At 72.5% G+C, this 56,010-nt stretch carries 54 protein-coding genes (1 of these 54 only partly in view); 34 read left to right on the top strand and 20 right to left on the bottom strand.

The genetic code is table 11. The features are described 5' to 3' along the window. The first annotated feature begins 177 nt into the window (after positions 1-177). From tsf to ABZW17_RS32230, 4 genes are all read left to right on the top strand, one after another. Complete coding sequence (tsf, locus tag ABZW17_RS32215) at positions 178-993, top strand: translation elongation factor Ts (RefSeq protein ID WP_354822646.1); 816 nt, start codon at positions 178-180, stop codon at positions 991-993. Positions 994-1,110: 117 nt separating this feature from the next. After that, positions 1,111-1,854 carry a UMP kinase gene (gene pyrH, locus ABZW17_RS32220; protein ID WP_003065595.1) on the top strand — a complete coding sequence of 248 codons (744 nt, stop codon included), beginning with the start codon at positions 1,111-1,113 and terminating at the stop codon, positions 1,852-1,854. A gap of 48 nt (positions 1,855-1,902) precedes the next feature. Continuing rightward, positions 1,903-2,460, top strand: coding sequence for a ribosome recycling factor (frr, locus tag ABZW17_RS32225; protein ID WP_191310243.1), 558 nt, complete (start codon positions 1,903-1,905; stop codon positions 2,458-2,460). A gap of 410 nt (positions 2,461-2,870) precedes the next feature. Beyond that, the gene (locus ABZW17_RS32230) at positions 2,871-3,746 is read left to right on the top strand and encodes a phosphatidate cytidylyltransferase (RefSeq protein WP_354822846.1); all 876 of its coding nucleotides are present in this window, start codon (positions 2,871-2,873) and stop codon (positions 3,744-3,746) included. On the opposite strand, the gene ABZW17_RS32235 is transcribed toward ABZW17_RS32230, so the two are convergent. After that, positions 3,743-4,588, bottom strand: a complete 846-nt coding sequence (locus ABZW17_RS32235; RefSeq protein ID WP_354822649.1) for a VOC family protein — start codon at positions 4,586-4,588, stop codon at positions 3,743-3,745. The genes ABZW17_RS32230 and ABZW17_RS32235 overlap by 4 nt on opposite strands. 114 nt (positions 4,589-4,702) lie before the next feature. On the opposite strand from ABZW17_RS32235, the gene ABZW17_RS32240 reads away from it, so the two are divergent. Beyond that, on the top strand, positions 4,703-5,515 hold the full coding sequence (locus ABZW17_RS32240; RefSeq protein ID WP_354822848.1) for a class I SAM-dependent methyltransferase: 813 nt from the start codon (positions 4,703-4,705) through the stop codon (positions 5,513-5,515). On the opposite strand, the gene ABZW17_RS32245 is transcribed toward ABZW17_RS32240, so the two are convergent. Beyond that, positions 5,452-6,075 (bottom strand): PadR family transcriptional regulator, encoded by a 624-nt coding sequence (locus tag ABZW17_RS32245; RefSeq protein ID WP_354822651.1) that lies wholly within the window; start codon positions 6,073-6,075, stop codon positions 5,452-5,454. The genes ABZW17_RS32240 and ABZW17_RS32245 overlap by 64 nt on opposite strands. 163 nt (positions 6,076-6,238) lie before the next feature. On the opposite strand from ABZW17_RS32245, the gene ABZW17_RS32250 reads away from it, so the two are divergent. The 6 genes from ABZW17_RS32250 to ABZW17_RS32275 all read left to right on the top strand — a co-directional run bounded on the left by ABZW17_RS32250 (position 6,239) and on the right by ABZW17_RS32275 (position 12,979). After that, positions 6,239-7,246 carry an iron chelate uptake ABC transporter family permease subunit gene (locus ABZW17_RS32250; RefSeq protein ID WP_354822653.1) on the top strand — a complete coding sequence of 336 codons (1,008 nt, stop codon included), beginning with the start codon at positions 6,239-6,241 and terminating at the stop codon, positions 7,244-7,246. Continuing rightward, positions 7,243-8,253, top strand: a complete 1,011-nt coding sequence (locus ABZW17_RS32255; protein WP_354822655.1) for an iron chelate uptake ABC transporter family permease subunit — start codon at positions 7,243-7,245, stop codon at positions 8,251-8,253. The genes ABZW17_RS32250 and ABZW17_RS32255 overlap by 4 nt, the downstream gene beginning before the upstream one ends. A gap of 10 nt (positions 8,254-8,263) precedes the next feature. Next, a complete protein-coding gene (locus ABZW17_RS32260; RefSeq protein WP_354822657.1) occupies positions 8,264-9,082 on the top strand; it encodes an ABC transporter ATP-binding protein in 819 nt (272 codons plus the stop codon). Further along, positions 9,072-10,079, top strand: a complete 1,008-nt coding sequence (locus ABZW17_RS32265) for an iron-siderophore ABC transporter substrate-binding protein (RefSeq protein WP_354822659.1) — start codon at positions 9,072-9,074, stop codon at positions 10,077-10,079. The genes ABZW17_RS32260 and ABZW17_RS32265 overlap by 11 nt, the downstream gene beginning before the upstream one ends. 12 nt (positions 10,080-10,091) lie before the next feature. Next, the gene (locus ABZW17_RS32270) at positions 10,092-10,577 is read left to right on the top strand and encodes an Lrp/AsnC family transcriptional regulator (RefSeq protein ID WP_354822661.1); all 486 of its coding nucleotides are present in this window, start codon (positions 10,092-10,094) and stop codon (positions 10,575-10,577) included. A 107-nt stretch (positions 10,578-10,684) separates the two neighbouring features. Next, positions 10,685-12,979, top strand: coding sequence for a pyruvate dehydrogenase (locus ABZW17_RS32275; protein ID WP_354822663.1), 2,295 nt, complete (start codon positions 10,685-10,687; stop codon positions 12,977-12,979). Here ABZW17_RS32275 and ABZW17_RS32280 read toward each other — a convergent pair. Continuing rightward, positions 12,972-13,550: a hypothetical protein gene (locus ABZW17_RS32280; protein WP_354822665.1), complete on the bottom strand. Its 579-nt coding sequence runs from the start codon at positions 13,548-13,550 to the stop codon at positions 12,972-12,974. The genes ABZW17_RS32275 and ABZW17_RS32280 overlap by 8 nt on opposite strands. A gap of 150 nt (positions 13,551-13,700) precedes the next feature. On the opposite strand from ABZW17_RS32280, the gene rlmN reads away from it, so the two are divergent. The 5 genes from rlmN to ABZW17_RS32305 all read left to right on the top strand — a co-directional run bounded on the left by rlmN (position 13,701) and on the right by ABZW17_RS32305 (position 19,796). Further along, on the top strand, positions 13,701-14,807 hold the full coding sequence (rlmN, locus tag ABZW17_RS32285) for a 23S rRNA (adenine(2503)-C(2))-methyltransferase RlmN (protein ID WP_354822667.1): 1,107 nt from the start codon (positions 13,701-13,703) through the stop codon (positions 14,805-14,807). A gap of 32 nt (positions 14,808-14,839) precedes the next feature. Beyond that, positions 14,840-15,109 carry a hypothetical protein gene (locus ABZW17_RS32290; protein ID WP_354822850.1) on the top strand — a complete coding sequence of 90 codons (270 nt, stop codon included), beginning with the start codon at positions 14,840-14,842 and terminating at the stop codon, positions 15,107-15,109. 137 nt (positions 15,110-15,246) lie between these two features. Next, positions 15,247-15,753 (top strand): hypothetical protein, encoded by a 507-nt coding sequence (locus ABZW17_RS32295; RefSeq protein WP_354822669.1) that lies wholly within the window; start codon positions 15,247-15,249, stop codon positions 15,751-15,753. Between the two features lie 87 nt (positions 15,754-15,840). Continuing rightward, positions 15,841-19,404, top strand: coding sequence for an EndoU domain-containing protein (locus ABZW17_RS32300; RefSeq protein ID WP_354822671.1), 3,564 nt, complete (start codon positions 15,841-15,843; stop codon positions 19,402-19,404). A 2-nt stretch (positions 19,405-19,406) separates the two neighbouring features. Beyond that, positions 19,407-19,796 (top strand): hypothetical protein, encoded by a 390-nt coding sequence (locus ABZW17_RS32305; RefSeq protein WP_354822673.1) that lies wholly within the window; start codon positions 19,407-19,409, stop codon positions 19,794-19,796. Between the two features lie 10 nt (positions 19,797-19,806). Here the strand turns inward: ABZW17_RS32305 and ABZW17_RS32310 are convergent, their stop codons facing one another. Then, on the bottom strand, positions 19,807-22,041 hold the full coding sequence (locus ABZW17_RS32310) for a molybdopterin-dependent oxidoreductase (protein WP_354822675.1): 2,235 nt from the start codon (positions 22,039-22,041) through the stop codon (positions 19,807-19,809). 97 nt (positions 22,042-22,138) lie between these two features. Between ABZW17_RS32310 and ABZW17_RS32315 the strand changes: the two genes are divergently transcribed. Beyond that, complete coding sequence (locus ABZW17_RS32315) at positions 22,139-23,212, top strand: serine hydrolase domain-containing protein (protein WP_354822677.1); 1,074 nt, start codon at positions 22,139-22,141, stop codon at positions 23,210-23,212. A gap of 5 nt (positions 23,213-23,217) precedes the next feature. On the opposite strand, the gene ABZW17_RS32320 is transcribed toward ABZW17_RS32315, so the two are convergent. Both ABZW17_RS32320 and ABZW17_RS32325 read right to left on the bottom strand, forming a co-directional pair. Then, positions 23,218-24,855, bottom strand: a complete 1,638-nt coding sequence (locus tag ABZW17_RS32320) for a DUF2079 domain-containing protein (RefSeq protein WP_354822679.1) — start codon at positions 24,853-24,855, stop codon at positions 23,218-23,220. A gap of 73 nt (positions 24,856-24,928) precedes the next feature. Beyond that, positions 24,929-25,360, bottom strand: a complete 432-nt coding sequence (locus ABZW17_RS32325) for a MerR family transcriptional regulator (RefSeq protein ID WP_354822682.1) — start codon at positions 25,358-25,360, stop codon at positions 24,929-24,931. 24 nt (positions 25,361-25,384) lie between these two features. Here ABZW17_RS32325 and ABZW17_RS32330 point away from each other — a divergent pair, with 24 nt between their 5' ends. The 5 genes from ABZW17_RS32330 (at position 25,385) to ABZW17_RS32350 (ending at position 29,861) form a co-directional block, all read left to right on the top strand. Beyond that, positions 25,385-26,773, top strand: a complete 1,389-nt coding sequence (locus ABZW17_RS32330) for an MFS transporter (protein WP_354822684.1) — start codon at positions 25,385-25,387, stop codon at positions 26,771-26,773. Between the two features lie 144 nt (positions 26,774-26,917). Continuing rightward, the gene (locus ABZW17_RS32335; protein WP_354822686.1) at positions 26,918-27,289 is read left to right on the top strand and encodes a YciI family protein; all 372 of its coding nucleotides are present in this window, start codon (positions 26,918-26,920) and stop codon (positions 27,287-27,289) included. Between the two features lie 52 nt (positions 27,290-27,341). Further along, positions 27,342-28,157, top strand: a complete 816-nt coding sequence (locus ABZW17_RS32340) for an NAD(P)H-binding protein (RefSeq protein WP_354822688.1) — start codon at positions 27,342-27,344, stop codon at positions 28,155-28,157. A gap of 4 nt (positions 28,158-28,161) precedes the next feature. Further along, positions 28,162-28,896 (top strand): hypothetical protein, encoded by a 735-nt coding sequence (locus ABZW17_RS32345; protein WP_354822690.1) that lies wholly within the window; start codon positions 28,162-28,164, stop codon positions 28,894-28,896. 83 nt (positions 28,897-28,979) lie between these two features. After that, the gene (locus tag ABZW17_RS32350; protein ID WP_354822692.1) at positions 28,980-29,861 is read left to right on the top strand and encodes a M48 family metalloprotease; all 882 of its coding nucleotides are present in this window, start codon (positions 28,980-28,982) and stop codon (positions 29,859-29,861) included. Here the strand turns inward: ABZW17_RS32350 and ABZW17_RS32355 are convergent. The 3 genes from ABZW17_RS32355 to ABZW17_RS32365 are packed head-to-tail and all read right to left on the bottom strand — an operon-like array spanning position 29,851 to position 31,477. Next, a complete protein-coding gene (locus ABZW17_RS32355) occupies positions 29,851-30,813 on the bottom strand; it encodes an NAD(P)-dependent alcohol dehydrogenase (protein ID WP_354822694.1) in 963 nt (320 codons plus the stop codon). The two genes, ABZW17_RS32350 and ABZW17_RS32355, sit on opposite strands and share 11 nt — an antisense overlap. After that, on the bottom strand, positions 30,810-31,034 hold the full coding sequence (locus tag ABZW17_RS32360) for a helix-turn-helix transcriptional regulator (protein WP_354822696.1): 225 nt from the start codon (positions 31,032-31,034) through the stop codon (positions 30,810-30,812). The genes ABZW17_RS32355 and ABZW17_RS32360 overlap by 4 nt, the downstream gene beginning before the upstream one ends. Beyond that, positions 31,028-31,477 carry a hypothetical protein gene (locus tag ABZW17_RS32365; protein ID WP_354822698.1) on the bottom strand — a complete coding sequence of 150 codons (450 nt, stop codon included), beginning with the start codon at positions 31,475-31,477 and terminating at the stop codon, positions 31,028-31,030. The genes ABZW17_RS32360 and ABZW17_RS32365 overlap by 7 nt, the downstream gene beginning before the upstream one ends. Positions 31,478-31,580: 103 nt before the next feature. On the opposite strand from ABZW17_RS32365, the gene ABZW17_RS32370 reads away from it, so the two are divergent. Continuing rightward, positions 31,581-31,931: a YciI family protein gene (locus tag ABZW17_RS32370; protein WP_354822700.1), complete on the top strand. Its 351-nt coding sequence runs from the start codon at positions 31,581-31,583 to the stop codon at positions 31,929-31,931. Between the two features lie 5 nt (positions 31,932-31,936). Then, entirely contained in the window at positions 31,937-33,214 is a 1,278-nt protein-coding gene (locus tag ABZW17_RS32375; RefSeq protein ID WP_354822702.1) for a DUF6596 domain-containing protein, read from the top strand. A 127-nt stretch (positions 33,215-33,341) separates the two neighbouring features. Here ABZW17_RS32375 and ABZW17_RS32380 read toward each other — a convergent pair whose 3' ends face one another. Beyond that, positions 33,342-33,962, bottom strand: coding sequence for an enoyl-CoA hydratase/isomerase family protein (locus tag ABZW17_RS32380; protein WP_354822704.1), 621 nt, complete (start codon positions 33,960-33,962; stop codon positions 33,342-33,344). Further along, on the bottom strand, positions 33,959-34,552 hold the full coding sequence (locus ABZW17_RS32385) for a TetR/AcrR family transcriptional regulator (RefSeq protein WP_354822706.1): 594 nt from the start codon (positions 34,550-34,552) through the stop codon (positions 33,959-33,961). Before ABZW17_RS32385 ends, ABZW17_RS32380 begins: the two co-directional genes overlap by 4 nt. A gap of 53 nt (positions 34,553-34,605) precedes the next feature. On the opposite strand from ABZW17_RS32385, the gene ABZW17_RS32390 reads away from it, so the two are divergent. Continuing rightward, positions 34,606-34,959 carry an arsenate reductase family protein gene (locus ABZW17_RS32390; RefSeq protein WP_354822708.1) on the top strand — a complete coding sequence of 118 codons (354 nt, stop codon included), beginning with the start codon at positions 34,606-34,608 and terminating at the stop codon, positions 34,957-34,959. On the opposite strand, the gene ABZW17_RS32395 is transcribed toward ABZW17_RS32390, so the two are convergent. Then, positions 34,956-36,167, bottom strand: a complete 1,212-nt coding sequence (locus tag ABZW17_RS32395; RefSeq protein ID WP_354822710.1) for a threonine synthase — start codon at positions 36,165-36,167, stop codon at positions 34,956-34,958. The genes ABZW17_RS32390 and ABZW17_RS32395 overlap by 4 nt on opposite strands. A 30-nt stretch (positions 36,168-36,197) precedes the next feature. On the opposite strand from ABZW17_RS32395, the gene ABZW17_RS32400 reads away from it, so the two are divergent. Next, positions 36,198-36,977 carry a DUF1295 domain-containing protein gene (locus tag ABZW17_RS32400; RefSeq protein ID WP_354822712.1) on the top strand — a complete coding sequence of 260 codons (780 nt, stop codon included), beginning with the start codon at positions 36,198-36,200 and terminating at the stop codon, positions 36,975-36,977. A 71-nt stretch (positions 36,978-37,048) separates the two neighbouring features. Here the strand turns inward: ABZW17_RS32400 and ABZW17_RS32405 are convergent, their stop codons facing one another. The 3 genes from ABZW17_RS32405 to ABZW17_RS32415 all read right to left on the bottom strand — a co-directional run bounded on the left by ABZW17_RS32405 (position 37,049) and on the right by ABZW17_RS32415 (position 40,023). Then, on the bottom strand, positions 37,049-37,795 hold the full coding sequence (locus ABZW17_RS32405) for an SDR family oxidoreductase (RefSeq protein WP_354822714.1): 747 nt from the start codon (positions 37,793-37,795) through the stop codon (positions 37,049-37,051). A gap of 81 nt (positions 37,796-37,876) precedes the next feature. Continuing rightward, on the bottom strand, positions 37,877-38,770 hold the full coding sequence (locus ABZW17_RS32410; RefSeq protein ID WP_354822716.1) for a LysR family transcriptional regulator: 894 nt from the start codon (positions 38,768-38,770) through the stop codon (positions 37,877-37,879). After that, positions 38,770-40,023 (bottom strand): cytochrome P450, encoded by a 1,254-nt coding sequence (locus ABZW17_RS32415; protein ID WP_354822718.1) that lies wholly within the window; start codon positions 40,021-40,023, stop codon positions 38,770-38,772. Before ABZW17_RS32415 ends, ABZW17_RS32410 begins: the two co-directional genes overlap by 1 nt. A gap of 47 nt (positions 40,024-40,070) precedes the next feature. On the opposite strand from ABZW17_RS32415, the gene ABZW17_RS32420 reads away from it, so the two are divergent. Both ABZW17_RS32420 and ABZW17_RS32425 read left to right on the top strand, forming a co-directional pair. Further along, positions 40,071-40,799 carry an alpha/beta hydrolase gene (locus tag ABZW17_RS32420; RefSeq protein WP_354822720.1) on the top strand — a complete coding sequence of 243 codons (729 nt, stop codon included), beginning with the start codon at positions 40,071-40,073 and terminating at the stop codon, positions 40,797-40,799. Between the two features lie 241 nt (positions 40,800-41,040). After that, positions 41,041-44,286 carry a tetratricopeptide repeat protein gene (locus ABZW17_RS32425; protein WP_354822722.1) on the top strand — a complete coding sequence of 1,082 codons (3,246 nt, stop codon included), beginning with the start codon at positions 41,041-41,043 and terminating at the stop codon, positions 44,284-44,286. Between the two features lie 88 nt (positions 44,287-44,374). On the opposite strand, the gene ABZW17_RS32430 is transcribed toward ABZW17_RS32425, so the two are convergent. Beyond that, positions 44,375-45,157, bottom strand: coding sequence for an L-histidine N(alpha)-methyltransferase (locus ABZW17_RS32430; protein WP_354822724.1), 783 nt, complete (start codon positions 45,155-45,157; stop codon positions 44,375-44,377). 28 nt (positions 45,158-45,185) lie between these two features. Here ABZW17_RS32430 and ABZW17_RS32435 point away from each other — a divergent pair, with 28 nt between their 5' ends. Then, positions 45,186-46,634, top strand: a complete 1,449-nt coding sequence (locus ABZW17_RS32435; protein ID WP_354822726.1) for a PLP-dependent aminotransferase family protein — start codon at positions 45,186-45,188, stop codon at positions 46,632-46,634. On the opposite strand, the gene ABZW17_RS32440 is transcribed toward ABZW17_RS32435, so the two are convergent. Both ABZW17_RS32440 and ABZW17_RS32445 read right to left on the bottom strand, forming a co-directional pair. After that, a complete protein-coding gene (locus ABZW17_RS32440) occupies positions 46,624-46,998 on the bottom strand; it encodes a hypothetical protein (protein ID WP_354822728.1) in 375 nt (124 codons plus the stop codon). The genes ABZW17_RS32435 and ABZW17_RS32440 overlap by 11 nt on opposite strands. Before the next feature lie 14 nt (positions 46,999-47,012). Next, positions 47,013-48,530, bottom strand: a complete 1,518-nt coding sequence (locus tag ABZW17_RS32445) for a transcriptional regulator (protein WP_354822730.1) — start codon at positions 48,528-48,530, stop codon at positions 47,013-47,015. 244 nt (positions 48,531-48,774) lie between these two features. Here ABZW17_RS32445 and ABZW17_RS32450 point away from each other — a divergent pair, with 244 nt between their 5' ends. Beyond that, positions 48,775-49,143 (top strand): hypothetical protein, encoded by a 369-nt coding sequence (locus ABZW17_RS32450; protein WP_354822732.1) that lies wholly within the window; start codon positions 48,775-48,777, stop codon positions 49,141-49,143. A gap of 126 nt (positions 49,144-49,269) precedes the next feature. Continuing rightward, complete coding sequence (locus ABZW17_RS32455; RefSeq protein ID WP_354822734.1) at positions 49,270-51,039, top strand: MFS transporter; 1,770 nt, start codon at positions 49,270-49,272, stop codon at positions 51,037-51,039. Between the two features lie 57 nt (positions 51,040-51,096). On the opposite strand, the gene ABZW17_RS32460 is transcribed toward ABZW17_RS32455, so the two are convergent. Together ABZW17_RS32460 and ABZW17_RS32465 are read right to left on the bottom strand one after the other, a co-directional pair. After that, positions 51,097-52,194 (bottom strand): acyltransferase, encoded by a 1,098-nt coding sequence (locus ABZW17_RS32460; protein WP_354822736.1) that lies wholly within the window; start codon positions 52,192-52,194, stop codon positions 51,097-51,099. Positions 52,195-52,311: 117 nt separating this feature from the next. Next, the gene (locus ABZW17_RS32465) at positions 52,312-52,569 is read right to left on the bottom strand and encodes a DUF2631 domain-containing protein (RefSeq protein ID WP_354822738.1); all 258 of its coding nucleotides are present in this window, start codon (positions 52,567-52,569) and stop codon (positions 52,312-52,314) included. A 94-nt stretch (positions 52,570-52,663) separates the two neighbouring features. On the opposite strand from ABZW17_RS32465, the gene dxr reads away from it, so the two are divergent. The 3 genes from dxr to ispG form a co-directional block, all read left to right on the top strand. Further along, positions 52,664-53,866 carry a 1-deoxy-D-xylulose-5-phosphate reductoisomerase gene (gene dxr, locus ABZW17_RS32470; RefSeq protein ID WP_354822740.1) on the top strand — a complete coding sequence of 401 codons (1,203 nt, stop codon included), beginning with the start codon at positions 52,664-52,666 and terminating at the stop codon, positions 53,864-53,866. A 3-nt stretch (positions 53,867-53,869) separates the two neighbouring features. Next, a complete protein-coding gene (locus tag ABZW17_RS32475; protein WP_354822742.1) occupies positions 53,870-55,084 on the top strand; it encodes a site-2 protease family protein in 1,215 nt (404 codons plus the stop codon). A gap of 118 nt (positions 55,085-55,202) precedes the next feature. Next, positions 55,203-56,010: the 5' portion of a flavodoxin-dependent (E)-4-hydroxy-3-methylbut-2-enyl-diphosphate synthase gene (gene ispG, locus ABZW17_RS32480; protein ID WP_354822744.1), read on the top strand. Its footprint extends 344 nt past the window's final position; the window shows 808 of its 1,152 coding nt (coding positions 1-808); it begins with the start codon at positions 55,203-55,205; the stop codon falls past the right edge of the window.

Here is a 56,010-nt window from a genome sequence, read left to right on the forward strand (position 1 = left end):
CGTGCAGTGTTGACGGCCTGACGCGGGGGGGGCGGGCGGGGCGCCCCGGGCGGCGCCCCCCCCGGCGCTCCCCCCCCCCTCCCCCCGCCCCACCCCGGGCGGGGCGGCCGGCCCCCCGGGCCCGCCCGCACGGGCGTAGCAACCCACAGATTTCCTGCAAAGGACGGATTTACCAGAATGGCGAACTACACCGCCGCTGACGTGAAGCGCCTGCGCGAGATGACCGGCGCCGGCATGATGGACTGCAAGAAGGCCCTCGAGGAGAACGGCGGGGACTTCGACAAGGCCGTCGAGTTCCTCCGGATCAAGGGCGCCAAGGACGTCGGCAAGCGCGCCGAGCGCGCCACCGCCGAGGGCCTGGTCACCGGCGACGGTGGCGTCCTCATCGAGCTCGACTCCGAGACCGACTTCGTCGCGAAGAACGCCGACTTCCAGGCGCTCGCCGCGAAGATCGTCGAGGTCGCGAAGACCCTCAAGACCTCCGACGTCGACGCGCTCAAGGGTGCCGAGCTCGACGGCAAGACCGTCAACGAGGTCGTCCAGGAGCTGTCGGCCCGCATCGGCGAGAAGCTCGAGCTGCGCCGCGTGGTGGCCTTCGAGGGCCAGACCGCGACCTACCTGCACCGCCGCGGCTCCGACCTGCCGCCGGCCGTCGGCGTGCTCGTCGAGTTCACCGGTGACGACGCCGAGGCCGCCCGCGGGGCTGCCATGCAGGTCGCCGCGCTGCGCGCGAAGTACCTGACCCGCGACGAGGTGCCGGCCGAGATCGTCGAGAACGAGCGCTCGATCGCGGAGAAGACCGCCCGCGAAGAGGGCAAGCCGGAGCAGGCCATGCCGAAGATCATCGAGGGCAAGGTCAACGCCTACTACAAGGACAACGTCCTGCTCGAGCAGCCGTCGGTCAAGGACAACAAGAAGAGCGTCAAGGCTCTGCTGGACGAGGCCGGCGTGACGCTGACCAAGTTCGCGCGCTTCGAGGTCGGCCAGGCCTGAGCTCAGGCCAGGGCGTAGGTTTCACACCCACAGTGCCCCGTCTCCGTCCATCGGGGACGGGGCACTGTCGGGTCCAGGACAGTTCACAGCGGTCGAGGGGCGTAGGAGGCGACATAGATGGGTGACCGGGTCGAAGGTGGCTACCGGCGGGTGCTGCTGAAACTGGGCGGCGAAATGTTCGGCGGTGGTTCGATCGGCGTCGATCCGGATGTCGTCCACTCGGTCGCACAGCAGATCGCCGACGTCGCCCGCACCGGAGTGCAGGTCGCGGTGGTGATCGGCGGCGGCAACTACTTCCGCGGCGCGGAGCTGTCCCAGCGTGGCATGGACCGCGACCGCGCCGACTACATGGCGATGCTGGGCACCGTGATGAACTGCTTGGCGCTGCAGGACTTCCTGGAGAAGGAGGGCCTGCCCACCCGCGTGCAGACCGCCATCACGATGGGCCAGGTCGCCGAGCCGTACATCCCGCGCCGCGCCGAGCGGCACCTGGAGAAGGGCCGCGTCGTGATCTTCGGCGCCGGGGTCGGCATGCCGTACTTCTCCACCGACACCGCGGCCGCCCAGCGGGCGCTCGAACTGGGCTGCGAGGCCGTGCTGATGGCGAAAGCCGTCGACGGCGTCTACACCGCGGACCCGAAGGCCGACCCCACCGCCGAGATGTTCCGCGAGATCACCCACCGCGAGGTGCTGGAGCGGGACCTCAAGGTCGCCGACGCGACGGCGTTCAGCCTCTGCATGGACAACAACATGCCGATCATCGTGTTCAACCTGCTCACCGAGGGGAACATCGCCCGCGCGGTGAGTGGTGAAAGAATCGGCACGTTGGTCAGCACCCCCGCCGACGGGGTGCCGGCCTAGACCTGCTGGGATCAGCAAGCGCCACCCATCACAACAACGGGAGTGACCGTGATCGACGAGACCCTCCTCGATGCCGAGGAGAAGATGGAAAAAGCGGTGTCCGTCGCCAAGGACGAGCTGCAGTCGGTTCGCACCGGCCGGGCTTCGTCGGCGATGTTCTCGCGGATCGTCGTCGAGTACTACGGCTCGCCGACCCCGCTGAACCAGCTGGCCAGCGTGAACGTGCCGGAAGCCCGCATGGCGCTCATCAAGCCGTACGACCAGTCGCAGCTCGGCGCGATCGAGAAGGCGATCCGGGAGTCCGACCTCGGGGTGAACCCGAGCAACGACGGCCAGGTCATCCGCATCGTCATCCCGCAGCTCACCGAAGAGCGGCGCAAGGAAATGGTGAAGGTCGCCAAGGGCAAGGGCGAAGACGCCCGCGTCTCGATCCGCAGCATCCGCCGCAAGGCCAAGGACGAGCTCGACCGCATCGCCAAGGACGGCGAGGCCGGTGAGGACGACGTCGCGCGCGCGGAGAAGGAACTGCAGAACCTGACCGACACCTACGTGCACAAGGTCGACGAGCTGGTCAAGCACAAGGAAGCCGAGCTGCTCGAGGTCTGATGGCACAGGTGAGCGAGGAACGCGAGGACCGGGTGGACGCGACCGGAGACGAACCGGCCGGCGCACTCGGGACGCCGGGGCCGGCCGAAGCCGGCACCCCGGCCACGCCGGAGTTCCCGGGCACGGCGGGAGCTTCGGCGACCTCGGGCACCGGCCGGGCGGCGGAGACGCCGGTCGTGCCGGAAACCTCGGGCACCGGCGAAGCGACGCGGTTGTCGGCCGCCGGGACCGCCGCGGCGGAACCGCCGGCCGCCTCGCCCGGTACGGCGGCGGAAGCGGCCAAGCGTGCGGGGGCCGGTAAGACGGCGGAAGGGGCTGCGGCCTCGGCCAAGCGCGCGGGGGCCGTGACGGCAGCAGCCTCGCGGAACACGACCGCGGCGGCCTCGGCCCAGGCCGCCGCGGAGACGCCGGTGACCTCGGTCGACGGTGAACCAGCTTCGGACACGCCGGCGTCGTCCGAGGCCGTCAAAAAGGCGTCCAAGGCCGGCCGGAACCTGCCCGCGGCCATCGGGGTCGCCCTGCTGCTCGGCGCCGCGATCATCGTTTCGCTGCTCACCGTTCGCTACCTCTTCATCGGGATCATTGCGATCGCGATCGCCGTCGGCACCTTCGAGTTCGCCGGGGTGCTGCGCCGGGTCGCCGACGTCCGGGTCGCGATGATCCCGGTGCTCGTCGGCGGGCAGGCGATGATCTGGCTCGCCTGGCCGTTCGGGCGGGAAGGCGCGCTCACCGCGTTCGTCCTCACCGTGCTCGCCTGCCTGCTCTGGCGGCTGCCCGGCGGGGCGAAGGGCTACCTGCGTGACATCAGCGCGTCCACCTTCGCCGCCGCGTACCTGCCGCTCTTCGGCGCCTTCGCGGCCATGCTCGTGCCTCCGCACGACGGGGTCGGGCGCGTCCTGACCTTCCTCATCGGCGTCGTCGCGTCGGACACCGGTGGCTACATCGCCGGCGTCCTCGGCGGCAAGCACCCGATGGCGCCCAGCATCAGCCCGAAGAAGACCTGGGAAGGCTTCGGCGGTTCGCTCGTCGGCGGTGTCGTCGCCGGGGCGCTGACGCTCAGCCTCCTGCTCGACGGCCACGTCTGGCAGGGCGTGATCTTCGGCGTCGCCATCGTGCTCACCGCGACCCTCGGCGACCTCGTCGAGTCGCTGATCAAGCGCGACCTCGGCGTCAAGGACATGGGGACGCTGCTGCCCGGGCACGGCGGGATCATGGACCGGCTCGACTCGCTGCTGCCGTCGGCCGTCGTGTCCTGGCTGCTGCTTTCGGCGTTCGTACCGGTCTAGTCGTCGTAGGGGTCGTCGACCTCGGCGCGGCCCCAGCCTTCGGCGATGCGCGAGTGGTCGATCACCGCGAACACCGCGCCCTCGGGGTCGGCGAGGATCGACATCCGGCCGAACGGGGTGTCGTACGGCTGGATCACCACCGTGCCGCCGTGCATGAGCGCTTCGCCGGCGACCGCGTCGACGCCGCGGGCCGGGTCGATGTCGAAGTAGACGAGCCAGTGCGGCGGGGTGTCCAGGCTGTACTCCGAACCCATCACGTACCGGTACAGCACGGGCTCGTGCTCGATGAGCCATTCGACGTAGTCGAGCATCTCGCCGTCGCCGATCTGATGGCTGCCGTAGGTGAACAGCTTGGTGTAGAAGTGATCCGCCGCGACGCCGTCGTGGGTGTTGAGGTCCGCGCCGCTGAAGGTGTTCGGGATACCGGTGACGAACTCCCAGTTCGGCGGCACCTCCCAGAACACCACCGGTGCGCCGCACGCGTCGATGGCGTGCATGATCGTGCCGCGGTCCGGGATCGCCACCGGCCCGAGCGTGATCCGGCCGCCGAGGTGCTCCACCCACTCGGCCGCGCTCGCGGTGTGCGGCACGGAGATGTGCGGCATCCAGCCCAGCGGGGCGCCCTGGGCCGCGCGGTAGAGCCCGCCGACCGGGACGGTGTTCAGCGCCGCGATCGCGTAGCGGCCGTCGGACGTCGCCGGATCCCGCTGAGTGGTGTACTCCCATCCGAAGAGGGCACCGTAGAATCTTTCCGCCACGGCCTGCTCGCGGCAGGCCAGCTCGATCCAGCACGGAATTCCGGCCGGGACCGGGGACGGGGTACTGGACGGGCCGATTGCCATGGGTGCTCCTCCCGATACCCACCGGATTCTAAGCGTGATCCGTGAGTTTTCCGCCAAGAATTCGCCACCGTGCGGGCACGGCCCGGCGACGAGGACCCGGAAGGAGCAGCGGGGGTGCGGTGGTCGTCGCGGCGCGCGGAGGTCGTGCCGAGCCCCAACATCTGGTACTACCAGGCCGATTACGAGCTGGAGAACCGCGCGCAGGACAGCGGCGGCGAGATCTGGCGGGTGCTTCGGGAGGAGCACGACTGGGCCGGCCGGGACGTGCTGGACGTCGGCTGCGGTGACGGGTTTCACTTGCCGCGCTTCGCCCGCGACGCGCGCTCGGTGCTCGGGGTCGAGCCGCACGAGCCGTTGGTGCGAAGCGCGCTGAAGCGCGTCGAGGGTCTGTCGAACGTGGACGTCCGGATGGGCCGGGCCCAGCGGCTGCCGGTCCGCAGCGCGAGCGTCGACGTCGTGCACGCGCGCACGGCGTACTTCTTCGGGCCCGGGTGCGAGCCGGGGCTGGCGGAGGCCGAGCGGGTGCTGCGGCCGGGCGGGGCGATCCTCATCGTCGACCTCGACGTGACGAGCGAGCCCTACGGCCGCTGGATGCGCGCGGACCTACCGCACTACGACCCGGGCGCCGTGGAACGGTTCTTCGCCCGGGCCGGGTTCGGCTGCCGCCGCGTCACGACCGAATGGCGGTTTGCCACCGCCGCGGACCTCGAAGCCGTGCTGAAGATCGAGTTCAGCAAGCCGGTCGCCGAACAGGCGATCGCGGAGTCCTTGCAGCGTAACGGGAATCGCGGCGAAGACCTGACGCTGCCGGTGGGCTACCGCGTGCACACGCGCGTCAAGCCCACCGGCCTCGTCCTGCCAGGTCACTCGGCCGTCTCCGGCGAACCGGCCGAGGACTCGTCCTCGTCCTCACCGAGGATGCCGTAGAGCGAGCGCCGGGCGTCGTTGAGGACCTCGGCCGCGCGGGCCTGCTGGCTCTCGGTGCCCGCGCGCATGATCTGCACGACGGCGGCGGCCAGGTTCTTGCCCGCCTTCGCCAGCCCGACCTCGGTCGGGTCGACGTCCTGCGCGATCTGCTCCCACGGCGGGGTGCTGTCCTGCTCTTCCGCGGCGGTGCGGCCGGCGTCGGTCAGCTCGAACAGCTTCTTGCCGTGCTCGTCCTTGCTGATCACCAGGCCTTCGTCGGCCAGCAGCTGCAGCGTCGGGTAGACCGAGCCGGGGCTGGGCCGCCAGAAGCCGCCGGAGCGCTCGCCGATTTCGCGGATGATCTCGTAGCCGTGCCGGGGCTGCTCGGCGAGCAGCGCCAGGATCGCGGCGCGGACGTCACCGCGGCGGCTGCGCCGTCCGCCGTGACCCCGCCGGCCCGGACCGTGGCCGCGACCGCGCCCGCCGGGGCCGAAGCCCGGGGGGAACTCGCCGAAACCACCGAAGGGCCCGAAAGGTGCGCGCCCACGTTCGTGGGCGAAGGGGTGTCGTTGCCTACGCATGTCTTGTGTTCCTTTCTCGAACTGTTGCGACACGTTCACGATATATCGGAAACGGTCGACTGGCAACCCGCTGGCGGTGAGCTCGCTCACGGAACTTGAGACTTCAAGATCCGGCCGCCTAGATTAGGCAAGCCTAACCACCTGTTAGCAAAGGTAACGACCTGTGCGGACCCGCTCACTCCCGCTGACGGCCGGGTTGCTGGTCCTCACCGCAGCCGTGGCCGCCGCTGTGCTGCTCAGCATCGGAGTGGGCACTCGCGGCTTGAGCCCGGGCACCGTGCTCGACGCGCTCTTCCACTTCGACGCGGGCAACCCCGACCACCTGGTCGTCCGCGAACTCCGGCTCCCGCGCACCCTCTCCGGGGTGCTGGCCGGCGTCGCGCTCGGCCTCTCCGGTGCCGTCATCCAAGGCGCCACGCGCAACCCCCTGGCCGATCCCGGCCTGCTGGGCGTCAACGCGGGGGCGGCGCTCTTCGTCGTCCTCGGCATCGGCACGTTCGGCATCACCAGCGTCGGCGGGTACGTCTGGTTCGGGTTCCTGGGTGCCGCGGCCGCCGGCGGTGTCGTCTACGGCGTCAGCGCGCTCGGCCGGGCCGGGGCGACGCCGGTGAAGCTCGCCCTCGCCGGGGCCGCGGTGACGGCGGCGCTGGCCTCGGTGACCAGCGCGCTGCTGCTCACCGACCAGACGACGTTCGACCAGTACCGCTTCTGGCAGGTCGGCTCGCTGACCGGCCGCGACGCCGCGACGATCACCCAGGCCGTGCCGTTCGTGGTCGCGGGCGTGCTCCTCGCCCTGGTCGCCGCCCGGCAGCTCAACGCGCTCGCGCTCGGCGAGGACGTCGCCCGCTCGCTCGGCCAGAACGTGCCGGTGGCGCGGCTGGTGTGCGCGCTCGCCGTCGTCGTCCTCTGCGGTTCGGCGACGGCGATCGCCGGGCCGATCGCGTTCGTCGGGCTGACCGTCCCGCACGCCGCCCGGCTCGTGACCGGGCCCGACCACCGCTGGCTGCTCCCGTACTCCGCGCTGCTCGCGCCGCTGCTCCTGCTGGTGTCCGACGTCGTCGGCCGCGTGGTCGCGCGCCCGGCCGAGGTGCAGGTCGGGATCGTCACCGCGCTCGTCGGGGCGCCGGTGTTCGTGGTCCTGGTGCGACGGCGGAAGGTCGTGGCGGTGTGAGCGCCGTCGAGGTGGTCGCCGCCGTACGCCGGCGAGGAGCGGTCCGGGCTCGTGCGGTGTCCCTGCTCCTGCTCGTCGCGATCGTGGTCGTCTTCGCGGTTTCGCTGGCCGTGGGCGACTTCCCGGTGCCGCTCGGCGACCTGCCCGGCCTGCTCTTCGGCGGGCAGGGGCCGGCGGCCTACGTCGTCACCGAACTCCGGCTGCCGAGAGCGGTCACCGGCGTCCTGGTGGGTGCCGCCTTCGGGACGTCCGGCGCGCTCTTCCAGCGTCTCCTGCGCAATCCGCTGGCCAGCCCGGACGTCATCGGCGTGACGCAGGGCGCGAGCGCCGCGGCGGTCGTCGCGATCGTGCTGTTCGGCGCGGCGGGCCCGGTCGTTTCGGCCGCGGCGCTGGCCGGAGCGCTGCTCACCGGCGCCACCATCTATCTCCTGGCTCGCCGCGGCGGCGTCCACGGCTACCGGCTGGTCCTGGTCGGCGTGGGGGTCGGCGCGGTGCTGACCAGCGTCGTCTCGTACCTGATGACCTGGGCCGACGTCACCCTCGCCCAGCAGGCCCTGGTCTGGCTGACCGGCAACCTCAACGGCCGCGGCTGGGACCACGTCGTCCCGCTGGCCGTCCTGCTCCCCGCGGCCCTCCTCCAGAGCCGCGCGCTCGCCGGCCTGCAGCTCGGCGACGACACCGCGGCCGGGCTCGGGCTCACCGTCGAACGCAGCCGCCTGACGCTGCTGGTCATCGCCGTCGCGCTGGCGGCCTTCGCGACGGCGGCCGCGGGGCCCGTCGCCTTCGTCGCCTTCGTGGCCAACCCGATCGCGACGCGGCTCGTTGGCGGCGCCCGCGCCGGACTCGCGCCCGCCGCGCTGACCGGCGCGCTCGTGGTGCTGCTCGGCGACTTCGTCGCTCAGCACCTGCTCGGCGCGCAGCTGCCGGTCGGCGTCGTCACCGGTGCCGTGGGCGCGCCGTACCTGCTGTGGCTGCTCGCCACGGCCAACCGCGCCGGGCGAGTGTGAGAGGAACGCCGTGACACTGCACACCGAGGACCTCGAGCTCGGCTACGGGCCGCTTCGCGTGGTCAAGGACCTCTCCGTCCGGATCCCGCCCGGCAAGGTCACCATGATCGTCGGGACCAACGCCTGCGGGAAGTCGACGCTCCTGCGTGGCCTCGCCCGGCTGCTGACGCCCACGAAAGGCGCGGTCTACCTCGACGGCAAGGGCATCACGACGTGGCGCAGCAAGGACGTCGCAGGCGTGCTCGGCCTGCTGCCGCAGTCGCCGACCGCGCCCGAGGGCATCACCGTCGCCGACCTCGTCGGCCGCGGCCGCTACCCGCACCAGGGCGTCTTCCGCCGCTGGAGCGCCGAAGACGACGACGCGGTCGCGAAGGCGATGCTCGCGACGGACACCGTCGAGCTGGCCGCCCGGCCGGTCGACGAGCTGTCCGGCGGACAGCGCCAGCGCGTCTGGATCGCCATGGCGCTGGCCCAGCGGACGCCGTTGCTGCTGCTCGACGAGCCGACGACGTTCCTCGACATCGCCCACCAGGTCGAGGTGCTCGACCTGCTCTCCGACCTGAACGCCGAGGACGGCCGGACGGTCGTCATCGTCCTGCACGACCTCAACCTGGCCGCCCGCTACGGCGACCACCTGATCGCGATGAAGGACGGCCGGATCGCCGCCGAAGGCGCGCCCGCCGACATCCTCACCGCCGAACTCGTCGCCGACGTCTTCGGCCTGCCCTGCCGGGTCATCGAAGACCCGGTCTCCGCCACGCCCCTGGTCGTCCCGATCGGCCGGCGGCGGGCCACTCCCCGAGAAGAAGGAACCCCCGATGCGTCCTGAGTGGACTCGACTGACCGCCGTCCTGGCGTCGGTCACGCTCCTCGCCGCCTGCGGCCAGCCGGAGAAGCCGAGCAGCTCCGGCGTCGGCGACCAGGACGTCGCCACCGGCGGCCGGCTGTTCTCGACCGCGGACAGCGAGACGGCCAAGCTCGGCGCCGACGTCGGTCCCGGCGTCTTCCCGCGCACGGTCACCCACGCGCTCGGCAAGACGAAGCTGGAGAAGAAGCCGACCCGAATGGTGGTGCTCGACAGCGGCGAGCTGGACGACGTCCTCGCGCTCGGCGTCACCCCGGTCGGCATGGCGACGACGGCCGGGCAGAACGGCGTGCCGTCCTACCTCGCCGACCGCGTCAAGGGCATCCCGGCGGTCGGGGAGATCAACAACCTCAACCTCGAGCAGATCGCCGCGCTGACGCCGGACCTGATCGTCGGCAGCAAGCTGCGCGCCAACGACCTCTACCCGCAGCTGTCGAAGATCGCGCCGACGGTGTTCGGCATCCGGCCCGGGTTCCCGTGGAAGGAGAACCTGCTGCTGGTCGGGGCCGCGCTGGGCGACGAGACGAAGGCCGTCGGGCTGCTGAACGACTACCAGAAGCGCGCCAACGAGGTGAAGGCCGCGGTGAAGGGCGCGCCGAAGATCTCGCTGCTGCGGTTCCTCTCCGGCAACATCCGGCTCTACGGCAACCTGTCCTTCATCGGCGTGATCCTCAAGGACGTCGGCCTCGCGCGGCCCGCCAACCAGAACATCAACGAACTCGCCGCGCAGATCTCGAAGGAGCGCATCGACGAAGCCGACGCCGACTGGATCTTCTACTCCAGCTACGGCGCCGGCCCGAGCGCGGACGAGAAGGCCGTCACCAGCAGCGGACTGTGGGCCGGGCTCGGCGCGGTCAAGGCGCAGCACGCGATCCCGGTGGCCGACGAGGTCTGGTTCCTCGGGCTGGGCCCGATCGGGGCGATGAAGGTGCTCGACGACCTCAAGAAGTACTTGGGCTGAGAAGATCGGCGCGTGCCGGAAACCATCGACGAGATCGACGCGCGCCTGCTCCAGGCGCTGGGGGAGGACCCGCGGTCCACGGCGGTCGCGTTGGCCGAGCGGCTGGGCCTGTCCCGCAACACGGTGCAGGCCCGGCTCGTGCGGCTCGAGCAGCGCGGCGTCCTGCGGTCGTTCGAACGCCGCATCGACCCGGCGCGGCTGGGCTACCCGCTGCGGGCCTTCGTCAACGCGATGGTCGACCAGCGGCGCCTCGCCGAGATCGCCGACGCCCTGTCCACGATCCCCGAGGTCACCGAGGTGTGCGGGCTGACCGGGGCGAGCGACCTGATGGTGCAGGTGGTCGCCGTCGACGCCGACGACCTGTACCGGATCGCCGGGCACATCCTGGCCTCGCCCGGCGTCGAGCGGACGACCATCTCGCTCGTCATGCGCGAGCTCGTCCCGTACCGGCTGGCGCCCCTGCTCGAGCGCGTGCATTCTGCGCAGCCGGAGACCTGAGCCTCCGGCGTTCGGTGCGCATTCTGCGCACTCGGAGCGGCATCGGTTGTGCGATGCGTCCACCAGTGCTGTCCTGGTGTGCGCTTCCTGCACGAAAGGTGTCGACGATGACCCAGGCCCCCGTGACCGCCCCGGCGCTCACCGCGATCGAGCAGCGGGTGCTGTGGCTCGCCACGGCGATCGTGCACCAGGCGAACCGGGTGCGGCCCAACCCGTCGGGCCTGAAGGTCGGCGGGCACCAGGCGTCGTGCGCGTCGCTCGTGTCGATCATGACGTCGCTGTGGTTCCGGCACCTGCGTCCCGAGGACCGCGTTTCGGTGAAGCCGCACGCGTCGCCGGTGCTCCACGCGATCAACTACCTGCTCGGCGAGCTGGACGAGGCCTATCTGCCGACCCTGCGCGAGTTCGGCGGCCTGCAGAGCTACCCGAGCCGCGCCAAGGACCCCGACCCCGTCGACTACTCCACCGGGTCGGTCGGCATCGGCGCCACCGCCCCGATCTGGGGTGCGCTGGCGCGGCGCTACCTGACGACCCGCGGCTCCGACGCGGGCACCGGGCGGCAGTACTCGCTGGTCGGCGACGCCGAACTGGACGAGGGCGCGATCTGGGAGGCCATCCTCGACCCGGCCGTCGCCGAGCTGGGCGAGGTCGTCTGGATCGTCGACCTCAACCGCCAGTCCCTCGACCGGGTGGTTCCGAACATCGCGGCCGGGCGGCTGCAGGGCATGTTCGACGCGGCCGGGTGGCAGGTCCTGACGCTGAAGTACGGACGCCTGCTGGAGGAGCTGTTCACCCGGCCGGGTGGCGCCGAGCTGCGCGCCCGCATCGACGGGATGCCGAACCCCGAATACCAGCGGCTGCTGCGCTGCGACGCGGCCCAGCTGCGCGACCGGCTGCCCGTGGGCGACGCGGCGCTGGCGTCGCTGGTCGGATCGCTGGACGACGAGACGCTGCTGGCCGCCATCCGCAACCTCGGCGGGCACGACCTCGGCTCGCTCGACGACGCCTTCGCGGCCATCTCGGACGACCGGCCGACGGTGATCTTCTGCTACACCGTCAAGGGCCGCGGCCTGCCGACGCAGGGGCACCCGCAGAACCACTCGTCGCTGCTGACCGTGGCACAGATGGAAGAGCTGGCCGCTTCGCTGGGCACGGACCTCACGTCGCCGTGGGAGGGCTTCGCGGCCGGATCGCCCGAAGCCGCGTTGTGCGCTGAAGTCGCTTCACGCCTTCGCCGTCCGGACGTCCCTTCGGCGCCTTCGCTCGACCTGCCCGTCGACATCGGACGTACGCCGTCCGGGACCGCGACGACGCAGGCGGCGCTGGGGCGCGTCCTTCTCGACCTGACGCGCGAAGCGCCCGAAGCGGCGAAGCGGGTTGTGACGGTCAGCCCCGACGTCAGCTCGACGACCAACCTCGGCGGCTGGGTCAACAAGGTCGGCGTCTGGTCGGCCACCGAGCGCCGCGACTGGTTCGAAGACGACCCCGAGACGATCATGCACTGGCGGGAGAAGCCGACCGGCCAGCACGTCGAGCTGGGCATCGCCGAGACGAACCTGGTCGGCCTGCTGGGCGAGCTGGGCGCGACCTGGAGCCGCTGGGGCGAGCCGCTGCTGCCCATCGGCGTGATGTACGACCCGTTCGTCGAGCGGGCGCTGGAGCCGTGGTCGTTCGGCATCTACGCGGGCGGGCAGTCGATCCTGATCGGCACGCCGTCGGGTGTCACGCTCGCCCCGGAAGGCGGCGCGCACCAGTCGATCACCACGCCGTCGATCGGCATCGAGCAGCCCGGCTGCGTCAGCTACGAACCGGCGTTCGCGATCGACACCGAGTGGACGCTGCTGGCCGCGCTCGGCCGGCTCGGCAAGCCGGGCGGGACGTCGTCGTACTTCCGGCTTTCGACGCGGCCGGTCGACCAGACCCTCGCCGCGGTGCCCGCCGACCCGGCCGCGCGCGAACGCCGCCGCCGCCAGGTCGTGGCGGGGGCGTACCTGCTCCGCCGTGCTTCGGAACCGGCGGTCACGCTGGCGGCGATGGGCGCACTGGTCCCGGACACCCTGGCGGCGGCCGAGCGGCTGGCCCAGGTCGGCGTCGAGGCCGACGTCGTCTGCGTGACCAGCCCGGGCCTGCTGTTCGAGGCCCTGCAGGCGCGGTCCGGCCGGGGCGGCGCCGAGTCGTGGATCCTGGACCAGGTCTTCCCGGCGTCGCGGGCCCGCCCGTTGGTGACGGTCCTCGACGGCCACCCGCACACGCTGGCGTTCCTCGCCGGGATCAACCGGGTGCCGTCGGCCGCACTGGGCGTCACCGGTTTCGGGCAGTCGGGGTCGCTGGAGGACGTCTACCGCCACCACGGCATCGACACGGACGCGATCATCCGGGCCGCGCTCGACGTCGTCAGCTGAAGGTGGCGCCGGCGAGCAGGGTGTCCATCTTGGCGTCCCAGCCGGGGAACGACCCGTACTGGACGACCAGGATCCGGCTCGTCGGCAGCCACCAGGACCGGACCTGGTTGTTCTGCGCCGAGTTTTCGCAGGTGACCTTCCAGCGGCCGTACTCGGCCGTCTTGGGCCCGATCTTCGCGAAGCCGGAGTCGAGCAGGGTGCTGCCGGTGGCCCCCGCGGCCTTCCCGGGCGGCGACGCGGGGGTGATGCAGGTCGGCAGGTCAGTGCCGGTGTACCAGCCGAAGGGCCGCTTCGTGCTGGGGAGGTTGATCGGCGCGTCGGGGTCGGTCTGGCGCAGGTCGAGGACGCGCGCTTCGCAGGTCACGGTGCCTTCGGCGATGCAGCCGTCGAGCAGGCCCTCCGGGCTGTGCTCGGTGTAGGTCGCGCCGACCGGCAGGGGCAGGCGCAGGGAACCCACCTTCGCGCTCGGCCCGTTCGCCGGGCTCGGCGCGGGCGGCTCCGCGGCCGGCGTGCTGCAGGCCGCGGCGGCCAGGGTGACCGCGACAGCCAGGACAAGGTGCCGGAAGGACACGAGTTCACCTCTCACGTCGGACGCCGGGTGGCACGCCCTCGATCATCCCGGTGGGGGACGCGGGCGCCGAGACCGGGGCTGGTGACCTGGCCTACACCGGCCGGGGTGGCCCGGGCGGCCCCGGCGGGCGCGTGGGACACTGGGTGGGTTATGACTGCCCTTCCCCTCGTCTTCGACGCGCCCAAGCGCGGCCTGCCGCCGCGCCACCTCGCCGACCTCTCGGCGGCCGAGCGCGCCGCCGCGGTCGCGGAGCTGGGGGAGAAGCCGTTCCGCGCGAAGCAGCTGTCGAACCACTACTTCTCGCGCCTGACGGTCGACCCAGCGGAGATGACCGACATCCCGGCGGCTTCGCGCGCCCGGCTCGTCGAGTCGTTGATGCCGACGCTGCTGACCGAGGTCCGCGCCCTGGCGGCCGACAACGGCGCGACGCGCAAGACGCTGTGGCGAGCGCACGACGGCACGCTCCTGGAGAGCGTCCTGATGCGCTACCCGGACCGCGCGACGCTGTGCATCTCGAGCCAGGCGGGCTGCGGCATGGCGTGCCCGTTCTGCGCGACGGGCCAGGGCGGCCTCGACCGCAACCTGTCGACGGCGGAGATCGTCGACCAGGTCCGTTCGGCCGCGGCGGTCATGCGCGACGGCACGATGCCGGGTGGCCCCGGTCGGCTGTCGAACATCGTCTTCATGGGCATGGGCGAGCCGCTGGCCAACTACAAGCGCGTGGTGGCGGCGGTCCGGCGGATCACCGATCCCGCGCCGGGCGGGCTGGGGATCGGCCAGCGTTCGGTGACGGTGTCGACCGTGGGGCTGGCGCCGGCGATCCGGAAGCTGGCGGACGAGAAGATGCAGGTGCGGCTGGCGGTGTCGCTGCACACGCCGGACGACGAGCTGCGCGACACGCTGGTGCCGGTGAACGAGCGGTGGTCGGTGGACGAAGTTCTCTCGGCTGCGCGGTACTACGCCGACACGTCGGGGCGCCGGGTGTCGATCGAGTACGCGCTGATCCGGGACATCAACGACCAGCCGTGGCGGGCGGAGCTGCTGGCTCGCCGGTTGCGGCAGCACCTGGGGCAGCTGGTGCACGTGAACGTCATCCCGTTGAACCCGACGCCGGGGTCGAAGTGGGACGCGTCGCCGAAGCCGGTGGAGCGGGAGTTCGTGCGGCTGGTCAACGCCGGTGGAGTAGCGTGCACCGTGCGGGACACCCGCGGCCAGGAGATCGCCGCCGCCTGTGGGCAGCTGGCTGCCGAAGGCTGATTTTTCGTTTCGGTTATGGAGATTCTGTCGTGATGTATGCCCCCAGCCTGCTCGACCCGGCTGCGGAATCGTTGAAGCTCGTCGACTGCACCGGCGCGACCGAGGTGGCCCGCGAGGCCCGCACGCTGCTGGGCGACCGGTTCAGCTCGGTGACGTTCATGTACGTGCTGATGCGCGCGTTCGAGGTGGAGTACACGGCGGCGCGGGACGCGGCACGCTGGCACGAGTTCCACGGCGGCCCGCGGGCGCTTTCGGACGCCGACCTGGAGAAGCTGCTCGCTCCCTGGCTCACGCCCGCCTGAGGTCGCGGCGCCCGGCCGATTCCCGCGGAACCGGAACCGCGACCGGCCATACGTGGCCGGTTCGTGGCCTGGTTCCCGCGCATGACCGGACCCATCATGAGTTCCGCCGTGAAAATCGACGGAAAAGGGGAAACGTCATGCGTAGAGCGGGATTTCTGGCCGCAGTCGTCGCCGGCCTCGGGCTGTTGGCGGCGCCGGCCGCGGATGCTTCGGCCATCACCCAGACCTGGACGAGCCAAACCGCGTGGGTGCACCAGTGCGCGGCGATGGCCTGCGGATACCACGAAGTCCCGGGCGACCAGCTCGCTTTCGTCTACTGCGCGGCGACCACCGACGAGAACTTCTGGAACCTCATCGTCACCAAGGGGCCGTGGAACGGCCCGGTCACCGTCGCCGGCTACGTCTCGACCGACGCCCTGCGGGAGCCGGTGTCGAGCCCCCGGTGCGGCGGGTTTTTCGGAAGCCCCGCCAAGATGGACTTCTGGGCCCACAGCTGCCCGATGCCGAACTGCGGTTACGGAGTCATCAAACAGGGCGACAGCGTCAAGGAACTCGACACGGTGACCGGGCCGGACGGCCGGCTCTGGCGGCTGGTTGTCGACCTCAGCTCCCGTGACCTGCTCGCGGGGTACGTCTACCCCTGAGCTGCCCTTACGGGCGGCGGATCCTGCCCCCGTCGGCGCCTCCTTCCGCGTGCCGTGGCTCCGGGGCCGCTCGTAGCGTGAGGAGTCGTGGGTGGGCGAGAGACCGCCAAGGGCGATGGCCCGGCCACCGGTCAGGAGCCGCGGCCCGGCCGGGAACGCCGGCCAGCCGACGTCGGGCCCGAAGTGCGGCCCGGCGATGCCGCGCGCCTGGGGCCCGCCCAGGTCCTCGGGTTGCAGCGGCTCGCCGGCAACCGTGCTTCGGCTTCGCTGCTCATGCCCGTTGTGCAGCGGCAGGAGGCCGGCACGCTGAACCCGCCGGCGCCGTCCCGCGAGCCCGCTCCGGCGGAGCCCGTGCAGGCGGCGCCGGCACCGGCCGCACCGGCACCGGCACCTGCCGCGTCGCCTCCGGCGCCTGCGGTGGAGCAGGCGTCCGCGCCGGACCACGACGAGCCGGCGCAGGCGGGACCGGAGCCCCCGGCCACCGTCGAACAGGGCCCGGCCTCGCCTGTCCTGGCCGGGTTCCGGCACCGCGTCGAGGCGCTCCGCGGCCGTCTCGGGGAGAGCGCCGAGGCGCGCAAGCGGGAGATCCGGCGGTACGCCGATGCCGAAAAGCTGAAGCTCACCGACGCCGTCGACGCGGAGGCGCGGGGCGTCGACAGCGCCTACGCCGACGCGATCACCGCCGTCGGCACGAGCCTCACCGACGCCCGGAACGCCGTCACCGGGCAGCGGGACGCCAAGATCCAATCGGCGCGGGAGGCCGCCGACAACGGACTGCGGACCCTCGACGACACCGTCGCCGCGAAGCAGCGTGCCCTGCGCGACGCCGCGGGTGAGAACGCGACCGCCGCCACCGCCTTCGGCACCGAAGAGGCCCAGCGCGCGGTCAACACCGCGCGCGTGCTGGCCGCCGACGCCGTCGCCGTCGGGGCGCGCAAGGCCGCCGAGCTCGCCCCGCACAAGCGTGGCGACCTGAGCAGCCGTGAGGCGCGTGAGATGGCCGGGCAGCTCGCCGCCGACCTCGCGAAGAACGGGAACGACCTCGCCGCGTCCGCGCGGCAGGACGCCGGTGCGCTGGCCGCGAAGTTCCGCAAGGAGGCCGAAGACGGCGCCGCGAAGTTCGTCGAGTCCAAAGTGGACGCCCGGCGCAAGATCGAAGGGACGCGCGACGCCGCCGTCCGGGACATCACCGAACTCGCCCGGCAACCGCTGGCGCAGCTGGAAACCCGGGCAAACGACCTGCAACGCGACCTGCGGGCGCAACAGCAGGACGCGGCCGCGCAGGTGCGGGCCGCGGCCGGTGCCGGGGTGCGCGGGATCGATGCCGCCGCGCAGACGGCGACCCGGAAGGTCGACGACGAGGCCGCCGGTGCCCGGCGCAAGCTCGACGACACGACGACGCAGCTCGCCGGCCGGCTCGACGGCGTGGGCCGCCGCGCCGCCGAGCGCGTCGTCGACCGCGCCGAAGCGGATCTCACCGCCGCCGTCGACGCCTTCGACACCGGGATGGGGAAGTTCGCGACCGACACCAAGACGGCCTTCGAGGCCGGTTCGGCGCAGGTCGGCGCCCAGGTCTCGGCGCAGGCGACCCGGCTCGTGACGCCGGTGAACGACGCCGCGACGCGCTACGCGGACACCGCCGCGAATTCGGCCACCGAGACCACGCGGGCCATCGGCGACCGCGCGGCGCGGGCGGGAACCGACATCGGCGACGTCGTCACGAAGGTCGGCGACGAGCTCCAGAAGACCGTCGACACCAGCCGGCAGGGCTGGACCGGCCAGCTCGGCACGGGCAAGGCCGAGATCACCGCCAAGGTCGACCGGGGCCTGGCCGAAGAGCGCAGGCAGGTGACCGGCCTCCCGGCGAAGATCGACGAGCGCGCTAAGGAAATCGAAGAGGAAAGCTGGCTTTCGCGGGGCCTGAAGTGGGTGGGCGGGGTCGTCGTCGGCTTGCTGAAGGCGCTCGCCATCGCCGTCGTGGTGATCGTCGCCGTCGTCCTGGTCGTGCTCGTGGTGGCCGCGGTCGTCATCGGCATCGCCTACGCCATCGGCGGGCTCGCCGCGGTGTTCGCCGTGGTCGGGTTCGTGCTCGCGGTGGCCGAGGCGCTGGCCGGCGTGGCCGCCTTCCTCCTGGTGCTGGCGGCCGCGGCGATCGTCCTGCGCGCGTTGTGGCTGATGTACCAGTCGTTCACGAAGGACGGTCTCACCGATTTCGAACGCGGCGAGCTCTTCGGCGAGGCCCTGTTCGACGTCCTCACCGTGGTCTTCGGCGAAGAGATCGCGAAGTGGTTCGGCGAATGGTTCAAGGGCCTCGAATTCGCGGGCGAAGGGGGCGAGCTGGCCGAGCTGCGGAAGCTCGTGCCGGACGAGGAACTGCTCAACCGTCTGCTCAAGGCGGTCAACGGCGACGCGAAGGAGGTCAAGGCCCTGCTCGGGCTCGTCGGCAACGACGGCGCCAAACTGGAAGAACTGCTCGCGCTCACCGGCAACGACACGGGGAAGCTCCGCGAGCTGGCCGGCCTCGCCGGCGGCGACGGGGCCCGGGCGATCGGGCTCGTCCGCAAGGCCGAGGGCAACGCCGAGCGGGTGCTCGAACTGCTGCGGGCGGAGCACGACGTCGCCAAGGTCGAGGCGGCCCTCGACGCGGCCGCCGACCTGCGCCGCGCCGGCGTGGCCCCGGCCCGGGTCGACGCGATGGACGCCGGCCGGCTGCGCGCCGCCAAGGATCTCCTGCCGGCGGTGGGCAACGACGGGCGCAAGCTCGACGAGCTGCTCACCCTGGTCCACGACGACCCCGCCAAGGCCGCCGACCTGGTCCGGAAGGCGAACGGGGACGCCGACCGCACGCTGGCGTTCCTGCGCACCGCCGGCGGCGACGTCGCCAAGGCCGAAGCCGCGCTCGACGCCGCCGTCGAGCTGGAGCGGGCCGGGATGGACCGCGCGTTCGTCGACGCGCTGACCGCCGACGACCTGACGGCCGTGAAGAAGCTGCTGCCGCTGGCCAGCCAGGACGGCGCCGCGTTGGAACGCGTGCTGAACCTGTGCGGCAAGGACCTCACGCGGGCCGAGCGGTTCCTCAAGGCGTTGCCCGGCCAGCCGGCCGACCTCGAGCGGCTCATCGGCGAGGCCGGCACCGCCCCACCGGTGGGGTCCGGGGCCGACCGGATCGCGCGGGTGCTCGACCGGATCGGCGAAGGGCCCCATTCGGTGCCGCAGTTCGAGGCCGAAGTCCGCGCGCAGGTGAAGATCGACACCAAGGTCCTGCGGGGCGAGGTCAACCCGAACGGCAAGCTCATCGGCGGCCACTCGCCGGAGATCCTCACCTCGCCCGACTACCGGATCGTCGGCACGCCCACGACGAACGCGGACGGAACCGTCGTCGCCAAGTTCCGGAAGGTCCTCAGCCCCGGGCCGCCGGAAGTGCTGTCCACGCCGAAGAAGAGCACGCTCGCGCCGCGCGGCTGGACCGATGCCGACGTGCTCGACGCGGGTGACCAGGTGGCCCGCACGCCCGTGGTGCAGACCCGGGCCACGGACAACGCCACGTTGCACACGGGCACGGTCAACGGTGTCGGCTGGGTCGTCATCAAGGACGCGAGCGGCCGGGTCACCTCGTCGTTCCCGACCGGCGGACAGGCCTTTACGCTGTGAAAGTGATCCGGGACGACCTCGAGCGGCTGATCTGCCGCGACCACCACCCCGACTACTGGGCGGACGACGTCGTCGAGCGGGCGGCCGAGCTGGTCGCGAAGCTGGAACCGGCGGACTGGACGTGGCTCGCCGAGGTGTGGCCGTCCTGGCCGGCCGGGTACCAGCGGCAGCTGGCCGACGCGCTCGCCGGGAGCGGGCCCGCGGGGTGGCCGATCCTGACGGCGATGCTGCGCTCGGCCGACGCGGAGGTCGCGATGCCGGCCGCCGAGGCGCTGCAGCCTTCGGCGTGGCCCGGCGACCCGGCGCTGGAACCGGACCTGCGGCGGCTGCGGGAGCTCGTCGAACCGGAGCTGGCCGACATCCCGGACGACCTCATCCGCCGCGGGCGCTGAGCCGGGCGTCTCACCCCTGGGGACCGGCTTCCCGGGCGACTTCGCACAGGGACGCCCGCAGGGGTGAGCTGCCGCTCACCGGGTCGCTCGGGCCTTGGCCCAAAACCAGGTTGAGGTTGGCACTGCCCTCGCCGGTGACCGGGTAGCCCGGCCGGCCGAGCCCGGCCGCGGGCTGCCACCAGCCGTGCTGGCCGCACACCACACCCGGGTCGAGGTTGACGTTGAACTTCGCCCGCGCGCGGATGCTGCCCCGCGGCGTCTCCAGGCGCACCCAGTCGCCGGCGGCGATGCCGCGGGCCGCCGCGGTTTCGGGGTGCAGTTCGAGCTGGGGGTCCGGGGCGGACTTGCGCAGGCTGCTGACGGCCCGGTGCTGGGTCTCGCAGAAGAACAGCGACTTGGCGCAGGTGAGGACCAGGGGGTAGCGGGCCGCCAGATCCGGCCGCGAGACCGGGCTGAGCGACGGCTCGTCGTAGGCCGGCAGCGGCGGGTAGCCCTCCCGCAGCAGCGCCTCGGAATACAGCTCGACCACGCCGGAGGGGGTGCGGAAGCCGCGTTGTTCGTACTTGCGGTGCACCGTCTTCAGCGGCAGCCGGATGCCTTCCGGGCTCGCCCGCAGCTGCTCGAGCCCGAGGCCGGTCGGCGCCAGCTGGTGCCGCCACGCCGCCTCGATGTCGCCGCCGAAGAAGTGCTCGCCCAGGCCGAGCGCGACCGCGAGGTCGAAGATGATCCGCAGGTCCGGACGTGCTTCGCCGCGCGGGGCGACCAGGCGGCGGCGCAGTTGGACGGTCGACTGCGCGGCCTGGCTCGTCTCGAACCCGATCCGCAGCGCCTCGGCTTCCCACGCGCTCGTCGCCGGGAGCACGATGTCGGCCTGTTCCGCGGTCGGCGTCATGAACAGGTCCGTGTGCACGAAGAAGTCCAGCGCGCCGAGCGCGTCCCGGCCGCGTGCGCTGTCGCCGTGCGCCAGCACCAGGTTGGCGCCGAAGTTGACCAGCGCCCGGGCCCGGTACGGGACGCCGTCGAGCGCGGCCCGGTAGAAGTCCTCGCCGGTGACGTACTCGAACCGCGCCGGGCCGAGCGGCCGTTCGCGGGCGCCGATGGCCTTGGCGCGCTGCTCATGGGACAACAGCTGCCTGCCGTCGACCGGGTTCGCCGGTGCGGGCGTGAACAGGACGTTGCCGCCCGGGACGTCGAGGCACCCGGTGAGGGCGTACAGCTGGCCGATTGCGCGGACGGTCTGCGTTGCGTTGCTGTGCTGCTCCAGGCCGCTCCACGTGTAGAACGCCACCGGACGCGCCTCCCACAGCAGCCGCGCGACGGCCGTGATCCGGGCGGCGGGCACGCCGGTGATCCGCTCGGTGGCCTCGGGGGTGAACCGCGCGCAGCTCTCGGTGATCAGGTCCCACACCCGGCGGGTCGCCACGCCGTCCGGCGGCGGCGCCCCGGGCGCCAGCAGTTCGCCGGTGTCCGCCCGGACCCGCCAGGACGCATTGGTCCACCGCTCGACGAACTCGGTGTCGTACCAGCCGTTTTCGATCAGCTCCCGGGTGATCGCCAGCGCCAGGGCGGCGTCGGTGCCGGGACGGACGCGCAGCCAGTGGTCGGCCTTGCTCGCCAGGCCGGCCCGGCGCGGGTCGACGACGACCAGCTTCGCCCCGCGCCGCAACGCCGCCGTGGTCGCGGTGGCGTGCGCGAGCCGGGACACCGACGGGTTGTACCCCCAGTAGAGGATGCAGCCGGCGTTTTCGAGATCGGGCAGGTAGCCGCCCGGCACCGGCTCGCCCCAGGTGTAGGTCGTGGCCAGGTGGCGGCCCCAGCCGCACAGTTCCATGTAGCTGACGACGTTGGGGCTGCCGAAGGCCCGCCGCAGCCGCGTCAGCCAGTCCGCGGCGTCGGACATGGCCGACGTCGACGGCGAGGCGGTGCCGAACACGACCGCTTCGGGGCCCGACTCGGCGGCGATCGCGGTCAGCCGCGCTGCGACGGTGGCCAGGGCGTCGTCCCAGCCGATGCGTTCCCAGCCGGGGTCGGCCGCGCCTCGGGGAGCGGTCCGGCGCAGGGGGTGCAGCAGCCGGTCGGGGTGCGCGACGATTTCCGGCGCGGCCTTGCCCTTGACGCAGACGGCCTGCCCGGTCGGGTGGCCGGGCAACGGTTCGAGGGCCAGCAGCCGTCCGTCGTCGACGGTCGCGGTGGCCCCGCACCGGGACACGCACAGCGGGCAGAACGTCGCCACTTCGCTCGCCATCGGCGCACCTCCCACGGCGCATCGGGGTTTCATCCTCGCACCGGCGCCGCCGATATTCGATGGCGTTCATGGGCGGCGCGCGGTTAAGTCGGCTCCCATGGTTCCCCTGCACGGAACGTGCGACGAGCGGTTTTCCGAAGTGCGCACCGCGCTGGCCGAGTCCCTCGCCAAGGACGACGTCGGTGCGTCGGTCGCGGTGTTCCTGCACGGGAAACCCGTGGCCGACCTCTGGGGCGGGTACGCCGACGCCGCCCGGACCGTCCCGTGGGAACGGGACACCGTCGCCAACGTCTGGTCCACCACCAAGACGATGATCGCGTTGTGCGCGCTCGTGCTCGCCGACCGCGGCCGGCTCGACCTCGACGCGCCCGTGGCCCGGTACTGGCCGGAGTTCTCCGCCGGGGACGTGCTCGTCCGGCACGTTCTCTCGCACACCTCCGGCCTGCCGACCTGGGACACCCCCATCACGACCGACGACCTGCGCGACCCGTCCAAGGTCACCGCGCTGCTGGCCGCGCAGCCACCGCGGTGGACGCCCGGGGAGGTCGCCTGCTACCACGCGCTCACCCAGGGGTACCTGCTCGGCGAGGTCGTCCGGCGGATCACCGGGAAGAGCATCGGTGCCTTCTTCGCCGCCGAGGTGGCCGGGCCGCTCGGGGCCGACTTCCACATCGGGCTGCCCGCCGCGCACGACCACCGGTTCGCGCCCGCCATCGCCCCGCCCGGCGGGCTGACCGTGCCGCCGCCGACCGAGCTCTTCGAGATCGTGCCCAACCCGGAGATCGTGCCCGAGGACACGAACGACGTGGCGTGGCGGCGGGCCGAAATCCCTTCGGGCGCCGGGTACGGCAACGCCCGGTCGGTCGCCGCCGTCCAGTCGGTCCTCACCTCCGGCGGGGGTCGGCTGCTGTCACGGGCCGGGTGCGAGCGCGCGCTGGAGGAGCAGTACCACGGCCTCGACCACGCCCTCGGCGTCACCATGCGGTACGGCCTGGGCTACGGCGTCAGCGGCCGGACGTGCTTCTGGGGCGGCATGGGCGGTTCGCTGGTGTTCAACGACTTCGACGCCGGCCTGACCGTCGCCTACGTGATGAACCAGATGCTGGACGCCATCCTCGGGGACGGCCGGGGCATGACCATGGTGGCCGCGGCCTACGACGGCCTGGGCTAGCCGAGCTAGCCGATCTGGAACAGGCGGCCGCCCTGGACGGCGAGCACGGTCAGTGGTCCGTTCGTCGGGCCCGCCGTTGCCTGCCAGGCCGTCGCGCCCGGTGGGGCGGCCGCGGCCTGGGCCGCGGTGAGCGGCAGGCCCGCGCTGCCGCCGCCGGTCACCGTGCCGGCCGCGTCCGTGACGACGACGCAGTCCGGCTGGACGGCCGTCCAGCCGGTGAGGACGGCGCCGGGGTCGGTGGCCGGTGCGTCGAGCGCCCCGCGGGCCGGCTGGGCCGTGCCCAGGTCGAGGTGGCTGCCCAGCTCGGGACCGTGGCAGCCGAGGGTGAACCCGCTGCCGAACGGGTAGGCCTCCAGCGCCCGGGCGGCGGGGCCGGCCGCGCGCTGGATGTGCAGCGCGTCCAGGGCGGCGGGGGCGTCGACGCGAAGCGCGACGGCGGAAAGGGCGAGGGGCGCGTAGCTGCGGCGGACCTCGTCGGCCTTGGCCCCGCCGATCGCGTGCGTCACCAGGGCGAGGGTGACGCACGCCGCGGCGAAGTACCGGTATGGCCACTGTGGACGGTGCAAGGCGGACAGGACGACCAGCGCGATCGTCGCCAGGGCCGCGACCAGGATGTACCGGCTGATCAGCCCGACGTTGCCGCCGGGCACGTTCGCCGTCGTGCGGCCCAGTGCCAGCATCGCCGCCAGCGCGAACGCGTAGAGCGCCAGCCCGGCCCAGCCCGCGTCCGCGGCCCGCCGGTCGGTGACCGTCCGGCGCAGCAGCAGGCCGAGCAGGGCGATCGTGGCGCCGCCGGCGATCACCGCGACGACGGCGACGTCGGCCGACCACAGCCCGCCGACGGCGGCGGCGACGACGGACAGGCGCCCGTCGGGGTCGAAGGCCGCGGTCGCGCCCGACTGCGACCCGGCGGGCTTGGTGAGCCACCACGCGCCGAGGACGACGACCCCGGCCGCGGCCGGGAGCGCGACCCGGAGCCGGGAATCCCCGCGCAACCAGGCGACGAAGGCGAGCACGAACCAGATCGGGAGGGCGGCGCCGAAGCTGAGGCAGCCCACGACCGCCGCCGCGACCGCGCCCGCCGTCCGGCCGCGGTGGGCGCACGCGACGGCGACCGTGCACGCGGTCACCGCGGGCACCCAGCTGATGCCGTTGGTGCCCTGCACCCACAGTTCGGTGGCGTGCGACGTGAACAGCAGCCACGCCATGGCCGCGGTCAGCGCGCCGCGCGCCGACGGCGAGAGGTGCTTCGGCAGCATCGTGCGCAACGCCAGGACAGCCACCGCGAGCAGGAGGACCGTCAGCACGTTCAGGACGCGGTTGTCGCCGCCGAACCAGGCCGCGTCGGCGTAGAACAGCAGCGACGGCACGACGAACGGCTGGTCGAGGTGGTAGGTGAAGACCTGGCCGAGCTGCAGGTGCCCGGCGTCGTCGGTGATCTTGGCGAACACGTGCCAGTAGTCGAGCAGGACGTGCATCCGCGGCGCGCGCACCGCCGCGAGCAGCGCGAGGCCGGCGGGCAGGGCCGCGAAGAGCCACCACGCCAGGACGGGCAGCCGGCCCGCCGTGCGGCGTCCGGCGACCCGCGGGATGGGCGCGGTGACGTCCGGCCCGAGGGCGTCGGCGAGCGCTGGCTGCGTCATGGGTCTCCTGCCGGGGATTGGTGGGTCCGGCGACGGCGGGACCGCCCGGAATCGTATCGGGCGGCGGCGGGGTTCAGCCGGGCTGACCCGGCGCCCACAGGCCGTCCGCGTCGCCGGCCTCCAGGCGGCCGCGGTACACGCCGATCTTTCGGTCGATCAGCTTCAGGTTCTCCTCCAGCTCCGAGAGCTTCGCCAGCACCTCGGCGCGGTGCTCCTCCAGCAGGGCCAGCCGTTCCGGCTCGTTGCCGCGGCCGGCGGCGACCAGGTCCGCGTACCGGCGGATCGTCTTGATCGGCATGCCGGTGGCCCGCAGCTTGGTGCAGATCTTGATCCAGTCGAGGTCCAGCTGCCGGTAGCGGCGGCGGCCGCCCGTCGTACGGTCGACCCGCGTCACCACCAGGCCCGCGCGTTCGTAGTAGCGCAGCGTGTGCGCGCTGACGCCGGTGCGGCGGGCCGCGTCCGCGATGGTCAGCCCCTCGGCCGGGATCGGGTTGACTTCGAGCACGCTCTAAATCCTAGCGTCGGAAGCATGAACGCTCCGACCGCAAGCCGCCCGGGTCTCGTGCTCGCGATCTGCTGCGCCAGCATCGTCGTCGTGGTGATGGACATCTCCATCGTCACCGTCGCCCTGCCCGCGATCCGCCGTGACCTGGGCGCCTCCGTCTCCGGCCTGCAGTGGACCGTCGACGCCTACACGCTCGTGCTGGCCGCGTTCCTGGTGCTCGCCGGGTCGGCCGCCGACCGGTTCGGCCGCAGGCGCGTCTTCCAGTGCGGGCTCGCCGTCTTCGGCGCCGGGTCGCTGCTGTGCAGCCTCGCGCCGGGCATCGGCTGGCTGGTCGCGGCCCGCGCGCTGCAGGCCGCCGGCGGCACCATGCTCAACCCGGTCGCGATGGCCATCGTCGCCACCACCTTCCCCGTCCCGGCCGAGCGCGCCCGCGCGATCGGCGTGTTCGGCTCGATGTCCGGCCTGGCGCTCGCGCTCGGGCCGATCCTCGGCGGTGCGCTCGTCGACGCCTTCGGGTGGCGCGCCGTGTTCTGGGTCAACGTCCCGATCGTCGTCGCCGCGCTCGTCGCCACTGCGGTGTTCGTGCCCGAGTCGCGGGCGCCGCGGGCCCGCCGCTTCGACCCGGTGGGGCAGGTCCTGGTGGTCGTCGTGCTCGGCAGCGTGGTCTACGCCCTGATCGAGGCGCACTCGCTGGGCTGGACGTCGCCGTGGATCCTCGGCCTGCTCACCCTCGCCGCGCTCGGCGTGCTGGCGCTGCTGCGGCACGAGCCGCGCCGCGCCGATCCGCTGCTCGAACTGCGCCTGTTCCGCAGCGTGTCCTTCAGCGGGGCGATCGTGATGGCGGTGTTCGCGCTCTGCGGGTTCGGGGCGTTCCTGTTCGTCACGACGCAGTACCTGCAGGACGTCCGGGGAATGACCCCGCTGACGGCGGGCCTGTGCCTGCTGCCGGTCGGCGTGCTCGTCCTGGTCCTGTCCCCGCGGACCGGGCGGTTCGTCGGCACGCACGGGCCCCGGTGGCCGCTGGTCGTGGCCGGTGCCGCGCTCGCCGCGGGTGGTATCGCCTCGGCGGCCCTCGCGCCGGCCACGCCGCTGCCCCTCGTGCTCGCGACCTTCCTGCTGTTCGGGATCTTCCTCGGCACGGTGAACCCGCCGATCACGAACACCGCGGTGTCCGGGATGCCGGGGTCGATGGCCGGCGTGGCCGCGTCGCTGGCCTCCGCCGGCCGCCAGACCGGGACGACCCTGGGGGTCGCGCTTTCGGGCGTGGGGCACGGCGTGTGGTGGCTGGTCGCCGGGCTCGGCGCTTGCCTGCTCGGCCTGGCCGTGCTCAGCACGGGACGCCGGGCGGCCGCGACGGCCCACCGGGCGGCCGCCCTCTTCGACGAGCTCAGCCTCCAGCGGTCGACGGGGTGATGCAGGTCACAGGTACGCTGCCGGAAAAATCTCCCCGGGGAAATGTCGAACGCCGGTCTCGGCCGTTCGACGCGGGGGTGAAGGCCGGTCACCGCGTCCGGGAACGCACCGGACCCCGGCCGACGAACAACCAGGGAGCACGCCATGCGGTTTCTCATGATGCACCGGGTCGACGAGCACGACCCGAAGTCGTGGAACCCCAGCCAGGAGTTCATCGAGACGATGGGCGGGTTCATCCAGGAGTCGGTGGAGAAGGGCATCCTGATCACCGCGGAGGGTGTCCACCCGACCGAAAAGGGCGCACTGGTCCGCAAGCCGCGCGGCGCGGCGATCCGCGTGACCGACGGGCCGTTCGCCGAGGCCAAGGAGGTCATCGGCGGGTTCGCGCTGATCAACGCGGCGGACCGGGCCGAGGCCGTCGAGTTCGCCCGGCGGTACGCCGAGCTGTTCGACCAGGACATCGAGGTGGAGGTCCGCCAGGTCGTCGAGTTCGACGAGCTGCCGACGCAGGACTGACGGCGTCCGGTGGCGCTAGGCTGGCCGGGACGGTTCTCCTGGGGGTGGAACGATGTTCCTGGTCACCGGCGCCACCGGCAATGTCGGCGCGGAAGTGGTTGCGGCCCTTGCCGAAGCGGGCGCCCCGGTCCGGGCGCTGGTGCGCCGGCCGGACGCGGTGCTGCCGGACGGTGCCGAGGCCGCGGTGGGCGACCTGAACACGCCGGAAAGCCTTACGGACGCGCTCAAGGGTGTCGAAGGCGTCTTCCTGTTGTCCGGCTACGAAGACATGTCCGGCCTGCTGCGGGACGCCGGGGTGCGGCGGGTGGTGCTGCTGTCCGGCGGCTCGGCCGCGCTGGCGGACATGGACAACGCGGTCTCCCGCTACATGACGCTGTCCGAACGGGCGGTGCGGGAATCGGGTCTGGACTGGACGTTCCTGCGGCCGCGCGCGTTCACGGCGAACGCCCTGCGCTGGCTGCCGCAGCTGCGCGCGGGAGACACCGTCCGCGTCCAGTTCCCGCAGGTCGCGGCGGCGTGCATCGACCCCGCCGACATCGCCGCGGTGGCGGCGCTCGCGCTGGCGGGCGGGCACGAAGGGCGCACCTACGAGCTGACCGGGCCGGTGGCGATGCGGCCGGCGGAGCAGGTCGCCGTGCTGGCTGCGGTGCTGGGGCGGGACCTCCGGTGCGTGGAGCTGTCGGACGCCGAGACCCGCGCGGAGCTCGAGGCGAGCATGCCGCGGGAGTACGTCGACGCCTTCTGGAACTTTTACGTCGACGGGACGCTGGACGAGGCCACGGTGGTCCCGACGGTGCCCGAAGTGACCGGGCGGCCGGCGCGGACGTTCACGGAGTGGGCCGAGGCGCACGCGGGCGCCTTCCGGTGAAGCGGTGAGGAACCGCCGCCGGTGGCTGGGCGCCGCGGTCAGCCTGGTCGCGATCCTGGGCGCCGTCGCCCACCTGGTCTGGCCCGGTCTGAAGATCGACGCCATCACGGTGCTGCTCATCGTGGTGGCGCTCGTGCCCTGGCTGGGTGACCTGCTGGAAAGCATCGAGCTGCCGGGCGGCTGGAAGGTCAAGTACCGCGACCTCCAGCAGCGGCAGGACGCGCTCGAGCGCTCGACCGCCGAAGCGAGCAGCACCGCGCAGGCGGCGCTCGGCGCCGCACGGGGCGAAGACCTCCCGCCGACGATGGAAACTGTCCGGCTGTTCGCCGAGGAGTACCGGCGGCTGCGCGCGACGCCCCGGCAGCCGGCGCGCACCGCCGAGCTGGACCAGCTGTTCGGCACGATGGTGACCGTGCTCCCGCGCGTGCCGGGCTTCGACCCCGTGCGCGCTTTCGACGACGACGAGGGCGGGATGCGGCTCGCCGGCTACGCCGCCCTCTACGGCCGGCCGGATCCCGCGTTGCTCGGCGCGACGGTACGGGCCCTCGGCCGGGAGACCACCGCGTTCATCCAGTACTGGGCCATCCGCACGGTGGCCGCCATGCTCGAACGCGCGGATCCGGCCGACGTGCCGGAAGAGGACTTCGACGTCCTGCAGGAGCTGTTCGGCCGGCTCCCGCACGGCACCTCGCGGCGCGAGCAGCTCGGCCGGCTCCTCGACTCGCGCCGCTACGGCTGAGAGCCGTCCCCTGGACGGCCGTTGTGCCGCGCGCGCCGCCCCGCCAAGGTGGTTCCGGCGGCCGGCTGCGGGGGAGGGCGAACTTGGACGGAGAACACCGGTCCTGGCCGGACCTGGCCGCCGTGCTCGCCGTCCTGCTCGCCGTGCCCGTCGTCGCCGGCAGCCTGCTCGTGCTCGGGCTCGCCGGGAAACTCCTGTGGCCCGGGTACTTCTGGGTGGTGCCGCTCGGCTGGGCGCTCGCCGGCGGGATCACCTTCGTGCCCGCCTTCGAACACTTCCTGCTGCCGCTGACCTTCGGCATGCGGCGGCCGACGCCGCGGGAGCTCGCGCGGCTCACGCCCGGCTGGCAGGCCGTCTGCGGCGCGGCCGGGGTGGACGGGGATCGCTACCGGTTGTGGATCGACCGGTCGCGCGAGCTCAACGCCTTCGCCGCCGGTGGCCGGACCGTCGCCGTCACGCGGACCGCGCTGGAGCTGCCGCCGCCGAGCCTGGAGGCGATCCTCGCGCACGAGCTCGGCCACCACCTGGCCGGGCACACCCGGATTTCGCTGTACCTCTGGTGGCTGGAGCTGCCGGCCCGGCTCCTGACGCGCCTGGTGCGGCTGCTCGCGCTGGCCGTGCCGTACGTCGGGCGCGCGTTCGCCGCCTTCGGGCGGTCGGTAGCCGTGCTCGTCACCGTGCTGCTGACGCTGGGCATCCTCACCGCGCTCGCCTTCCTCGACCCTTGGCTGCTGCTGGCGCCCCTGCTCGGCCCGGTGCTCGCCTGGTCGAAACGGCTCGGCGAACACCGCGCCGACCTGGTCGCGGCGCGGCTGGGCTACGGACCCGAGCTGATCACGCTGTTCCGGGAGTGGATCCGGGCGGGCGGCGGAGACGAGCGGCGGACGTGGGCGCGGCTGCTGGCCGGCCACCCGGCCCACGTCGACCGGATCAAACGCCTGCAGGACCGCGGGTTCAGAGCGTGAGTACGACCTTGCCCGCGCAGTGCCCCTCGTGGACGTGGCCGATCGCGGCCGCGGCGTCGGCGAGCGGGTGGGTGCGGTCGAGCACGGGCGTGAGCCGGCCGGCTTCGATCGTCTCGCGCAGGACATCGAGATCCGCGCCGCGGACGGTGGAGACGAGCCCGCGCAGGTGCTGTTTCACGACCAGGTTCAGCACCGCGGCCCGCAGCACCCGCTGGATCCCGCCCAGCCACCTGCCGCCTTCGCCGCCGACGATCACGAGCGTGCCGCGCGGGGCCAGCGCGCGGCGCAGGTGGGCGAGCGAGCGCAGGCCCGCCGTGTCCAGGACCAGGTCGTACCGCCGGCCGGTGAAGTCCTCGCGGGTGTAGTCGACGACGTGGTCGGCGCCGAGTTCGCGGACCAGGTCCGTCTTTCCCGTGCTGCACACCGCGGTGACTTCGGCGCCGAAGGTCTTGGCCAGCTGCACCGCGAACGAGCCGACACCGCCCGCGGCGCCGATCACCAGGACGGACTGGCCCGGCCGGACGCGGCCCGCGTCGCGCAGGCCCCGCAGGGCGGTGCAGCCGGAGATCGTGACGGCCGCCGCCTGCTCGAACGAGAGCCGGGCCGGTTTCGCCGCGAGCCGATCGGCCTTCGCGACGGCGTACTCGGCGAACGCGCCGGTGCACTCGCCGAACACCTCGTCGCCGGGCCGGAACCGAGTGACGCCTTCGCCGGTTTCCTCGACTGTGCCCGCGAAGTCGAGGCCACGCACCGCGTTCTTCGGCCTGCGCAGGCCGAAACCGAGCAGGCGCAGCAGGTACGGCTGCCCGGTGGTCAGGTGCCAGACGCCCGGGTCGACGCCGGCCGCGTGCACGCGCACGAGGACCTCGCCGGGCCCGGGCGCCGGTCTCGCGATGTCGCGTGGTTCGAGCACGTCAGGGTTTCCGTAGCGGTCTTGGACCATGGCTTTCACGAGGACTCCTCCGGGTACTGGAACACTGCTTCGAGCGGGACGCCGAACACGTGCGCGATCCGGAACGCCATTTCGAGCGAGGGCGAGTAGCGGCCCTGCTCGATCGCGATGACGGTCTGGCGGGTGACGCCGAGCCGGGTGGCGAGTTCGGCCTGCGTCATCCGGCCGTGTGCGAACCGCAGGGTGCGGAGCGAGTTCGTGACGCGGGTCGGCTTCACCACGGCTGGAAACCCCGGCGGTAGGCGAAGATCCGGGCGACCGACCCGAGGATCGCCGACAGCGTGAAGGCCAGGTAGACGACGTTGGCGATCCAGAAGTGCGGCGCCCCGGCCATCGCCAGCAGCAGCGCGGCGACGGCGCCGATGACGACGAACGAGTGGCCGACGTGCTCGCCGAACCGGCCGATTTCGTGGTCGCGCTGGTCCTTCGCGCCGTCTTTCGAGATCACCGCGACGACGATGCTCAGCACGATCGTCGCGACGATGGACGCGCCGACCGTCCAGAGCAGCGCCCCGGCGTAGGGGACTTCGGCCAGCGGGCGCGAGCCGGCTCGGCTCAGGACGACGGCCAGGTACACCGCGTAACTCGCCAACGCGGCGATCCCGAGGATCCAGGCGCGCTTCTCTTCGTGGGGCACGTCGCCAAGGTAAAACAAACCAGACATCGTGTCAAAGTTTCTTGACATGAGAACATTCCGGCGAGGGCTGTCCAACGGGCCGGTTGCCGTTCGTAGTACTGGCGAACGGCAACCGAGCCAGGGAGGAACCATGAAGTACCTGATGCTGATCAACGCCAGCCTGAACGCCGAGGGCGAGGCCGTCGGCGGCTGCACGCCCGAGGGCTGGCAGCTGTTCTACAAGGAGATCCAGGAGGCGGGCGTCTACTGCTACGGCAGCCCGCTCGCCGACTTCACCACGGCGACCACGGTCCGGGTCGACGACCGCGGCGAGCGCGTCGTGACCGACGGCCCGTTCGCCGAAACCCGGGAGGTGCTCGGCGGGTACTTCGTCGTGGACGTGCCCGACCTCGACGTCGCCCTCGACTGGGCGGCGCGCTGCCCGGGGTCGCAGGACGGCGGGTCGATCGTGGTGCGGCCCCTCGCCGACTACCAGGGCTGACGACGGTGGCGGGGCGGGGCGAGGGTTCCGGGGCGGCACCTCGGCTGACGCTCGAGGCGGTGTTCCGGGAGGAGCGCGGGCTGCTGCTGGCCGCGCTCGTCCGGCGGTTCGGCGACCTCGACCTGGCCGAAGAGGTGACGTCGGAGGTGATCGAAGCCGCGCTGGTGCGCTGGCCCGCCGAAGGGGTACCGCCGAAGCCGGGCGCGTGGCTGATGACGACGGCCCGGCGCAGGGCGGTCGACCGGCTGCGCCGCGACCAGGCCTACGCGGCCCGGCTCGCGGTGCTGCAGGTCGAGGCCGAGCGCGCGGCGCCCGCCCCGCCCGCCGACGGCGGCGAGCTCCCGGACGAGCGGCTCCAGCTGTTCTTCACCTGCGCCCACCCGGCGCTGTCCGCCGAGGATCGCACGGCGCTGACGTTGCGCTGCCTCGCCGGCCTGACCACCCCGGAGGTGGCGCGGGCGTTCCTGGTGCCGAGCGCGACGATGGGCAAGCGGATCGTGCGCGCGAAGAACCGGATCCGCACGCTGCGCATCCCGTTCCGCGTACCGGACGCGGCCGAGCTGCCCGGCCGGCTGCCGGGCGTGCTCCAGGTCGTCTACTCGATCTTCACCGAGGGATACGCGGCCAGTTCGGGCCCGGCCCTGCAGCGGCTCGACCTGGCGGAGGAGGCGGTCCGCCTGGCCCGCATCCTGCGCCGGCTGCTGCCGGCCGAGCGCGAGGTGGCGGGCCTGCTGGCGCTGATGCTGCTGGTCCACGCCCGCCGCGAGGCCCGCACGAACCCCGACGGCGGCTTGGTGCTGCTGGACGACCAGGACCGCACCCGCTGGGACCGCGCGATGATCGAGGAGGGAGCGGCCCTGGTGGTGACGGCGCTGTCGGGCGGCCCCCCGGGACTGTACGGAGTCCAGGCGGCGATCGCGGCCCTGCACGACGAGGCCCCGGACGTGGCGGGCACGGACTGGCCGCAGATCGTGGCGCTGTACGACGTCCTGCGCGGCCTGGCGCCCTCCCCGGTGGTGGAGCTGAACCGAGCGGTGGCCGTGGCGATGCGCGACGGCCCGGCGGCGGGTTTGTCCCTTTTGGACGAACTGACGGAGGAGCCGCGATTGCGCGGCTACGGCCCGTTTTCGGCGGCCCGGGGAGATTTGCTGTCCCGCCTCGGCCGGCACGCGGAAGCGGTGGAGGCTTATCGGGAGGCGCTGCAGCTGGCGGGAACCGAGCCGGAGCGAGCTCACTTGCGCGGGCGGCTGGCCGAGGTGGACGGGTTGAGCGAAGAGCAGTAGCACACGTGCGGGGTAACTGGCGAGACCTGCCGCAGGGGTGCGGGGCGCCTTCAGCCCTGCTTCTCCGCTGGCAGCCGCCCGAAACTGTCGGTGGCCCCCGGTAAGCTGGAAACCGGGGGCCGGAGGCCTACGCGCCCCGCAGCGCCGCCACCGCGGGCGCGAACATCGTCGCCTTGATCGCGCCCAGCGTTCCGCGGTTCTTCCCCGCCAACGCCGCCACCCGTTCGCTTGCCACCTTCAGCACGTCTCCCTCGGCCGCGACCTCGTCCACCAGCCCGATCTCCGCCGCCTCCAGGCCGCCGAACCGGCGGCCCGTCGTCATCGACGCCACCGCCGCGGCCGGCGTCAGCTTCCCCTGGATCAGCGCCGCCATCCCCGGGGTGAACGGGATGTCGATGTCCGCCTCCGGGAAGCAGAAGTAGCCCCGGTCCGCTCGCATCACGCGGAAGTCGTGCGCCATCGCCAGCATCGCGCCCGCGCCGAACGCGTGGCCGTTGATCGCCGCGATCGTCGGGACCGGCAGCGTCAGCACGCGCGCGAACAGCTCCTGGACCTCCGCGACGTACGCCGATGCCTGGTCGCCGTGGGCGGTCAGCCATGCGAGGTCGAGGCCGTTCGAGTAGAACCTGCCGCCGCCGGTCGTCACCAAGGCGCCTTCGACACCGTCCAAAAAGGAATGGACGCGCTGCAGCCAGTCCGGGGAGAACCGGTTTTCGTCGTCGCCCAGATCGAGCACGGAAACGGTCACGGTCGGTCCTTTTCTCGTGGGGGCACGGTCAGCACGGCCCGCACGGCGGCGGCCAGCCTCTCCCGCACCAGGGGATCGGTGATGTCACGCCGGAAGAACGCGGTCGGCAGGTCGACCACGCAGGTCGTGATCACGTCGACGGCCACGCCGTCGCCGCGGTCCCACAGCTGCCGGGCGAGCCGCACCAGCAGCGCGACCAGGCGTTTGTCCACCGCGTGCAGCTCGTCCGCCAGCTCGTCGGGCAGTTCGGGCCCGAACAGGCGGTCGCCCCGGACCTTGAGCAGCATCCGCGCGCCGTCGGGCCGGATCGAAGCGAACGCGGCGGGCGCGTCGGCCGCCGCGACGATCGCCTCCACCGGCGAAGCGGCCTGATCCACCAGCGACGTCTGCAGGTCGAGGAACGCCGTCGCCGCGCGCAGCCAGACCCGGGCCAGCACCGCGCTGAGCGACCCGAACGCGTGATAAATCGTCCCGTTCGGGACGCCCGCGGCGGCCGCCAGGCCACGCACTGTCACCTCGGAAGACGAGGCGACGAGCCGTTCGGCGACGTCGAGGAGCGCGTCGAGGTCGTGGACGCGGGGGCGGGGCATGCCGCGACCGTAACAGAACACGTGCTCCAAAACCAGGGCGGTAAGCTGCGCCCGTGGAGATCTGGATCAACCCGGCGTGCTCGAAGTGCCGGTCGGCGGTGTCGATACTGGACGAAGCGAGCGCGGAGTACACCGTGCGCCGCTACCTCGAGGACCCGCCGACGGCGGCGGAGCTCGAAGCCGTCCTGAAGCGCCTCGGCCTCCAGCCGTGGGACATCGCGCGCACCGCCGAGCCGGTCGCGAAGGACCTCGGCCTCAAGACGTGGGGCCGCACGCCGGACGACCGGTCCCGCTGGATCGACGCGCTGGCCGAGCACCCGAAGCTGATCCAGCGCCCGATCATCACGGCCGACGACGGCACCGCGGCCGTGGCCCGCGACCCGGAAACGGTGCGCTCGGTCCTCTAGGGGATCGCGTCGGTCTTCGCGAGCAGCGGGACGTCCAGCGGCACCGTCTCCGGGTACTTGATCCCGGCGCCGGTGTTGAGCACGACGACGTCTTCGTCGCCCTCAAGCCAGCCAGACTCGCGAAGGTGCCGCAGCGCGGCGAAGCACGCGCCGCCCTCCGGGCAGACGAAGGCGCCTTCGCGCTCGGCCAGCTCCCGCTGTGCCGCAAGCAGTTCCTCGTCGGTGACGGCGATCGCGGTGCCGCCCGTCGCGTACACGGCGTCGAGCACTAGGAAGTCGCCGAGGGCCTTGGGCACGGTGATGCCGAAGGCGACCGTCCGCGCGTCCGGGAACGGCTCGCTTTCCCTTGCCCCGCGCGAAAACGCCGTGACGATCGGCGCGCACCCGGCCGCCTGCACCGCCACCAGCCGCGGCAGCGGACCGGAAACCCAGCCCAGCTCCCGCATTTCCAGCAACGCCTTGTAGATCCCGATGATGCCGACACCGCCGCCGGTGGGGTACAGGATGACGTCCGGCAGCCGCCAGCCGAACTGCTCGGCGATCTCGTACCCCATCGTCTTCTTGCCCTCGATGCGGTACGGCTCCTTCAACGTCGAAACGTCCTGCACGCCCGGGCGACGCGGAACCGCCGCCGCGACGAGCTTGCCCGCGTCGCCGATGAGACCGTCCACCCGGTACAGCTCGGCGCCGGCGGCGACGCACTCGCGCAGGGTGATCGGCGGCGCGTCGGCCGGCATCGCGATCAGGCTCGACAGCCCCGCGCGCGCCGCGTACAGCGCCCACGCCGCACCCGCGTTGCCGTTCGTCGGCATCGCGATCCCGCGGACGCCGAGCTCGGCCGCGCGCGAAACGCCGACCGCGGCCCCGCGCGCCTTGAACGTGCCCGTCGGGACCAGCCCTTCGTCCTTCATCCACAGGCGCGACAGCCCCAGTTCGCGGCCGTGGCGCGGCAGCCGCAGCAACGGCGTCATGCCCTCGCCGAGGCTGACGACGTGCTCGGGCGAGCGCACCGGCAGCACCTCGTGGTACCGCCACAGCGTCGGCTCCCGCCCGGCGATCTCCTTTGGCCTCACGGCTTCGCGGACGCCGTCGAGGTCGTACCGCGCGAGCAGCGGCGCGCCCGCCGGGGAGAGGCCCCGGACGGCGTCGGCGTCCACGGATTCGCCGGTTCGCGAGCACTCGAGGCGGCTGAGGAAGGAATACGGCACGACGCCGATCCTAGGTCCTAAAGTGAGGGCATGGACGCGCTGCGGGTGTGCCTGTACGTCTTCGCCGGGGTGACCGTCGGTACCTGGCTGGTGTCCGTGCTGACCAGGGAGTACTCCTGGGTCGACCGGATCTGGTCGATCGTGCCGGTGGCCTACGTGGGCATCTTCGCCGGTGCGGCCGGGTTCGCCGACCCGCGGCTCGACGTGCTGTTCGCGCTGGTCACCTTGTGGGGGATCCGGCTGACCTTCAACTTCGCCCGGAAGGGTGGCTATGCGCCCGGCGGCGAGGACTACCGGTGGGCGGTGCTGCGCGAGCGGATGGCGCCGTGGCAGTTCCAGGTCTTCAACTTCTTCTTCATCTCGCTGTACCAGAACGCGATCCTGCTGCTGATCACGCTCCCGGCGCTGACCGCGCTGGAGCACCCCGGCGGCTTCGGGGCCGCGGACGTCCTCGTCGCGCTGATCTTCGCCGCGTTCCTGGTCGGGGAAACGGTCGCCGACCAGCAGCAGTGGGAGTTCCACCGGGAGAAGCACGCGGGCCGGGCGCCGTCGCGGTTCCTGCAGAGCGGGTTGTTCCGCTACTCGCGGCACCCGAACTTCTTCTTCGAGCAGGCGCAGTGGTGGGCGGTCGCCGCGTTCGGCGTCGTCGCGGGCGGTCTGCAGTGGACGGTCGTGGGCGCGGTCCTGCTGACGCTGCTGTTCGTCGGCTCGACGCGGTTCACCGAGAGCATCACGAAGTCGCGCTACCCGGAGTACGCCGACTACCAGCGGCGGACGTCGGCGGTGGTCCCGTGGCCGGTCCGCGGATGACGGCCGTCGCCGGCGGCTGCCCGCCCCGGGACGGCGTCGCCTTCCTGCGGTGACGCCGTCCCGCGGGCACCTCAGACCGCCGCGCGGCCGCCGTCCACCGGCAGGATCGCGCCCTGGACGAAGCTCGACTCGCCCGTTACCAGGAACGTGATCGCCGCCGCGATCTCCTCCGGGGCCGCCACGCGGCCCGCCGGGCCCGCCGCCGCGAGCTCGTCCAAGCCCTCGCCGAAGACCGATGTGCCCTCGGTGCGGGTCGGGCCCGGGCTGACCGCGTTGACCCGGACGCCCGAGGGCCCGAACTCCGCCGCCCACGCCTTCGTCATCAGCTCCACCGCCGCCTTCGACGCGCCGTACACCGCCATGCCCGCCATGCCGCGCAGCGCCACCATCGTGGACACGTTCACGATCGCGCCGCGGCCGCGTGCCGCCATCTCCGGCGCCAGCGCCGCGACGAGGTAGAACGGCACCTTCACGTTCGTCGCGAACACCGCGTCGAAGTCCGCCTCCGGGAAGTCCGTGGTCGGCCCGGTCGGGAAGATTCCGGCGTTGTTGACCAGCACGTCGATCGGCCCGCCCACCTCGCGCGCCCGGTCGGCGAGTGACCGCGCCGACGCGGCGTCCGTCAGCTCCGCCGCCACGAAGTCGGCCTTGCCGCCGGCCGCGCGGATCGTCTCGACGACCTCGGCGCCGCGGCCGGCGTCCCGGCCGGACAGCACCACGTGGGCGCCGAGCCCGGCCAGCGCCACCGCCGTCGCGCGGCCGATGCCGCTCGTCCCGCCGGTCACCAGCGCCGTCGACCCGGACAGTTCTGCACTCATCGCTCTGCTCCTTCGAAATCGCTTCCGAAGAGTGCAAGCGCGGCGCCGGGGAAGGACTTCCGGCCAAGGGTTCGGCCCTCCTTATACCTCCGATCCGGTTCGCCGATGGTCTTCCAGCGCCGCGACGAACTCCGCCACGTCCCGCCGCCGCGACGCCGCCGGCCACACGGCCCAGGTCCGCCGCACGATCGGGTGCCCGGCCAGCGGCACCCACCGCACGGTGTCCGGCAGCGGGTACGGCCACTCGGGCGGCGCGAACGCGTACGCCCCGCCCGCGCTGACCGCCGGGATCTTGAGCTCGACGATCAGCCGCTGCTCCTCCGGGACCTCCGGGCCGACGTCGAGGCCGTGGCTGCGCAGGATCGCCGCCAGCTCGTCGTACCACGCCGGGCTGCCCGCGCGCGGGAAGGCGAACCACTCCAGCCCGGCCAGCTCCTCCAGCCGGACCGGCGAGCCGAGCTTCTCCGCCAGGTCCGCGGCCAGCAGGACACCCACGTCCTCGGTCACCACGAGCGTCGCGTCCAGGTCGGGCCCGGCCGGGCGTTCCCGGACCAGCCCGACGTCCAGGTCGCCGGCCCGCAGCGCGGCCACCTGCGCCACCGACGACAGGTGCCGCGCCTGCACCCGCGTGTCCGGCAGCCGCGCGAGCGCCGACGGCAGCAGCTCCGGCGGCAGTTCCAGGGGGACGCCGACGCGCAGCACGCCGCCGCCGTCCGCGGTGTGCCGGGCCATGGCCGCCAGCGCCTGGTCGTGGCGGGCCAGCACGGCGCGGGCCTCGCCGAGCAGCGTCGTCCCGGCGTCGGTGACCTGGACCCCCGTGCTCGTGCGCACCAGCAGCCGGACGCCGAGCCGCCGTTCGAGGGCCGTGATCGTCTGGGACAGCGCCGGCTGGCTCACGTGCAGCTGCCGCGCCGCCTTCGACATCGCGCCCGCCTCGACCACCGCGACGAACGCCCGCAACTCCCGGATCTCCATCAGCCGCCCCACCGGATCGGCAGCGACTTGAGGCCGTTCTGGAAGTTCGACCGCAGCCGCACGGGCTCCCCGGCGAGCTCCACGAAGCCGAGCTCGTCGAGCACCGCGTCGAACATCGCCCGCATCTGCACCCGCGCGAGGTGCGCGCCGAGGCAGAAGTGCGGGCCGTGGCCGAACGTGAGGTGGTCGTTCGGGGTGCGGCCGATGTCGAAGGTGTCCGGGTCGGGGAACACCGACGGATCCCGGTTGGCCGACGAGAACCAGACCACCACCCTGTCCCCGGCGGCAATGTCCACATCGGACAGCCGGACGTCCGAAACCGCCGTGCGCCGGAAGTGCACCACCGGCGTCCACCACCGCAGCATCTCTTCGACGGCGGAGGGCAGCAGCGACCGGTCGGCCAGCAGCCGGCGGTACTGCGCGGGGTGCGACAGCAGCGCGAAGAGCCCGCCCGGCAGGCCGTTGCGCAGGGTTTCGTTGCCCGCCACGGAAAACAGCCAGAACAGGTTCTCGAACTCGGCGAGCGAGACGCGCCCGCCGTCGTCGCCGACGTGCTGCATCAGGTTGCTCATGACGTCGTCGCCGGGGTGCTCCCGTTTGTACTCGCCCAACGCGTTCGCGTACGCGTAGAGATCCGGCATGCCCGCGCGCGTCCGCGGATCCGGCATCGACCCGTCCGGGCCCGGCGACGGCCGGACGGCGAGCGCGGCCCGGGCCAGCTCGCTCACCTCGGAAACGGAAACCGTGGAGCTCACCGCGTACTCGGCGTCCTGGTAGCCGATCACCCGGTTGCTCCAGTCGTACATCAGCCGCCGGTCCTGGTCCGGCACGCCGAACACCCCGGCCAGGGTGCGCAGCGGCAGATCGGCGGCCACCTGCGCGAAGTCGCACTCGCCGCGCCCGGCGACCGCCGCGACGAGCTCCCGCGCCCACGCCTCGATCCGCGACGTCAGCTTCGCGACGGCCCGCGGGGTGAACGCCTTCGTGAGCAGCCCGCGCAGCCGGCCGTGCTCCGGCGGGTCCATGTTCAGCATCATCCGGCGCACGTAAGCGAGGTCCGCCGCGTCGCGGATCTGCGTTCCGCCGAGCTGCGAGGAGAACACTCCCGGGTCGCGCAGCACCCGCCGCACCTCGGCGTGGCCGAGCACGGCCCAGAAGTCGTCGACGCGCACCACCGGGCCGGCGCGCCGCAGCCGCGCCAGCTCGTCGTACGGGACCCCTCGCACGTAGGTCTCCGGATCGGTGATCGTCACGGGCCCGACCCTAGCCGCGGCCACCGACAGTTTGGGAGGCTGCGCGGATGGACACGCTCAACATGCGCATCGGCGGCAAAGGCGAGCCGGCCGTCCTCCTCCTGCACGGCCTCGGCGCGACCGGCGCCGTCTGGGACCACTTCGCCGTCCAGCTCGACCGGCGCGTCCTGGTGCCGGACCTGCCCGGCCACGGCCCGTCCGCGCCGCTGCCGCACTACAGCTTCGCGACGCTCGCCGCGGCGGTCGCGCGGGCGCTGCCGGACGGCGGGCCGCTGGTCGTCGCCGGCCACTCGCTCGGCGGGGTGCTCGCGCTGGAACTGGCGTCCGACCGCTACGACGTCGAGGTCGCCGGGGTGCTGGCCCTCGGCGTGAAGGTCGAGTGGAGCCAGGACGACCTGAACCGCGCGGCCTCGTTCGCGGCCAAGCCGTCGCGGGTGTTCGAGACGCTGGCGGACGCCGAGCAGGCTTACCTGAAGGTGTCCGGGCTGCTCGGCATCGCGCCGACCGACCCGGCCGGGCTTCGCGAGACCGAGGGAGGTTGGCGCCTCGCGATGGACCCGGCCGCGTTCGGCCTCGGCGCACCGGACATGCCGGCCCTGCTGGCCGGGGCGCGCTGCCCGGTCGTGCTCGCCGCGGGGGAGAACGACCCGATGAGCCGTCCGGAGCAGCTGCGGGCGCTCGATCCCGACGCCGTCACGCTCGCCGGACTCGGGCACAACGCCCACGTCGAGGACCCGGCCGCGGTGCGTGCCCTGCTGCAGCGCTTCGGCGTCTGAAGGTCCGGGTGCAGCCGTCGTACCCCACGCGACGGCTGCTCCTCGAACCCCTCGCCACCACCGGACACGGCACAGCCTAGGAAGGCGTGGTGGACGAGCGCCTGTACTGCGGACCTTCGCCGTGGTCACCCTCGGTACCTGCGGAAACGGTTATCTTCGCCGATCGGTGGTACATCTCGGGCGGCACGATCGTGATGCTGGAGAGGTACGTTCCGCCAGGGGGACGCCGGAGAGGACACCTGTGGACGAAGGCCCGTCGTTCGCCGGGTGGCTGCGTGACCGGCGTGTGCTCGCCGGCCTGACCCAGGCCCAGCTCGCCGAGCGCGCGGGACTGAGCCTGCGGGCGGTGCGCAACGCCGAGCTCGGCAGCGTCCGGCGGCCCCGGCCCGAGACCGAACGGCGGTTGCGCGAAGCGCTCGCCGAAGCCCCGCCGGAGCCGGTGCGGATCGGCGTCCTGGGCCCGCTGACGGTGACGCGGGGCACCGAGCCGGTGGAGATCGGCGCCGAGAAGCAGCGCCTCCTGCTGGCCATGCTGGCCGTGCAGCCGAACCGGACCGTCCGGCGCGAGGACCTCGTCGACGTCGTCTGGGACGAGCCGCCGTCGTCCTGCCTGGAGCTGCTGCACACCTACGTCGCACGGCTTCGGCGGGCGCTGCGGCCCGCCGACCTCATCGCCACGGACAAGGGCGGCTACCGGCTCGCCGCCGGCGAAGGCGAGCTCGACCTGCTGGAGTTCGAAGCGCTCCTCGCCCGTGACGCCCACCGCGAGGCCCTCGCGCTCTGGCGCGGCCCGGCCCTCGCCGACGTCGGGCGGCTCCGCCAGCACCCGGCCCGGCTCGCGCTCGCGATGCGGCGCGCCAAGGCCGTGATGGCCTACGCCGAGACCGCCGACCCCGAAGACGCGGCGGTGCAGCTGCGGGTGCTGACGGCCGAGGAGCCGTTGAACGAGTCGGCGCACGCCAAGCTGATGCTGGTGCTGGCCGCGTCCGGGCGCCAGGCCGCCGCGCTCGGCGTGTTCGACGAGGTCCGCCGGCGGCTCGCCGGGGAGCTGGGCATCGAACCCGGCCCCGAGCTGCGCGCGGCCCACCGCCAGGTGCTCCGGCAGGACTTCGCCGCCCCGGAGCCGCCGGCCCGGGTGCCGGCCCAGCTGCCCGCGGACGTCCCCGGCTTCCGCGGCCGCGCCGCCCAGCTGGCCGAGCTGGACGCGCTGCTGCGTCGCGACGAAGGCGACACGGGCGCGCGCATCGCCGTCCTTTCGGGCACCGGCGGGGTCGGCAAGACCGCGCTCGCCGTGCACTGGGCCCAGCGGTCGCCCGGGGAGTTCCCGGACGGGCAGCTCTACCTCGACCTGCACGGCTTCGGCACGGTCCGGCCGGTCGACCCGGGCGACGCGCTGTCCGGCTTCCTGCGCGCCCTCGGTGTCGCGGGCGCGGACATCCCGGCCGAGCCGGAGGAGCGCGCCGCGAAGTTCCGCACCACCCTCGCCGGCCGCCGGATGCTGTTGCTGCTGGACAACGCCGGCTCGGTCGGGCAGGTGCGCCCGCTGCTGCCCGGCTCGCCGTCCTGCCTGGTGCTGGTGACCAGCCGGGACGCGCTGCCCGGGCTGGTCGCCCGCGACGGCGCAAAGCGGGTGCTCGTCGACCTGCTCACCGAAGCCGAAGCCCGCGACCTGCTCCGGGCGCTGCTCGGCCGGCGCGTCGACGACGAACCCGAGGCCACCGCGGCCCTGATCGGGTATTCGGCCCGGCTGCCGCTGGCCCTGCGGCTCGTCGCGGAGCTGGCGCTGAGCCGGCCGGGGGAGCGGCTCGCCGCGCTGTCCGCCGAGCTGGCCGACGAACGGCGCCGGCTCGACCTGCTCGACGGCGGCGGCGACCCGCTGACCGCGGTCCGGGCGGTGTTCTCGTGGTCCTACCGCCACCTCGCGTCCGCCGCCGCCCGCGTGTTCCGGCTCTGCGGCCTGCACCCGGGCCGCGACCTGACACCGCCCGCCATCGCCGCGCTCGCCGGCGTCCCGCTGCCGGAGGCGGAACGGCTGACCGGCAGCCTGGTGCGCGCCCACCTCGCGCAGCAGACCGGCGAAGACCGCGTCCAGCTGCACGACCTGTTGCGCGTCTACGCCGCCGAGCTCGCGGCCGGGGACCCCGCCGAGAGCCGCGAAGCGCAGGAGCGGCTGTTCGACTTCTACGTCTCCTCGGCCGCGCAGGCCATGGACGTCGTCCTGCCGCAGGAACGCCACCTGCGGCCGCGCGTGCCGGAACCCGACGTCAAGGTGATCGACGCGCCGGCGTGGCTGGAGGCCGAGCGCCGCAACCTGCTGGCCGTGGCCGCGCACGCGACGCGGCACGGGTGGCCCGGCCACCTGCGGCTGCTGTCCGGGATCCTGTGGCACTACCTCGACGTCGGCGGCTACCACGAGGAAGCGCTGGTCCTGCACACGCACGCGTCGGCGCTGGCCCACCACGCCGGCGACCGGGCGGCCGAGGCCGAGCCGCTCATCCTGATCGCCCTCGGCCACTGGCGCGTCGGCCGCTCGCGGGAGGCGTTGCGGTACCTGGAGGAGGCCCTGGCCCTCGCCCGCGAAACCGGCGACCGGCGCACGGAGATCCACGCGGTCAACACCCTCGGCCTGGTCTGCCGCGCGCTGGGCCGGTTCGCCGAAGGCATCGGGTATTCGACGGAAGCACTGGCGCTGGCCCGGAAGTCCGGCGACCGCACCAGCGAAGGCCTGGTCCTGGTGGTGCTCGGCTGCACCTGCCGCGGCATCGGCCGGTACGGCGAAGCGATCGGCCACCTCGAAGGGGCCCTCGCGCTGGCCCGCGACATCGCCGACCGCACGGGCGAGGGGTACGCCCTGGTCAACCTGGCCGACGCGATGTCGGCGCTGGGCCGCCACGACGAAGCGGCCCGCGTCCTGGAAGAGGGCCTGGAGCACCTGCGCGCGATGGGTGTCCGGGTGAGCGAGGGGTACGCCCTCGGCATCCTCGGCGACATCGAGCACGCGCGCGGCCGGTACGCCGAAGCCGCGGCCCACCTGGAGCGGGCCCTGGAGATCGCGCAGGAGACCGGCAGCCCGACCAACCGCAGTGTCGCGCTGAAGCACCTGGGCGACGTCCGGCTGGCGCAGGAGCGCCACGCGGAAGCGGCTCAGCACCTCGAAGAGGCGCTGAGCCTGGCCCGCGAATGCGGCGACCGGGGCGTCGAATCCCGCGTGCTCAACAGCCTCGGCCACCTCGCCGCCGCGCGCGGCGCTTCCGCGGACGCGCTCGGGTACCACCGCGAAGCCCTGGCCGTGGCGGGCAAGACGGGCTGCCGTCCCGAACAGGGCCGGGCGCACGGCGGGCTCGGCGAAGTCCACAGTGGACTCGGCGAGCCGGAGGCCGCGCGCGAGCACTGGGAACGGGCCCTCGCCTGCTACGCCGGGGAGCGCGTGCCCGGCGCCATCCGGGTCCGGAACCACCTGACGGCCTTGGAGCGCGTCGCGGGCTGACGGGGTTCGAGGGCGGCGAGGTCGCTGCGGACGCGTTGGCGGTCCCGGTCGACGAAGTCGACGCTGCCGGCGGGCCTGGGCCAGGTGATCACGGTGTGCTCCCGGTGGCCTTGAAGAACACGTAGTGGAAGGTCCCGTCGGGACCGGTGGTGCGGTGCAGGTCCGCGACCCCGCGGGCCCAGCCGTCCGCGGTGGCGAGGCCGCGCGCGACGGCCGTCTCGCCGACGCCTTCGACCATCGCGGTGAAGGTGTCGCGGGTGAACCCGGCGACCAGCTCGGGCCGGGAACCGTCGGCGTAGACGGTCCGCGGTTCGACCGTGACGCCGGCGAACCCGGCGCCGTTTAGCAGCGGGTGCAGCCGCCGTCCGATGAGCGCGTCGCCGCCGGCGTCGGCCTGCAGCCGGACCAGGCAGTCGATCGCCGCCTGGGCGTGCTCGCTGCGCGGGTGGAAGAACGCCGACCCGTGGTCGCCCTCGATGACGGTGATCGTGCCGCCCGGCCGCAGCAACGTCTTGAGGTGCGCCAGCGCTTTCTCCGGCTCCGGCAGGTGTTCCAGCACGAAGCAGACGAAGACGTGGTCGTACTCGCCGTCCAGGTCGAACAGGTCGGCCTGCCGGAAGTCGACGCCGCCGACCCGGGTGCGCGCTTGCGGCAGCGACGCGGCGGAGACGTCGACCGCGGTCAGGTGCGCGTCCGGGCTGCGGGCCACGAGGTGGACGGTCTGGGCGCCGACGCCGCAGCCGGCCTCCAGCACGCGGCTGCCCGCGGGGTAGGCCGTCCCGGCGTGCAGGAGCTCGGCGAGGGTGTCGGCCTGGTCGCCGAGGCGGCGGGTCTCGGGTTCGGTGTATCCGTGCACGTAAGCGGTGTCCATGGAACCAGCGTCCTGCGACAATGGCCCGATGGACAGAGCCAAAACGCCGCTCTCCGAGGGGTCCATAGGATCGGACTTCCTCCAGCTCGACGTCCGTGAGGCACCGCCGGGCGGGCTCGCGGACTGGCTCGCCGGGCAGCTGCGCGCCGCGATCGCCGACGGACGGCTGCCGGTCGGGGGCCGGCTGCCCGCGTCCCGGGTGCTGGCCGCGGAGCTGCGCGTGTCGCGGGGCGTCGTCACCGAGGCGTACCAGCGGCTGATCGACGACGGGCACGCGGCGGGCCGCGGCCGGGCGGGCACGGTGGTGGTCGCCGCGCCGGTCCTCGCGCCGGATCCCGCGCCCGACCGCCCGCCCTCGACGGTGATCACCTCCGTGCCGGGGGTGGAGGTGTTCGACGCGGTCCGCGCGGTCCCGGCCCGGATCGACCTCACCCCCGGCGTCCCGGACCTGACGGCGTTCCCGCGCGCGGCGTGGCTGCGTGCGGAGCGGGCGGTGCTGGACGAGCTCGAGCCGGCCCACTTCGGCTACGGCGACCCGCGCGGCGCGCCGTCGATGCGGCTGGCGGTGTCGCGCTGGCTGGCGCGCAACCGCGGGATCCGCGTCGACCCGGGCGAGATCATCGTGGTCTCCGGGGTCGCGCAGGCGTTGACGCTGGTGGGCGAGGTGCTGCGACAGCACGGCGTCGATGCGGTGGCCGTCGAGGATCCGGGTTCGCTGGGTGCCCGCCAGCACCTGCACCACTGCGGCCTGGCGACCCCGCCGGTCCCGGTGGACGAGGACGGCGTGCGTGTCGCTTCCCTGCAGGCCCCGGCGGTGCTGCTGACCCCGGCCCACCAGTTCCCGACGGGCGTGGTCCTGGGCGGTGAGCGCCGCCGCGAGCTGATGCAGTGGGCGGCCGGCGGCGGCATCGTCCTCGAGGACGACTACGACGCCGAGCACCGCTACGACCGGGCGCCGGTGCCCGCGGTCCGGTCGATGCTGCCGGAGGTCTGCTACATGGGCAGCGTGTCGAAGCTGCTGGCACCGGCGCTGAGGGTTGGCTGGCTCCTGGCGCCGCCGCGGTTCTTCGCCGATCTCGTCGCCGCGAAGCGGTTCGCGGACCTGGGGAACGCGGTGCTGGCCCAGCTGGTGCTGGCCCGGCTGATGGAGACGGGCGAGCTGGAGCGGCAGCTACGGGTGGTCCGGGCCCGCCACCGCCGCCGCCGCGACGCGATGATCCGCGCGCTGGCTTCCGACCTCCCCGGTGCGGTGGTCCACGGCGCGGCGGCGGGGCTGCACCTGACGGTGACGTTCGACGGCGAGGTGGACGACGTGGCGGTGGCGGCGGCCGCGCTGGGGGAGGGGGTGAAGGTGCAGCCGCTGTCGTGGCACCGGCAGGTGCCGGGGCGGCCGGGCCTGGTGCTGGGCTACGCGGCCCGGACGGCGACGGAGATCGCGGAGGGCGTCGCGGTACTGGGGCGGCTGGTTACTTCTTGAGGACGCCGGCTTCCTGCTCGACTCGTTCGAAGATCTCCATGTCCGTCTGCTGCTGCCAATCCGGCAGGTCGTTCCAGTCGGCCACGTAGGCAGGCTTGGGATCGGGGATGTGCTTGAGGATTTGGCCGATCCAGCACAACGAGACGAACCGGCCTTTCTGCTCGCGAGTCAGCTTCGTGGCGGCGCCGTCGGTTGCTCGGATGAAGGCCGCTACTTGGTCGTAAACGGCGGCCGCGCTCTGGCGTTCCCAGTCGGGCGTCTCGTCCCACGGCGCGATGTAGCCGGGCTTGGGCTCACCGGGATAGTGCTTGATGACGCCGGCGATCCAGGCTTCGCGGAAGATGCGGCCGTGCTCTTCGGACAACGAGATCTCCTCCATCAGGCGGGAACGGCCTTGAGCCGGGCGATTTCCTGCTCAAGGTGGCGAACGTGCGTGTCGGCCCGGAACGGAGCCAGCCGCGGGCGGAGGACGGCCAGTTTGCGGCCGACGTACCCGGCGGAACCGGTCTGGCGCGCCACGTCGAGGGCGGCACTGCCGTAGGTGACGAGCTGGTGGGTGTCGCGCCGCTGCACGCCGATCGTGGCGAGGTCCGTCAGGACGCTACCTCGGCGACGAGGGGAGATATCCCGGTAGAGGGCGTCTGACAAGGTTGCTTCAGCGAGGTCCGGACGGCCGAGTTCGACGTAGCAGGCTCCCCGTTCTTCGGGCAGGCGAGAGCCCTCGAAGCGAAGCCATCCGCTGCTGCGCACCTGGCCATCAAGGGCCGAAACCTCTTCTGCGGTGGCCAGCGCTCGCTCGCAAGCGGCCAAGTCGCCGAGGCCCGCGTGGGTTTGGGCCTGGACTGCCGCCACCCAATGGCGGGTGGACAGGTCCGGGTCACCGCGGCGGGCCAGAGCGGCGGCACCTTCGAGCAACGGGGCGGCCTGGTCGAATTGCCGCTCGTACACCCCGATGAAGGCGTGCCGGGTCATGGCGCAGGCCCAAAGGTCGAAGGCTTCGGCCTCCTTGCCGACGCCGGCCGCGAGGGCGTAGCACTGGGCGGCATCGGTGTACTGGTCGCTGTCGAAGAAGATTTCGCCGCACAGCTGGAACAGGTCGGCCGCGGCGACGCACAGCTGTCGCCGCACGGCAGAAGTCTGCGGCTGCCGGAGCGCCGTGGTCAGGACGCCGAGTTGTTTCCGCACCACCGGGAGCGCCAGCTGCTTGGATTTCGACCGGGAGAAGACCTGCCACAACCGCGCGTTCAGCCGGTCGTACTCGGCAGCAGCGGTCAGATCCAGGCGACCGGTGGTGCCGGCGTGCTCGAGGCGTTCGAAATCCACCTGCTCGTCGAGCGGAGGCACGGCCAAAAGGGCTCCGGTCATGGAGACGAGACGCAACAGCTCGCGGCGGTTCACCTCGTCCACGCCCTCAGCGTCCGCTGCGGATGGGCCGGGCAGCCCGGCACAGTGAGCGGACGGGGGTGCGCCAGGAACAGCGAACCACAACAACCGAGCCGGAATCCGGAGCACACGTGCCCACTGTATGAGCTTCGAGAGGTCTTGGGACGGTGCGCCGGTCTCCATGCGGCTGAGCTGCGTCTGGTCGATGCCGACCCAGCCCGCGACGACTCCTTGTGACAGCGGCCGTCCGTGCCACGGGTTGCGGCGGTACGCGTGGATGACCCGGCCCATGTGCCGGGCGGCGAGGGCGTCCAGCAGCTCGTCGGTCTGCCAGAAACCCGGCGGCACCTCAGGGGCGCCGACAAGAGTATTCCTGGTCCGGCGCCCGCACGGACCGCAGGTGCCGGCGGAATTGTCCCGCGCCAGGCGCGCACCACAACGGCAGTAGCGGGCGGCGCGGGAAACGCTCATCTGTGCGGCCTCGGCAATGTGGTCTGACATCCGGTACGGCAACGGTCACTCTATGCGCTCTACCGCCTGGTTTCCATGCGTCCGGTGCATACCTGTCATACACGGACCGTCATGATCTTCGGCGATATCCGGGAGCAGGGTGAACGCCAGGCACTCCGGCGACCGGCAGACCGATCCGCGGCAACCGGGAGCTGATCGGGCTCCCGCTGCTCGTCGCTGTCCGTGGTCATCCGTCCTGGCCGCCGGGGTGCGTCCACCTCCCCGACGCGCACCCCCCGAGGACCGCATGACCAGCGCAACGCTTCCAGCTTTCCCGGCCTCCGCCCGCGACGAGTCGGCCATCCGTTCGGCCTACGGCTACCTGCGGGTCCCCGCCGACGTGCCGGACCACGAGATGCTCTGTCTCGAGCAGGCCCTCATCGCCTTCGCCCAGTCCGAGGGCTTGTCCTTCGCCGGCTTCTTCTTCGAGTTCCGAAGCGGCTCCCGTGCGGGCTTCAACGAGCTCATCGCCGAACTCCGCCGCGTCGGTGCTCGTCACGTCGTCGTGCCGAGTCTTCGGCACCTGGCTGTGAACAGCCTGCTCCAGAACGCCATGCAGGACCGCCTGGCCATCGACGCCGGAGCCGAGGTCCTCGCCATGTGGCCCGATCGGTAAAGGATCCACAAAGGACAGTCAAGCCGGTGTGATCATGCTCTCGCAGGGGAATGTGCCACTTGGTTGCCATACGCAAGCAAGTTGCTTAGCCTAGCTAAGGGACTTTGCGAGCAGAGAGGTTGCACAGTGGCGCAACGCCGGACGTATTCGATCGCGGAACTGGGGCCGCGGTACAAGTGGATCGCGCTGTCCAACACGACGCTGGGCATGCTGATCGCCACGATCAACTCTTCGATCGTGCTGATCGCGCTGCCCGACATCTTCAAGGGCATCGGCATCAACCCCCTGGAACCGGCCAACACCAGCTACCTGCTGTGGATGATCATGGGCTTCCTCGTGGTCACCGCGGTGCTGGTGGTGAGCTTCGGCAGGCTCGGCGACATGTACGGCCGTGCGAGGATGTACAACCTCGGCTTCGCCGTCTTCACCGTTTCTTCCATCATGCTGGCCATCACCTGGTTCGACGGCGACGCCGCCGCGTTGTGGCTGATCGGCTGGCGGATCGTGCAGGGTGTCGGCGGGGCCTTCCTGATGGCGAACTCCTCGGCGATCCTCACCGACGCCTTCCCGGCCAACCAGCGCGGGCTCGCGCTCGGCATGAACGGCGTCGCGGCCATCGCCGGCTCGTTCCTCGGCCTGGTCGTCGGCGGGGTGCTCGCGCCGGTCGACTGGAACCTGATCTTCCTGGTGTCCGTGCCCTTCGGCGTGATCGGCACGATCTGGGCCTACCTCAAGCTGCACGACACCGGCGTCCGCAAGCACGCGCGGATGGACTGGTGGGGCAACATCACCTTCGCCGTCGGCCTGATCGCCGTGCTGGTCGGCATCACCTACGGCATCCAGCCGCACGGCACGTCGCAGACCGGCTGGACCAGCCCGATGGTGCTGAGCTGCCTGATCGGCGGCATCGCGGTGCTGATCGCGTTCGTGATCATCGAGTCGAAGGTCGACAACCCGCTGTTCCGGCTGTCGCTGTTCAAGATCCGGTCGTTCACCTGGGGCAACGTCGCGAACCTGACGGCGTCGCTCGGCCGTGGCGGGCTGCAGTTCATCCTGATCATCTGGCTGCAGGGCATCTGGCTGCCGCAGCACGGCTACACGTTCGAGCAGACGCCGCTGTGGGCGGGCATCTACATGCTGCCGATGACGGTCGGCTTCCTGCTGGCCGCGCCGACGTCGGGCATCCTCGCCGACCGGATCGGCAGCCGCATGCTCGCTTCGGGTGGCCTGTTCCTCACGGCCGTCACGTTCCTGCTGCTGATCATCCTGCCGGTGAACTTCGACTACTGGGCGTTCGCGGCGATCCTGCTGATCAACGGCATCGGCATGGGCATGTTCTCCTCGCCCAACCGCGCCGAGGTGATGAACAGCCTGCCGGCGGACGCGCGCGGCTCCGGCGCGGGCATGATGACGACGTTCCAGAACGCGGCGATGGTCCTGTCGATCGGCTTCTTCTTCAGCCTGATCATCTCCGGCCTGTCGAGCAGCCTCCCGTCGACGATGCACGACGGCCTGGTCGCGCACGGCGTCCCCGAAGCGGCGGCGGCCCAGGTGGCGAACCTGCCGGCGGTGGCGGTGCTGTTCGCGGCGTTCCTGGGCTACAACCCGATCCAGCAGCTGCTGGGCGGCCAGCTGACCGCCCTCCCGCCGGACCAGGCGTCGTTCCTGACCGGCCGCAGCTTCTTCCCGAACCTGATCTCCGGCCCGTTCCAGTCCGGCCTGGCGGTGGCGTTCGGCTTCGCGATCGCGGTGTGCCTGATCGGCGCCGTCGCGTCGCTGCTGACGAAGGACGCGCGGCCCGGGGACCGCGAGTCGGTGGGCGAGGAACTGGCCGCCGTGGCCGGGGAGTCGGGCACCGGGCCGAGCGAGCTGGTGTCGCCTTCCCGCGAACGCTGACCGGGTAGTTTCGGAAGCCGGGTGCCGCGGTGGCACCCGGCTTTCCCGGTTGCGGTTCTAGACCGTGGCGAGCGCCGGCTCGGTCACTTCGGCGGCCGGCTCGATCTTCTTCGCCCGGCGCCGCGCGATGATGCGGCGGCCGACGTCGATCATCGGGACCTCGACCCAGCGGTAGAGCAGGTCCGCCGCCAGCAGCCCGGCGATCGTCACGGCGACCGCGGTGAGCGTCCGGTGCGGCGCGAACTGCGGGATGGCCCCCGCGAGCGCCAGCGCGACGACGCCCTGCATGAGGTAGAGCGAGTACGAGCGCTCGCCGACGAACCGCATCGGCCGCCGCGAGAGGACCCACGCCAGCGGGCCGCCGCCGGCGACCAGGGACGGCACGAGCAGGGCCGCCAGCAGGATGTACCCGGTGCCGGTGATCGAGCCGCCTTCGTCGTGCACGAACTCGGCGATCTCACCGAACTGCGTCTGCACCGCGATCAGCGCGGCGGCGACCACGAGGCCGGTGACGGGGTGGGTGAACACCCGGAGCGCGGCGAAGCCCTTGCGGTGGTGCAGCACGATCGCCAGCGTGCAGCCGATGAGGATCGGCGAGTACGCGCCCGCGTAGGGCATGAAGGGGATCAGGGCGAGCATGATGGCCACGAGCCCGAGGGCGAGGCTCAGGCGCTTCACGAAGCCGAGCGCGCCGAGGCCGAACGCGAGCAGCGGCCACACGAGGTAGAACTTCTGCTCGACGCCGAGGGTCCAGGCCTGGCCGAACAGGGCCATCTGGTGGTATTCGCCGACGAAGGCGACGTTCCACGGCAGCGCGGAAACGATGCCGCTGTGCCGCAGCCCCAGCCCGCGGAAGTAGGCGAAGACGACGACCACGCCGATGACGACGTAGTAGACGGGGAGGATCCGGAACGCCCGGCGGATGTAGAACTCCGCCAGCGAGACGCGGCCGGCGCGGTCTTCCTCGCGCAGCGCCAGCGTGGTGATCAGGTACCCGGAGAGCACGAAGAACAGGTGCACCCCGATCCAGCCGTTGGCCCGTTCCCAGTTGGGACCGCCGTAGTGGAAGACGACCACGAGCACGGCGGCGACGGCGCGGACGCCGTCGAGGGCCGGGAATCTTCGGGTCGCCAGGTACTCGTCGTGCGTCATCATTGCGTGATCCCCCCACGAATGCTCAGCTGAGAACCCGCACACTGTAATCGGGCGATCCCGGCATTCACTCGTTGGGGGGACCTATGGGGCGACGGTGACGGACCGCGCGCGGCCTGCTTACTTGCGCCAGGCGGTGCGCTGCTTCCGGATGTCGAGGACCAGCAGCAGGATCAGGAACAGCGAGAGGCCGATCAGCCACACGTTCTCGGTGTTGTTCTCGTGGTTGCCCTTGATCATCACCAGCAGGATGATCGCGCTGACCCAGCCGGCGATGCGGGTGGCCTTCGGGAACGAGCCGTGCCAGCCCCAGGCCGCGGACGGCTCGTCGCGCGGGTCCACCTCGGGCCGCCTCTTCTCGACCGCCTTGCCTGCCACGATGAACTCCTCAAACCCCGTGAACCTCGGACCCGCCGATGATCCCACACCTCCGGGTGCACCGCGGACACGCCCCGCGCGACAATGACCGGCGATGACTACCTCGCGAAGCGTTCTCGTGCTCGGCTCGACCGGGTCCATCGGCGTGCAGGCCCTCGACGTCGCCGCGCGCAACCCGCACCTGTTCCGGGTGGCCGGGATCGCCGCGGGCGGTGCCGATCCCGCCGCGCTCGCCGCGCAGGCGATCGCCCACGGCGTCGATGCCGTCGCCGTGACCAGGGCCACGGCCGCCGAGGACGTCCAGCTCGCGTTGTACGCCGAGGCGCAGAAGCGCGGGTACGCCCAGGGCGAGTTCAAGCTCCCGAGGCTCTTCGCGGGCTCCGACGCCGTCACCGAGCTGATCGACGCCGTGTCCGTCGACACCGTGCTCAACGCCCTGCCGGGGTCCCGCGGCCTCGAGCCGACGCTCAAGGCGCTCGCCACCGGCGCCACCCTCGCGCTGGCCAACAAGGAATCGCTCATCGCCGGCGGGCCGCTGGTGCTCGCCGCGGCCAAGCCCGGGCAGCTCGTGCCGGTCGACTCCGAGCACTCCGCCATCGCGCAGGCGCTGCGGGCCGGCCGGGAAACCGAGGTCGCGCGGCTGGTCCTGACCGCGTCCGGCGGCCCGTTCCGCGGCCGCAGGCGCGCCGACCTCGCCGGTGTCACGGTCGAGCAGGCGATGGCGCACCCGACCTGGTCCATGGGCCCGCTGATCACGATCAACTCCGCCACCCTGGTCAACAAGGGCCTCGAGCTGATCGAGGCGGCGCTGCTGTTCGGCATCGCGCCGGAGAAGATCGACGTCACCGTGCACCCGCAGTCGATCGTGCACTCGATGGTCACCTTCACCGACGGCTCGACGATCGCCCAGGCCAGCCCGCCCGACATGCGGCTGCCGATCGCGCTCGCGCTGCACTGGCCGGACCGCGTCCCCGGCGCCGCCCCCGCGTGCACCTGGGACAAGGCCGCGACCTGGACGTTCGAGCCGCTGGACGACGACGCCTTCCCGGCCGTCGAGCTGGCCCGGCACTGCGGCACCGCGGGCGGCTGCCTGCCCGCCGTCTACAACGCCGCGAACGAGGAGCTCGTGTCCGCCTTCCTCGCGCAGAACACCAGCTTCACGTCGATAGTGGACACTGTGTCCGAGGTGGTGGGAGCCGCCGACGAATGGCGTCGCGAACCACGCGACGTGGAGGACGTACTCGCGGCCGAGCGCTGGGCTCGGGCACGGGCCGGTTCGATCATCGAGGGGAAGTAGCGGGTGCTCGCCTACATCATCGGTGTGGTGCTCTTCGCGCTGGGGATCTGCGTCTCCGTCGCACTGCACGAGGCCGGCCACATGGTCACGGCGAAGGCCTTCGGCATGAAGGTCCGGCGGTACTTCGTCGGCTTCGGGCCGACGGTCTTCTCGTGGCGCCGCGGCGAGACCGAATACGGCCTGAAGTGGATCCCGCTCGGCGGGTTCTGCGACATCGCCGGCATGACCGCGCTCGACGAGGTCACCCCGGACGAGGCGCCGCGCGCGATGTGGCGGTTCAAGACCTGGAAGCGCACCGTCGTGATGTCGGCCGGGTCGATCACCCACTTCATCCTCGGCTTCGTGGTCCTCTACCTGATGGCCGTGACCATGGGCCTGCCGAACCTGACCCCCGCCGACACGACGCCGGTGCTCTCGGCGACGTCCTGCGCGCGGTCGGCGACGACCGAGGAGCAGGCCAAGGACACCAGCTGCCCGCCGGGGTCCGTGCGCCCGGCGGAGGCCGCCGGGCTGCGGGCGGGCGACAAGATCCTCGCCGTCGGCGGCAAGCCGGTCGCGAGCTGGACCGAGATGCTCGCCGCGGTGCAGGCCACCAAGGGCCGCACCGAGTTCGACGTCCAGCGCGGCGACCAGCGGCTCGCGCTCATCGTCGACGTGCCGCAGGTGCAGCGCTGGACCACCGCCGGCGTCAAGGAGGTCGGCATGATCGGCGCCTCCCCGCAGCAGCCCGCCGTGACCACCCAGTACGGCCCGGTCGCCGCGGTCGGTGCCACGTTCAGCTTCACCGGCACGATGTTCGCCGAGACGGCCCAGCGGCTCGTCGAGTTCCCCCAGCGCATCCCCGCCGTCGTCACGGCGATCTTCGGCGGCGAGCGAGACCCGAACACCCCGGTCAGCGTCGTCGGCGCGAGCCGGATCGGCGGCGAGGCCGTCGAGCGGGGCATCTGGGTGCTGTTCTTCTTCCTGCTGGCCAGCCTGAACTTCTTCATCGGCGTGTTCAACCTGCTGCCGCTCCTGCCGCTGGACGGCGGGCACATCGCGGTGGTCTGGTACGAGCGCGTCCGCGACTGGATCCGCGCCAAGCGCGGCAAGGTGGCCGGCGGGCCCGTCGACTACACCAGGTTGTCCGGGATCACGATGGTGCTGGTCCTCATCGGCGGCGCAGTGACGCTACTCACGGTGACCGCGGACATCGTCAACCCGATCCGCCTGCAGTAGCGACCCGCCACGGAGGGGTTCCGGCTCCTCCGTGGCGCGCCGCACAGGCCGTAACGCTGCTCACCGTGACGGTTGACATGGTGAAGGTGGCCCGGTCGGGGTAGGTACGCTGGAAGCCGTGACCGTCGCACTCGGTATGCCCGCCCTGCCCCCGCCCGTCCTCTCCGAGCGCCGCAAGACCCGCCAGCTCCACGTGGGTTCGGTCGGCGTCGGCAGCGACTTCCCGATCTCCGTCCAGTCGATGACGACGACGCTCACCTCCGACGTCAACGCGACCCTGCAGCAGATCGCCGAGCTGACCGCCGCGGGCTGCGACATCGTCCGCGTGGCGTGCCCGTCGGCCGACGACGCCGAGGCGCTGCCCGCGATCGCGCGCAAGTCGCAGATCCCCGTCATCGCCGACATCCACTTCCAGCCGAAGTACGTCTTCGCCGCGATCGAGGCCGGCTGCGCCGCGGTGCGCGTGAACCCGGGCAACATCCGCAAGTTCGACGACCAGGTCAAGGAAATCGCTCAGGCCGCGAAGGACCACGGCACGCCGATCCGGATCGGCGTCAACGCCGGTTCGCTGGACAAGCGGATCATGGACAAGTACGGCAAGGCGACGCCGGAAGCGCTGGCCGAGTCGGCGCTGTGGGAGGCGTCGCTGTTCGCCGAGCACGACTTCCACGACATCAAGATCTCGGTGAAGCACAACGACCCGGTGGTCATGGTGCGCGCCTACGAGCTGCTCGCCGAGCAGTGCGACTACCCGCTGCACCTCGGCGTCACCGAGGCCGGGCCGGCGTTCCAGGGCACGATCAAGTCGGCCGTCGCGTTCGGCGCGCTGCTGCGCCAGGGCATCGGCGACACGATCCGCGTCTCGCTGTCCGCGCCGCCGGTCGAAGAGGTCAAGGTCGGCATCCAGATCCTGCAGTCGCTGAACC

Source organism: Amycolatopsis sp. NPDC004625 (assembly GCF_040609695.1).
Classification (GTDB): Bacteria; Actinomycetota; Actinomycetes; order Mycobacteriales; family Pseudonocardiaceae; genus Amycolatopsis.

Bases quoted from the DNA above. Each gene is read 5' to 3' on its own strand.
- ABZW17_RS32335 (WP_354822686.1), top strand. From the start codon at position 26,918: ATGCGGTTTCTCATGATGCACCGGGTCGACGAGCACGACCCGAAGTCG.
- ABZW17_RS32310 (WP_354822675.1), bottom strand. From the start codon at position 22,041: ATGGCGAGCGAAGTGGCGACGTTCTGCCCGCTGTGCGTGTCCCGGTGC.
- ABZW17_RS32410 (WP_354822716.1), bottom strand. From the start codon at position 38,770: ATGGAGATCCGGGAGTTGCGGGCGTTCGTCGCGGTGGTCGAGGCGGGC.
- ABZW17_RS32405 (WP_354822714.1), bottom strand. From the start codon at position 37,795: ATGAGTGCAGAACTGTCCGGGTCGACGGCGCTGGTGACCGGCGGGACG.
- ABZW17_RS32420 (WP_354822720.1), top strand. From the start codon at position 40,071: ATGGACACGCTCAACATGCGCATCGGCGGCAAAGGCGAGCCGGCCGTC.
- ABZW17_RS32320 (WP_354822679.1), bottom strand. From the start codon at position 24,855: ATGACGCAGCCAGCGCTCGCCGACGCCCTCGGGCCGGACGTCACCGCG.
- ABZW17_RS32435 (WP_354822726.1), top strand. From the start codon at position 45,186: ATGGACAGAGCCAAAACGCCGCTCTCCGAGGGGTCCATAGGATCGGAC.
- ABZW17_RS32365 (WP_354822698.1), bottom strand. From the start codon at position 31,477: ATGTCTGGTTTGTTTTACCTTGGCGACGTGCCCCACGAAGAGAAGCGC.
- ABZW17_RS32245 (WP_354822651.1), bottom strand. From the start codon at position 6,075: ATGCGTAGGCAACGACACCCCTTCGCCCACGAACGTGGGCGCGCACCT.
- ABZW17_RS32290 (WP_354822850.1), top strand. From the start codon at position 14,840: ATGTATGCCCCCAGCCTGCTCGACCCGGCTGCGGAATCGTTGAAGCTC.
- ABZW17_RS32330 (WP_354822684.1), top strand. From the start codon at position 25,385: ATGAACGCTCCGACCGCAAGCCGCCCGGGTCTCGTGCTCGCGATCTGC.
- ABZW17_RS32275 (WP_354822663.1), top strand. From the start codon at position 10,685: ATGACCCAGGCCCCCGTGACCGCCCCGGCGCTCACCGCGATCGAGCAG.
- ABZW17_RS32315 (WP_354822677.1), top strand. From the start codon at position 22,139: ATGGTTCCCCTGCACGGAACGTGCGACGAGCGGTTTTCCGAAGTGCGC.
- ABZW17_RS32460 (WP_354822736.1), bottom strand. From the start codon at position 52,194: ATGATGACGCACGACGAGTACCTGGCGACCCGAAGATTCCCGGCCCTC.
- ABZW17_RS32400 (WP_354822712.1), top strand. From the start codon at position 36,198: ATGGACGCGCTGCGGGTGTGCCTGTACGTCTTCGCCGGGGTGACCGTC.
- tsf (WP_354822646.1), top strand. From the start codon at position 178: ATGGCGAACTACACCGCCGCTGACGTGAAGCGCCTGCGCGAGATGACC.
- ABZW17_RS32265 (WP_354822659.1), top strand. From the start codon at position 9,072: ATGCGTCCTGAGTGGACTCGACTGACCGCCGTCCTGGCGTCGGTCACG.
- ABZW17_RS32340 (WP_354822688.1), top strand. From the start codon at position 27,342: ATGTTCCTGGTCACCGGCGCCACCGGCAATGTCGGCGCGGAAGTGGTT.
- ABZW17_RS32235 (WP_354822649.1), bottom strand. From the start codon at position 4,588: ATGGCAATCGGCCCGTCCAGTACCCCGTCCCCGGTCCCGGCCGGAATT.
- ABZW17_RS32430 (WP_354822724.1), bottom strand. From the start codon at position 45,157: ATGGACACCGCTTACGTGCACGGATACACCGAACCCGAGACCCGCCGC.
- dxr (WP_354822740.1), top strand. From the start codon at position 52,664: ATGACTACCTCGCGAAGCGTTCTCGTGCTCGGCTCGACCGGGTCCATC.
- ABZW17_RS32370 (WP_354822700.1), top strand. From the start codon at position 31,581: ATGAAGTACCTGATGCTGATCAACGCCAGCCTGAACGCCGAGGGCGAG.
- ABZW17_RS32450 (WP_354822732.1), top strand. From the start codon at position 48,775: ATGACCAGCGCAACGCTTCCAGCTTTCCCGGCCTCCGCCCGCGACGAG.
- ABZW17_RS32385 (WP_354822706.1), bottom strand. From the start codon at position 34,552: ATGCCCCGCCCCCGCGTCCACGACCTCGACGCGCTCCTCGACGTCGCC.
- ABZW17_RS32295 (WP_354822669.1), top strand. From the start codon at position 15,247: ATGCGTAGAGCGGGATTTCTGGCCGCAGTCGTCGCCGGCCTCGGGCTG.
- pyrH (WP_003065595.1), top strand. From the start codon at position 1,111: ATGGGTGACCGGGTCGAAGGTGGCTACCGGCGGGTGCTGCTGAAACTG.
- rlmN (WP_354822667.1), top strand. From the start codon at position 13,701: ATGACTGCCCTTCCCCTCGTCTTCGACGCGCCCAAGCGCGGCCTGCCG.